Raw genomic sequence first — 57,045 nt, 5'->3', positions numbered from 1 at the left:
TTCGCTGCCGCGAGGAGCGTACCATCGGTCAGGCTGTGGCTGGAAGTGGCGCTACTCCACGCTAGCCCGATCCACCAACTCCGTCAGGACACCGGCGCAGGCGCGTGGGTGGACGAAGGCAATGAGCCAGTCGTGCAGGCCGCGGCGGGCCTGGCGGTCGATGAGCTCGACGCCGGAGTCTGCGAGATGCGCCAGTACCGTCGGCAGGTCGTCGACGAGGTAGGCGATGTGATGCACGCCTGACCCGCGCGAGTCCAGAAACCGGCCGATCGGCGAGTCGTGCTCGATCGGCGCGAGGATCTCGATCCAGCTTTCTCCAGCTCGCAGTGCCGCGATGTCGGCGTTCTGCTCGGCAACTCGCGAGACCGCGCCGCCGGTGAAGCCGAGCGCGAGATACTGGGCGACAGCGGCGGCGATGTCGGGCACGACGATGCCGATGTGGTGGATCGGTCCGGGTCGCAGTGCGTCATGCAGCGCCGTCTCGTCGCTCGTCGTTGCCACTCACTCACTCTCTCTACGCACTGCGGCGGTTCAGCTCTGCGCCGCATCGCGAATCGCCTGGTTTCCGAAGTAGGCGTTCAACATCGCGTTCGCCACCGGGCCGGCATAGACCGAACCTGCGCCACCACCGGCGACCATGACGGCGATGCAGATCTCGGGGTTCTCGTACGGGCCGAACGCGGTGAACCAGGCATGGCCCTGCGTGTACTTGCCATCGACGGCGATGCCGTACTCGGCGGTACCGCTCTTGGCCGCGATGTTCACTCCCGGGACATCGATCTTCCCCAGGCCGGTGCCCTCAGTGACTGTCATCCGCATGCCCTCTCGCACCGTCGCGAGGTGCTCGGCAGCGATCCACGTCTCCTCGTCGCCCTTGTCAACGCTCATGTCGTTGATCAGGTCCGGCTCGAATGAACGGTAGACCGAGCCGTCCTCACGAACGAGGTCGCGGATCAGGCGTGGCCGGTAGAGCTTGCCGCCGGATGCGATCGCCGCCGTGCTGTTGACCAGCTGGAGTGGCGTACAGAGCAGGTGGCCCTGACCGATCGACATGTTGATCGTGTCACCGATCGACCAGTTCTGATCGAGCGTCTGGAAGAGCCACTTGGGGTTCGGCACAATGCCGTCCGCCTCACCGGCCAGCTCGATGCCGCTCGCTCTGCCGTAGCCGAACGCCTTCGTCATGTAGGAGTACATCTTGTCGACGCCCATCCCCATGAAGAAGTGCTGTTCCGGGTCGTTCGGGATGTAGTAATGCACTCGCACGCCGTTGTCGGCGATCGAGTCCGGCGCGCCGACGTTGTAGAAGTAGACGTCGCAGGAGTGGGCGATGCCTGAGAGCACATCGACCTCACCGTGGCCAATCTCGAGCTCCCAGCAGGGATAGTCGTTGCCCTGCGTCTCGTCCCACGTCCACGGCACGCGGATGCGTCCGAGGCAGCGGAACTTCGTCTCGGGCCGTAGACCGTCCGGGCGCTTCGCGCCATCGTGCAGTCCGGCAGCAGCCATCATCGGCTTGAATGTCGAGCCGGGCGGGAACTGACCGGAGATCGTGCGGTCGAGCAGCGGCTCGAACGGATCATCCAGGTACGCCTGATAGTCCTTGTCCGAGATGCCGTCGACGAACTTCTGGTTGTCGAACGTTGGCAGCGAGACCATCGACAGGATCTCACCGGTCTGCGGGTTCATCGCGATTGCGATACCGGCTCCGACCTCATCGAGCTTGTTCTCCCTGGCATCGACGTTCGCCTGCGCGATGCCATCGCGCAACGCGGCTTCGGTGGCGACTTGCAGGTCGCGGATGACGGTGAGTCGGGCGCTGAGTCCGCCGCGCGGCTCCTTGCGCTGATCGAGCAGCTCGTAGCGGATGACGCCGTTGGCGTCGATCTGCACCCAGCGCGCACCCTTTTCACCGCGCAACGTTTCCTCGAGTGCCTGCTCGATGCCGCCGCGTCCCACGCGATCGTCCGGCTCATAGATGCGGCTGCCGCTGGTCGTCAGCTCGCTGTTGTACTCCTCCTCGGTGATCGGCCCAACATACCCGAGGATGTGCGAAAAGATCGGTCCACCCGGATAGGAGCGCACCAGCGTCGTGTCATCGACGACGATGCCGGGGAGCGAGAGTGCGTTCGAGGCCAGCTCCAGCGCGACCTCCTGCTCGACATCCTTCTTGATCGCGAGCGGCAGATCCTCCAGCGGGTGGTTGGCCAGCAGGAAATCAATGGTCTGCACAACGCGGACACCCGGGATATCCATCATGCTCTGTGTGTAGCCGTCAGCGTCCTGGTCAGAGAGATTTTCGCGCAGCATCAGCATCGCATCTTCGGTGCGGGTCAGCTTGGCGATCAGCGCGGCGCTATCGACCTCCAGCCGCTTGGAGACGGCATTGACGACGGCAGCCTCCGAGCCGACTGGCACGAGCGCGCGGTCGATGACCAGCGCCTTCCCGAGCGCTAGCCGCTGCGCGACGGAGTCGAGGATCTGCTGCCGTTGCGCTTTGTCCTCCGGCAGGCGGCTCTGGACGACCTCGACATTCCAGGAGCGGCGGTTCTCGGCCAGCGGCTTCCCAGCCCGGTCGAGAATGCGGCCTCGCGGTGCCTTCAGGCGTTGAAACTCGACGACGTTCTCGCGCGCGATGCGGCGGAACTCGTTGCCCTCGGCAATCTGCATCTGCCAGAGCTTGCCGCCCAGCGCGGCGAAGCCGACTCCGATCGCACCACGGGCCAGCAGCACGCGACGCGAGATCTGGTTATCGGCACTATCGTGTTCTTCGTGACGACGGCGCTCACCCGGACGGGCGAACTCCATGCGCTTTCGCTTCTTAAACATGGCGCGGTATCCAGCGATCTATGACGAGTAGAACGAACCAGCCGACCGATACCAGCACGGCGTTGAGGAAGGCAGTTGCGATAATCGGGCGCATCGTGGCGACCGAGCTCACGGCATCCCCACCGAAGCGTGCCACAAGAGCAGCAATCAGTCCGCTGGCGAATGTGGTCAGCACGACGACGACGATCGGCAGCACGACGCCGGAGCGGAACAGGCGCTGGCCTGCATATCCGCCGATCGCTGCGACGACCAGTAACGACAGGCTGTGCGTCCCGAGCGGGTCCAGCGTCAGGAAATCGAGCCACAGCCCCAGCCCAAGCGCCCAGACTGCGCCCTCAGCGATGCCGCGTGAGGCACTCCACATCAGGAGCAGGATCAGCGCGATGTTGGGCAGGATCGTGAGCATGCCGAGCGCCGGAAAGAACGTTGCCTGAAGCAACGCCGTCAGCGCCAGGAGGAGGGCGAAGGACGCTCTGGCCATGGTAGTTACAAACCGCCTGCTGCGACCGGATGGCCGCTCGGTGTGTGACAGGCGTATGTGCGATCAATAGCCGCCCACGTCATCGGCGCGATCTTATCACGGCAGCGGCATCAACCGGCCGGGGCGACCCCGCCGCGCTCGCGGATCGAAGCAATCGTGCCGTCAGCATTCGGCACGCCGGATTCGGCCAGCGCCGTGAGGTACGCCGCCTGGTCGTACGGGACGCGGACGTGTTCCACCCGCCAGCCAGTACCATCGTCCGCGGCGATCGCGAAGCACGGTCGCCAGTCGCCATCGAACGGCATACCGATGCTCCCAACACAGGCAAGCGTGCGGTCCCCGATGGTGCGGATGTATGCATGGTGGATGTGGCCGTAGAGCAGCATCGGTGATCCAGCCTCGTCGAGCATCCGCTCGGCGACATCCTCGGGTGCGTCGGGTAGCACGCCTGGGTGCGTACTCCACGGCGTCGCGTGGACGAAGACAATCGTCTGCCCGCTCGGTCCGGTCGTCTCCCAGCGCAGCGGCAGACCTTTCAGGAACTCCAGCTGATCGGCGTTGAGATGCGCTGCAGCCCACTCGTCCATCTCACGCAGCACACCAGTGTGCGCCTGCTCGGGAGTGTAGCCAGTCGCTGGCTGCTTGCCACCAGTCGCTGCCTCGACGAGCCATTCGTCAGTATTGCCGCGCACGCACTCCAGGCCGCGCTCGATAACCAGCGCCAGCGTCTCGCTCGGAAATGCCCCGCCCAGCACGTAGTCCCCACCACCGACCAGCGTGTCGAACGGGCCGCGACGGTCGACCTCAGCGAGGACGGCTTGCAGTGCCGCCAGGTTGCCATGTGCATCGGACAGGATCGCCAGTCGCTTCGTGTTCGTCACACTGTTCTCCTTCGCCCGCTCCGGCTCTCATCCAAGTCAGGATAGCCGCAACACCCGCGCACGGCAACGACCGGAGGTGCGCCATGCTTCGCGACGATCCAACAGGATTTGACTCTGCGTCACATAGTTGACAACCATACATCTGCGTTCTACTATCCGAACAGATTAGAACATCTGTTCTAATCTCAGCTCTGGAAAGCGGGAGGTAGAAGTGAACGTGCGCGATGCCGACCGCTGGATCATCCACGCCGATCTCGACGCGTTCTTCGCCGCAGCCGAGGTGCTACGGCGGCCAGAGCTATCCGGGCGTCCTGTCATCGTCGGCGGATCGCCGGATGGTCGTGGCGTCGTTGCCTCGGCCACCTACGAGGCGCGCCAGTACGGCGTGCGATCGGCGATGCCAACGGCGCAGGCGATGAGATTGTGCCCGCAGGCCGTCATCGTGCGGCCAGATGGCACCTTCTACCGCGAGCTGTCGCAGCGCTTCCGGATCGTGCTGGACGACTTCTCACCGATGGTCGAAGTCGTCAGCATCGACGAAGCCTACCTCGACGTCAGCAACTCCGAGCGGCTGTTCGGCAGCATCGAGACACTGGCGCGGTCGCTGAAGCAACGGGTGCGCGACGAGGTTGGCCTGGCCGTCTCGCTCGGTGTGGCGACCAACAAGCTGGTGGCCAAGATCGCGTCCGACCTCGATAAGCCGGACGGGCTGCGGATTGTCCCGCCCGGTGCGGAGGCGGCGACGTTCAGTCCGCTGGCGATCGAACGCTTGCCCGGCATCGGGCCAAAGGCGAGCGCGCGGTTGCGTGCGGGCGGGATCGCCACGCTCGGCGAGCTGGCCAACGCGCCCGACCTGCTGCTGCTGGACGTTGCCGGGGGCGACGGCGCGCGGCTGCGGGCACGAGCGCGTGGCGAGGACAGCCGACCGGTGCGCTCCGAGCCGGACGCACGCAAGTCGCTGGGCCGCGAGCGGACGTTCGACCACGACGTCGTGCGCCGCGAGGAGCTGGATCGTGCGCTGTACGAGCTGTGCGACCACACCGGCGCGTCCGTGCGTCGTCGCGGGCTGGCGGCCACGACGGTTGCGCTCAAGCTGCGCTACGCCGATTTCACAACCGTGTCGCGGCAGCGTTCGTTCGAGCGCCCGACCGATGCCCAGCAGGACATCTTCGCGATCGCCGGGGAGTTGCTCGATCAGGCGCTGGCGGTGCGGCGCGATCCGGTGCGTTTGCTCGGTGTGCGTGTCGCCAGCCTGACTGCCGCCTCCCACCAGCTCGATCTGTGGGATGACCACCGCCAGCGGCTCCGGCAACTGAACGCCGCGATCGACCGGATCGCCGAGCGCACCGGCTCGAACGTGATCGTCCCGGCCCGCTTCGCTCGGGCATCGACGCGGCGCGAGGCGAGGATGAATGGGAATGAAAGGAGGTGAGGAGTATGACCGAACGAACGCCCCACCGTGGGAAAGCAATCAGCTATCGCTGGGAGTGCCAGTTCTGCGAGCCGTCGGTGCTGCTGGCGATGTACGACTCGGAAGGCCAGGTCCAGATTAAGATACGCGACCGCTTCTACCACTTCTACGGTGCGTTGGGTCGTGTCCACGCGACGTGTCCGCGCTGCGGCACCGTCCACGAGCTCGACCTGGAGAAGACTGGCCGCAGCACTGTCTTGTCAAAGCAGCCCGCCAAGGGCTGAGGCAGACGCAGGCAGAATAATCAACAGCACCAGGTGCTGTCCCCTTCTTGACTGAGCGCATAAGCGCCACGACATCCGGACGGCCCGGAGTGGCGGAAGGCTCAGTCTCACCGCCCTCCGGCCGTTTGGCCTATGGAGTGGCACATGAACACATCAACTTCGCAATCCCCTGACTGGTTGGCGTTGCTCGCGCAGCGTTCGCTTGGCGATGTCGAGATCACACCCGATCTTGACTTGCGCCTCTCCCGCGACGCGCTGCGTGCCCTGCACCAGCCCGATGTGCGCGACGATCTGCTGGTGCAGCTCGCCTACAAGATCGCGCGCTACTGCAATCGCTATCACTCCCGAAACCTGGCCCCCTGGACGCACGACGACGTTATTCAGGAGTCGTACCTCGTGTTCGTTGAGGTGCTGCACGACTGGGTGCCGCTGGATAGCGCCGACGGACCCGCCGGATTCGGCTACTACTTCCTGCGCGTATTCCCGCTGCGCCTCGCCTCACGCGTGCGCACGATGCTGCGGCACGCCACGATCGAAGCGGCCGACAACGCATGCGCGCCCGACGAGCCGGACGTGATCGACATCGAAGACAGCGTCATCATCGCCCAGGTCATGGCGGAGATCTGCGGTCACCTGAACTCGGTTGACCAGCAGATTCTTCGCCTCACCGTCGATAACGGTCTCGGCGACGCGCACATCGCCAAAGTGATCGACCTCGACCGCCGGACGATTCAGCGCCACTGGCCGACGATCATTTCAATCGCGCGGCAGCACTTACGCGAGGCCAGTTGACGCGCGCCTGCGGTATCCTGCCCAGCGAGTGAGATGCCCGCAGGTAGGTGAGGATTCGGACGGATGCAGAAGATCGTCGTTGTCGGAGCCGGTGTTGTCGGCTCGTCGCTCGCATTCCGGCTGGCGCAGGCCGGTCAGGATGTCACGCTGGTCGATCGGGGCGAGTCTGGCTGGGGGACCAGCGGGTCGAGCTTCGCCTGGACAAACTCGAACTCGAAGACGCCGGAAGACTATTTCGCGCTGAACCTCGCCGGCATGCAGGCCCACCTCGATACGCGCGAAGAGCTTGGCGAAGCGCCCTGGTTCACCGAAGGGGGCAATCTCCTCTGGTCGGGCATGGACGCCTCCACCAACGATATGGACGTGCTCGAAAGTCGTGTCGCGCGCCTGCGCTCGTGGGACTACCCGGCGGAGTGGCTGAGTCGCGAGCAGGTCCGGGAGCTGGAGCCACACCTCCAGGTGGACGCCGACGTCGAGCAGGCGGCCTTCTTCCCCACCGAATCGTGGGTGGATGGCCCGCAGCTTGCCCGCGCGATGACCGAGCTGGCGCGCAAGCACGGCGCGACAGTGCTCTTCGGCTGCGAGGTCACCGCCGTCGATCGCGATGGTGACCGCATCACTGGCGTCCGCTTCGCCAACGGCCAGCAATTGCCGACCGACCTGCTGGTGAACTGCGGCGGTGCGGCTGCGGACATCATCGCAAAGCTAGCCGGACGTAACCTGCCACTGGCTCCGACCAAAGGCCTGATCGTGCGCGTCAGCCACGCAGCAGGAGCGGTCAATCGGATCGTGCATGCGCCGACGGTGCACATGCGCCCGGATGGCGATCTGCTGATGCTGCATCACGGCGATGCCGACGACGCCATCATGGCCGGCGAATCTCCTGCCGAGTGGGCGAGTGAGCTGCTGCGCCGAGCACAACAGTACCTACCGGTTCTGGCCGATGCGCGGATCTCCCGTTGGTCGGTCGGCACGCGCCCGATCCCGGACGATGGCCGAACGTCTGCCGGCCTGGTCGACAGCCTGCCGGGCTACGCCGAGGTCGTCACGCACTCCGGCGTCACCCTCAGCCAGCTGCTGGCCAAGCTCGTTACCCGCCAGATCGTCGAAGGCGATACCGACCCGCTGCTGGCTCCGTTCACGCCCAACCGCTTCGCGTAGGCACTCGATAGAAGACGAACGGCGGGACCTTTGCGGTCCCGCCGTTTGCGTGCGGTAGGTGATTGGTGCTGCAACGAGCGGGTTCACCTTGGTGATCCGTCGGCGCCAACATGCCGAGCAACCTGGCGCGGCAGTCGCCCCCGCGTCCTGTCATTTCGAGCGCGCACGCGAGAAATCTCCCCTGCGTCGGACTGTATCGGACGGGTGGGAGATCTCTCACTGCGGTTCGAGATGACAGGACAACAGAATGGCTGTCGCGCAAAACCGCCATCATAAAGCCACTCGCCGCTACCCCGCCGGGTTGATTGCGCCGAGAATGTCGATGGCGTGATCGAGGCGCGCCAGTGTCTGATCCTTGCCGAGCACCCGCAGTGTGCCGAAGAGGCCCGGCGAGACGGTCCGGCCGCTGACGGCGACGCGGATCGGCATGAACAGCTGGCCGGCTTTCAGCCCGATCTCGGCCCCGAGCTCGCGCAGCCTCGCCTCCAGCGCCTCCTCGTCGTCGACGCCGGTCTCGGCGATGATCTCACGCACGCGTGCCAGCGCCGGCCCGATCGCGGTCGGCTCCGTCTTCTTCGGGATCAGCATGTCCGGCGCGTACTCGTCGGCGTCGCGGAAGAAGAAGCTGAGCAGCTCGGGAGCCTCGCTGAGCAGCCGCATCTTGTCCTTGATCAGCGCCACCGCGCCACGCACGCGCTCGTACTCAGCTGATCCGGCAGCGGCATCGCCGATCAGTCCCGCATCCTGTAGCCAGGGCAGGCAGCGCTGGGTCAGGTCGTCCAGCTCGACGATGTGGTTGATGTACTGCTGGTTGAACCACAGCACCTTGTCAAAGTTGTACTTCGACGGGCTGGAGCTGACCCGTTCCATCGAGAACTTCTCGATCAGATCCTCAAGCGTCGGGAAGAACTCCTCGCGATCGTCGTACGACCAGCCCTGCAGCACCAGATAGTTGCGCAGCGCCTCCGGCAGATAGCCCTGCTCCTTGTACTGCAGCGCGCCGGCCGCGCCGTGCCGCTTGGAGAGCTTGCCGCCCTCCGGGCTGAGGATGACCGGCAGGTGATAGAAGAGCGGCTGCTCCCAGCCGAACGAGCCGTAGACCAGCACGTGCAGCGGGAACGACGGGATCCACTCCTCGCCACGCATGACGTGGCTGATCTCCATCAGGTGGTCATCGACGACGACAGCCAGATGGTAGGTCGGGAAGCCGTCAGACTTCAGCAGCACAGCGTCCTCGACCAGACGGTTCTCGTAGGTGATCTCGCCGCGCAACTCATCGCGCACGACGGTGACGCCATCGAGCGGTACCTTGTAGCGGATCACCGGCGTGATGCCCTCGGCGCGCCTGGCCGCGCGCTCCTCGTCGGTCAGGTTGCGGCAGTGACGGTCGTAGCCCGGCGGCTGCTTGCGTGCGACCTGCTCGGCGCGCAACGTCTCTAGCCGCTCCGGAGTGCAATAGCACTCGTAGGCGTCGCCGCTGTCGAGCAGCACCTGCGCGTACCGCTGGTAGAGCGGCAGTCGCTCGCTCTGGAAGTAGGGCCCGTGCGGGCCGCCTACTTCCGGCCCCTCGTCCCAGTCCAGCCCGGCCCAGCGCAGTGAACCGGTGATGCTCTCGACGCTCTCTTTTTTATACCGGCGTCGGTCAGTGTCCTCGATGCGCAGAATGAAGTCGCCGGAGCTCTTGCGCGCGAACAGCCAGGTGAAGAGCGCCGAACGCAGGCCACCTACATGCAGGTCGCCGGTCGGGCTTGGCGCGAAGCGGACGCGCACCTTCCTGTCGGCCCCGCTATCTACGGTTGTCATTCTCTGCCAGCCTCATCTCATCGTCGTATGTCAACCGTTGAGTCTACTACAGGGTCTGCCTCCCCCCGGACATGGGGAGAGGCAGACGAAACTGTGCTAGATCTTGCCTTCGTTCGTCAGCCGGGTGATGGCGAGATCGTGGGTCAGCGGGTCGGCGGCGACGGCGGTTTGCAGGCGCTCCGAGGCTTCGGCGATCTGGGCAATGACCTCGTGGCGATCGACGTTGGTGTACTCGCCGTCCTGATAGATCACCTTGCCGGCCACCATCGTCATCACCACGTTCGAGCCAGTCTCGGCATAGACGAGGTTCGGCACGATGTTGCGCGCAGGACGCAGCAGCACTGGAGCCAGCGGCGGGCGGGTCAGGTCGAGCATGATGATGTCGGCCTCCTTGCCGACCTCCAGGCTGCCGACCACGTCATCAATGCCGAGCACCTTCGCGCCGTCGATCGTGGCCATGCGCAACACCTGCCAGGCCGGCATCGGTAGCGGACTGCTCGCCGCGATCTTGGCGTACATCGCCGTCGCGCGCATCTCGGAGAAGACGTTGTGCGAGTTGTTGCCCGGTGCCTGGTCGGAGCCGAGCGCGACCGTGCCGCCGAGTTGCGTCATCTGCCAGGCGGGCGGGACGACGCCGTCGATGATGCCGATCGAATTCGAGCAGCAGGTCATCGGTGCGTTGCGCCTGGCGACCAGCTCGACCTCGTCCGACTCGGCGAAGCAGAGGTGGACGGCGATCAGGTCCGGCGCTAGCAGCCCGATCGAATCGAGGAACGGGATCGCCCGCAAGCCGTAGCGCTGCAGCGTCGCGTTGTTCTCACGCGGATCCTGGGCGACGTGCAGGTGCATCAGCGTGTTGCGCTTGCGCGCCTCCTCCTGAATGCGCAGCAGCATCTCTTTCGACAGGAAGTCGGCGGCGTGCGGGCCGAGGATGACGCGGATGCGTCCCTCATCATGGCCGTGCCAGCGCTCGTAGAGCTCCAGCGCCGTCGCGAGAGTGCGCTCGCCAGTCTCAGGGTCGAGCGGCGTCGGCTCGCCGGGCGTCCAGCCCTGGGCAATCCACTCTTCGCGCTTGTCCCAGTTCAGCTCAGTGATGCTCTCGCAAACAACGGCGCGGTTGCCGAGGCGATCGTGACTGTTGAGCAAATCAGTCATCGGCGCGGCGTAGTCGCCGAAGGTCGTCGTGCCGTTCGCGACGCCCTCCATCAGTGCCAGCATCGTGCCGAGCGGGTTGTCTTTGCTATCGGCGTGGCGCATCAGCGGGCCGTACGACGACGCCATCCAGGGCTGCACTTCCTGCGCCCAGCCGCGCCCCAGCACCGCCGGAGAATGCGTGTGCGCGTCGATCAGGCCCGGCATCAGCAGCTTGCCGGTTGCGTCGATCGTCCTGGCGGCCGCCCCGTGGCGCTCAACCTCGTCGCGCGGGCCAACGGCGACGATCCGCCGCCCTTCGATCGCGATCGCGCCATTCTCGATGAACCCGGCACCGTCCCCCTGCATCGTCAGCAGATGCCCACCAACAATGAGTGTATCGACCATATTTCCTCCCCATCCTGTAATGTGCAACATGACCGATTGTTCATCATGCGTTCTGGTGTCGATTGACGAACAGGCACGAGATGCGTACCATGCGATCAAGTTCGACCAAAGCGAGATTGAACACCGCCCTGCTATCCCGGATTGTATCCGGAGCTCCTCGCGAAGCGCCGATACGTTCTGTGACCGACGCTCATTAGAATGCAGCAGGTGCGGACCATCTCGGCTGGCCGATTCCGAGACTCCGGAATCACGACCGGAAAGGAGTGTCCCGGAAAATGGGGGTGGCGCGGCCAGGGTGGCCGCGAGTGACCGGCTGACTACCGGCAACACACAGATGCTCAACATAATGGGGGTACCATTGTGAGAAGGTTGATTGCGATTCTCACGACGCTTTCTTTACTGGTCGTCGCTGCTGCTCCCGTCAGCGTCGGCGCACAGGAAACGGCTGCTGGTAGCGGCCCGTTTACCCGCAACGGGACCTACATCGTTCGTCTCATCGAACCGCCGGTTGTTGCATACGACGGCGGCATCTCTGGATACGCTGCAACACGACCTGCCGCTGGTTCGCGGATCGATCCAAACAGTTCGCGCGTTCGGGGTTACGCAGGCTTCCTGGCGCAGCGACAGAACGCAGCCCTCTCCTCGGTCGGCGCAAGCAGCAGCAAGAAGATGTATTCGTACGTCTACTCGGTGAACGGATTTGCTGCTGAGCTGACTGCGGCGCAGGCAAACGAGCTGAAGAAATCGTCCGGCATCGCATCGGTTGAGGAGGATCGCCTCTACCATCTCGACACGAACCGGACGCCAACCATGCTTGGGCTGGATGCAGCCAACGGGCTGTGGAATCAGCTCGGTGGCGTGCAGAACGCTGGTGAAGACGTCATCATAGGCGTCATTGACTCGGGCATTTGGCCGGAGAGCGAGAGCTTCGCTGACAAGACGCGCAATGACCGGCGCGGTCGTGGACCGTCCGACTACAAGATGTTGCGCGACTGGTACGGCAAGTGCCGCCCGGGTGAGCAGTTCACGCCGGACATGTGCAACGGCAAGATCATCGGCGCGCAGTGGTACAGCGACGGCTTCGGTGGTGACGCTGCCGTCAACGCGGAATTCAAGTCGGAGTACATCTCAGCGCGTGATGCCAACGGCCACGGCACGCACACTGCCAGCACCGCTGGTGGAAACTATGGCGTGACCGCGCTCGTCGACGGTCAGAATCTCGGCACCATCAGCGGCATGGCACCACGCGCACGTATCGCTGTCTACAAGGTGTGCTGGGGTGGTGATGACGGCGGCTGCTACGGTTCGGATAGCGTCGCTGCAATCGACCAGGCCGTCGCTGACGGCGTCGACGTCATCAACTTCTCGATTAGCGGCACCGCAGATTCCTACCTGGACGCCGTCGAGGTAGCCTTCCTGTTCGCCAACGACGCCGGTATCTTCGTTGCTGCCTCGGCAGGTAACGAGGGTCCGGATGCGTCGACGCTGGACCATCCGAGCCCGTGGCTGATGACCGTCGCCGCCGGCACGAAGGATGACGAATATCCCGGCCATGTCACACTCGGCAACAGCGCCGTCTATACCGGCAAGTCGCGCACGGCCGCTGTCGGCCCCGCGCCGCTCGTCTACGCCGGCGACGTTGCCGCAGCGGACGCAACAGTGGACGACGCCGCTCTCTGCATCCTCGGCACACTCAACCCGACCCTGGTGGCCGGCAAGATTGTGCTCTGTGATCGCGGCGTGAATCCGAGAACCGACAAGAGTCTCGAAGTCAAGCAGGCTGGCGGCGTCGGCATGATCCTGGCCAACACGTCGCCCAATTCGGTGAACGCCGACATGCACTGGGTGCCCAGCATCCATGTCGATGAGGTCGCCCGAACGGCCATCCTCGCCTACATCAACGCAGGCGGATCGCCGACCGCCACGATCACACCGGACCCGTCCGGCCTGATTTCGAACGCTCCGCAGGTCGCGACGTTCTCGTCTCGCGGCCCGTCCCTCGCTGGCGGAGACATCCTCAAGCCGGACATCCTGGCACCAGGCGAAGATGTGTTGGCAGCGATCTCGCCGACCGGCGACCACGGGCGCAACTTCGACTTCCTGAGTGGTACGTCGATGGCCAGTCCGCACATCGCCGGTATCGCGGCACTGCTTACTGACGCGCACCCCAACTGGACTCCGGCGATGATTCAGTCGGCCATCATGACGACGGCGTCGCAGACGATGAAGAACGGCGATCCGATCGATGGTGGTCCGTTCGATTATGGAGCGGGCGCGGTTGTGCCAAACAGCGCGACCGATCCGGGCCTGGTCTACAACGCGACGTTCGACGACTACTTCGCGTTCATCTGCGGCACCGGCCAACTCAACTGCTCGCCGGATGAGGCGATTGACCCGAGTGATCTGAACTATCCGTCGATCTCGATCGGCCAGCTGGCCGGCATACAGACGGTCACGCGAACCGTCACCAACGTCGGAGCAGCTGCAACCTACACCGTCTCAGTTGACGCACCGGATGGCGTCAACGTGCAGGTGAGCCCGACAACCTTGTATGTCGGACGCAACCAGTCGGCGACCTATACCGTCACGTTCTCCACGACGACCGCCGAGGCGGGCGAGTGGACCGACGGTTCGCTGACCTGGAGCGACGGACGACATCATGTCCGCAGCCCGCTGGTCGTCCGCCCGGTGCTGGTCGCAGCCCCGGCTGAGGTCTCCGGCACTGGTGTCAGTGGGAATACATCATTCGATATGATCTTCGGCTTCGCCGGGGACTACGAGCCGGGTGCCCACGGACTGTTCGCCGCAACGCGAACCAACGACACCGTTGTCGATGACCCCGATGATGACATCACAATCGACCTGGGTCCGGATAAGGTGGGCATCAACGTCCACGAGTTCACCGTGCCCGCCGGAACCCTCGCAGCGCGCTTCGCGCTGTACCAGGACTTTGTGACCGGCAACACTGATCTCGACCTGTATATCTTCTCGGATCCGAGCCTGTCACTTTCGTCTCTCGTGGACTACAGCGGCAACGAGGCGACGAACGAAGTGGTGACGCTGCGCAACCCGGACGCCGGTACCTACTACGTGGTCGTCCACGGCTGGGAGACCGACGGTCCGAGCGCAGACTACACGCTCTTCTCGTGGATGATCCCGACCGACCCGACGGCCGATGATGGCAGCCTTGCAGTCGTCTCGGCACCGACCACCGTCACGGTTGGCCAGGTCGGCACCGTGGTCGTCGGCTGGTCCGGACTGAATGCCGACGAGAAGTACCTCGGCGCTGTCTCGCACAGCGACGGATCGGGGATCCACGCGTTTACGCTGGTCTCCGTCGATACCGAGTAGCGACGGCATGATCCGTCGGTGATGCTGATTTCACCGGCGGCATAATCACAACCGAACCATCACGGAGCGTGCCTGGCTGATGCAGCTGGGCACGCTCTGTGATTCAGGCCTCAAAGATCGCGATCGGCTCCGGGCACGTCTTCAGGAAGCCGTTCGGAGGGCGAATTGCACAGATGTGGCATCCCGCGACCGCCGTGGTAGTTCCACAATCGCCCCTGCGCGCGCAATTGCACGAAGCACCCCGGCACCAGTGCCTGTGTGTAACGCATCCCGGGTCGCGGGCAGCCGACGCTGCCGTCTGGCCAGGTCACGCGTTCGGCACGCACAACCTCAATCTCGTCAGCCTGTATCTGCGCACGCTCGGAAAGATCGCGTCGCGCCGCATCGACGCGGCTCTTCATCCACGGGTCAATCGGTTGCACAGCGATCTCTTTCCATCTCGAGCCGGGTCGATGCAATTCGTGGCTATTAAGTGGAACCATGTTGCACATTGCGACGTATATAGAAATGACGAGGTCATGATGCATGCCGTCAGTGACAGCGTCGCACGTGGAGCTCCCTACGCTCCACCCTCCCTTCCCGCGCAGACCGGGCCGTCCCCAGGCCCGGTCTGTGGCTGTCTGGATGCAATCAGCACCATCGCTCTGCTAGACTTTGTGTACGTACACCTTGTGGATGAATCTGTCCACAGGGTACAACCAGAGCGAGACGGCGTACGACGTATCGCGAGAGGGTGCTGATGGAAGACCACGCCACGCCTGATCCTCGATTTCAGCAACTGTGGCAATCGGCGTTGTCCGACATGCAGGGGCGAATCACCCGGGCAAATTACGAAACCTGGCTGCGCTCGACGACGCTGCTCGGCATCGAGAACGGCGTCGCGACCGTTGCTGCGCCGAATGCGTTCGCCGTTGAGCAGTTGCGCATCAAGTTTGACGACGAGATCGTCGCGACGCTCTCGGCCATCGCGAATCGCCGCGTCTCCGTTGACTACGTCGTAAGCCAGGCACCGGCGGCCGGTAGCCGCGCCCCGCGCCCGAAGCCCCGGCCGACGCCGCCCGGCGCGCGCCAGAAGAGCCCCGCGCCGCAACCGGAGACGCACCAGATGACGCTCGCCGCCGATGCGCGTCCGGGCCTGAACCCCGGCTACACCTTCGACACGTTCGTCGTCGGGCAGTCGAACCGGCTGGCGCACGCGGCGGCGATGGCGGTCGGCGACAAACCGGCGCAGGCGTTCAACCCGCTCTTCATCTATGGCGGAGTCGGGTTGGGCAAGACACATCTGATGCACGCGGTCGGGCACCGCGCCATGGACCAGCGCCCGGAAACGAGCGTGCTCTACGTCTCCTCCGAGAAGTTCACCAACGACATGATTAAGTCGATCATGAGCCAGCGCACCGATGAGTTCCGCGATCGCTACCGCTCCGCCGACATCCTGATGATCGACGATATCCAGTTCATTGCCGGTAAGGAAGCGACGCAGGAAGAGTTCTTCCACACCTTCAACGATCTGTTTCAGTCGGGTCGCCAGATCATCGTCTCGTCCGACCGACCGCCGAAAGCGATCCCGACGCTCGCCGAACGCCTGCGCTCGCGCTTCGAGGGTGGCCTGATCGTCGACGTGCAGCCACCGGACATTGAGACGCGCACGGCGATCCTGTCGCGCAAGGGTCAGTCGCTCGGCGTCCATGTCCCCAGCGATGTGCTTGAGTACGTCGCCCGCAAGGTCCAGTCGAACATCCGTGAACTGGAGGGCGCGCTCAACAAGATCATCGCACTGGCCCAACTCTTCAACGCGCCGATTCGCATGGAGATCGCCATTCAGGCGCTCAACGATTCGGCGATGGAGGCGCGCCGCGCCCAGATCACGCCCGAGCGCGTGCTGGAAGAAGTTACGCGGTTCTACAAAGCGACCCTCACCGACCTGCGCGGACGTGGCCGCAGCAAGGACGTCGTCCTTCCGCGGCAAGTCGCGATGTACGTCCTGCGTGAAGAGACCGGCTCGTCGCTGGTGGAGATCGGCTCGCTGCTCGGTGGCCGCGACCACTCAACTGTCATGCACGGCATCGCCAAGATCGAACGCGAGATCGAAACCAACACCACCCTCCGGCAAAACGTCAGCACCATCCGCGAAGCCCTGTACGGTTAGATCCTGTAGGGGCGTATCGCATACGCCCGGCTGGATACGCGACACGGTGGCGGTGATGGTTCGGCGTGGCGGATGCCATTCTGGCGGATAGGCATTTGAACGGGCGTATGCGATACGCCCCTACATTGGTTGCCCCATCATCTCCTCCAGCCGCGCCTTCGCGTCCGGCCATTCGTGGTCGAGAATGCGGAACCAGGCGGTGTCGCGGTTGCGGCCCTTGACGATGAAGTGGGCGTCCTGAATGCCTTCGAACGTAAACCCCATTCGCTCGGCGGCGTGCCGCGAACGCGCGTTGAGCGAGTCGCATTTCCATTCGACACGGCGATAACCCAGCCCGAACGCGTGCGCCAGCATCAGGTAGGTCGCCTCGCGGTTCGCGCCGGTGCCCTGTACGAGCGGGCTGTACCAGATATTGCCCAGCTCGATCTTCAGATGCGCAGGCTCGTTGCTCATCAGCGCCGCCGCCCCGATTTGCTCGCCGGTCGCAATCTTCTCAACGCAGAGCAAGCGCAGATTCGGCGTGTTGTCGAGCCCGCGCAAGTACGCAGCGAGATCTGCGGATGTCGCAAACGGCCCAGCCGGCATGTAGCGCCAGACATCGGCATCGGCGTCGTAGGCGTCGATACTGCGATCTCCGAGCTGAGCGGGTTGGCCGTTCGACCTTGCGTGCAGCGGCTCGATGTCGCGCTCGAAGTCGATCGGGCGCAAACGGATACGCTTCCCTTCGAGGATCACCGCGTCAGGCTTGACTGGCAGGCTCGCCGCACGTTCCAGCACCTCTTTGGGCAATGCCTCACCAAATGGTCGATCGTTCATTGCTTCCCTTTCTGTTCCCCCATTCCGGCTATCGTCGCCGAAACAAGCTCGCTGACAAGAGCCACTTCGGGTTCCACGCGACAAGACCAATTCCGCGATCGAGCGTGCTATGCTCTCACAATCTTTGAGTGAGATTCAACGAACGGAATCGGCGTTGTGAAGCGCACGCGTCTGCTGCCATGCGCATGGCTCGTGATCCTTGCGCTCCCGCCTGGCTGCGGAGAAGCGGACCCGACGGCCACGCCGCTGCCGACCACGACGACTGCTCCCGCCGCCACGGCGACGCCTTCTCCGATTGCCACCGCCTCTCCGACTCAGGTCCGGTCGACGCCGCTAGCCATCGCACCGACGCAACCGGCGCTGCAACCCACGTCGCCGCCGTCACCCACTCCGACCGTATTGTTCGTCCTGCCGCCACCGACCGAAGTTCCTCTCGAACCAACGCCCCCGACGCCGGATGCGTGCCCTGCGCGGTCACATGGGATCAGGCACTGAACTACATCGGGCAGGAAATCACCATCATCGGACCGGTCATGAGCACCGCCTGGGCCAGCGACAGCCGCGGCAAGCCAACGTTTCTCAACATCGGCCGCAGCTACCCCGACCCCGAGCGCTTCACCGTCCTGCTCTGGATCGACGCCCGCTTCCGCTTCGATGAGCCGCCGGAGCAAACCTATGCCGACAAGACGATCTGCGTCACCGGCATCGTTGAGATCTACGAAGGCAGCGGCGAGATCGTGGTCGATTACCCCTGGCAAATCGTCGTGCCATAAGCAGACTCACCGTTGATTTGGCAGGTGCGGTGAGTGCCCGCGGCTGCGTTGGACTGTATCGAGCGGGTGGAGATCTTCGGTTGCGACCTCAAGATGACAGAGGGTTGGGTTGGCTGTCGGGCGGCATACTTGATCGTACGCAGGGACAGCGCTCGCGCTGTCATCGCCGTGAGGCGACACTGTCGTCACCGGTGCGTGGGACGGTCTGCACCCGTGTGTAGGGGCGTATCACGCCCGTTTTGTCTGACCCGCTTTGACCGGCAGCCACGGTGCATGGGTGCCCATGCTGGATGAGCGTGATTCCGGCCGGCGTATGCAATACGCCCCTTACATTTTGAGGGCGACGCGCCAAAATCGAACCTCGCGTACAGCACGCCTCGGTTTACGAGGAATTGTCGTCTCACGACGATGACAGCGCGAGCGCCAACGTTGTCGCATTAAAAAAGAGATGGCTCCGGATAGACTGATGGTGTCGAGCCGATCGGTCTATCAAGCGGAGCCACCATCATGCTATCAAGCCAACCAGTCATCCACCAGCGCCAGTTCCGTCGGTTCCTCGCCCCACTCGTCGAGGCCGCCGGCCAGACGCCTGGTGCCGACCGCTATCGGAAGGTCTTTCCCGCCACCGCCCATCTCTGGACCTTGCTGCTGCATGTCCTGCACGGCGCAGGCAGTCTGCGCCAGACCCACGCCATCCTCTCAGCATGAGCCTGCCATGTGGCGGGACTGGGGCATGTCGCACTGGGTCAGCTTCAGTCAGTTGGCACGCTCCTCCACCAGTCGACCACCAGCATGTGCTGAAGCCCTCCTCAGCGCCGTGACCACCCTGGCGCAGCAGACACCTGGTCGGCGCGCCCGGCGCACACGACGCGCCCTGCCCACCAAGCATGTCGTCGCGCTCGATCACACCATCGTGACCCTCAGCGCCGCGCGCAGTCCCTGGAGTCGTGCGGGAACGCATGCGGGCGTGCGGGTCCAGACCTTTCTGCCGTTGTCCGACACGATCCCCATCCAGCTCACCGTCACCGATCTCCCGACCAATGACCGACCTTCCTGGCGACGGTTGACCTCGAACCCTGGTGTGGCTGGACCATCGTCTGCGATCTGGGCTACTACGGCCATCGCTATCTTGCGCGCCTCCAGCAGGCTGAGGTCGCCTTCATCACGCGCCTGCACCCCCAGGCACGGATCGCTATCACGACGCAGCAGTCCGTGCCGGACACGAACACACCGGCTGGTGACACGATCGTGAGCGATGCCATCATCACGCTGGGTAGTCCGAACAATCGGAATGGTGCGGTGCTGCCTAATATCCGGCTGATTACCAGTCGGAATCCGGCAGGGGTTGAGCAGCGCTTCATTACGGATCGGCACGATCTCAGCGCTGCGGAGGTTGTACAGCTGTATCGGGAGCGCTGGCAGATTGAGTTGACCTTTCGGTGGCTCAAGCAGGAGTTGGGGGTCATCCGACCGCTGGGGACGAGTCCGGAAGCGGTCTGGTTGACGCTGGTGATCGCGGTCACGGTCGCGGCGGTGCTGGCCTATCTGGAGCAGCACCGACCGGCGGCAGTCTCACGGGTCGCCTTTCAGCGTGCCTGTGGCATGGCGCTGCTCATGGATCTCTGTGCACAGGACGGGTCGCCGCCTGTCCCCGGTTAATGCGACAACGTTGGCGCGAGCGCTGTCCCTACGTCACGATCAAGTACTCGCTTTCCCGACAGCCAATCCCGCCCTCTGTCATCTTGAGGTCGCAACCGAAAGATCTCCCACCCGCTCGATACAGTCCAACCCAGCCGCGAACCCTCACGGGCGGCAGGGGCACTTCTCTCGCCTGTCGACCTCACTGCACTCCGCTATTTCCACGCCCGGATACTCAATCACTGGCTACTCACTCGGAAATACCGAAACCTCGCCGTATGTAGTACCGTCGCGTGATCTTTGTTTGCACGTACGGGAGGAGCTATATACGGATGGTGACGACGACCTGGCGACGTGTATCCAGCGTAGACGACCTCAGGGCAGCAATTCCGGCCCCGCCGCCGGATAGCATCGTCATGCGCAAGCAGCTGCCGGCGCTGGATGAGCACTGCCGCACGATCATCGCCGCTTCGCCGTTTGTTCTGCTGGCGACCTCGAACGCCGAGGGCCGCTGCGACGTCACCCCGCGTGGCGATGGTCCGGGCTTCGTGAATGTCATCGATGACAACACGCTCGTCATCGCCGACCGACCGGGCAACAAGCGTATCGACTCGATGCAAAACCTGATGGAGAATCCGCACGCTGGATTGCTGTTCCTCGTGCCGGGCATGGATGAGACGCTGCGGGTCAATGGTGGTGCCTATGTCACCGACGACCCCGAGCTGCTCGGCCCGATGGCGGTGAAGGGCAAGAAGCCGCTGTTCGGTGTCGTCGTCGAGGTCGAAGAGGTCTTCTTCCACTGCGCGCGCGCATTCCGGCGCTCACGCCTCTGGGAGCCGGAGACCTGGCCGGAGCGCGAGACGCTGCCGACACTCGGCCAGATCATCGCCGACCAGACGAAGCCGAAAGACGTGACCGGAGAGGATATCGACCGCTCGCTCGCAGAGTCGAACGTCCGCCTCTACTGACGCGTTCTGTCCTCAGATCCCGCCTTCTCCGGCGATTTGGGGAGGCGGATCTTTGTGTGCGCGTGCCTGTGAAGCACGGAGGCTATTCGACACGCCCGCTATACTCATTCGGTTCTGCTACACGATGCGTCGAAATGATGAAGGAGCGACCTGCACATGCGCGTTCAATACCTCACGGGTCAGGTTGCTGCATTGCGACCGCTGACGCTTGCCGACAAGGACACCGCCGGACGCTGGCACCCCTCGCCCTATCCGCTGGATTCCGCCCGCGCCGAGGAATGGCTGAAAGAGACCCACAAGGCCGGCATGTGGGGCCGGACGATGTACTACGCGATCGTGCGCATCGCCGGTGCCGCAACCCCGGAGGCGAGCGACGACGACATCGTCGGCTCGGTCAAAGTCTGGAACAACGGGCTGCACTCAACCGTTCAAACCCACATTGCGCCGCTGGTCGAAGACGCCGGAGCGATCCGCGCTGACGTCCTGACGTTCGTCATTCCGTGGCTGGCCAGCGAACGCGAGATGCTCACGACGACGGCAGAAATTCCTGGTGACGAGCCGGAAGAGCTCGCTGCAGCCGAGGCACTTGGCATGACTCAGGCAGTCCGGCTCCGTGAGCACCTCGCGCGCCCGGGCGGCTGGGCCGATCTCTACTACTACCAGATGATCAATCGCAACTGGCGATTCGAGGACGAGGAGACCGGCGATGCGTAATCCGCTCGTTGTTGGCCCCAGGATCTATCTGCGCCCATCTGAGAAATCCGACGGCGAGATCGTTTCACACTTTCAATCGGTCGAGCCAGAGACGTTCATGGATCGTGGCCGGGTTCCGTTCAGCCCCCTGGCGTTCGAGTCGCTGATGGATGACATCTACAAGCAGCAGCCGCCGTCGACGATCTGGCTGACCGCCTGCGTCAACGAAGACGATACGGCCATCGGCACGTTCAATCTCTTCGATATCGACTGGATCAACCGTCACGCCGAAACTGGCGCGTGGATTCACGATCCGGCCTATCGCAGCAAGGGCTACGGCACGGAAGCCAAGCATCTTCTGCTGGAGTACGCGTTCGATCATCTCCATATGCACTCGCTGATTTCCTACGTCTGGGAGCCGAACTGGCGCTCGGCGGCGGCGGTGCAGAAGCAGGGCTATCGACCCGCCGGGCGGATCAAGTGGGATGACATCAAGGACGGCGTCCATCGCGACACGTTGCTGTTCGACATCCTGCGTGACGAGTGGATCGACGGGCGCGAAGCGTGGCGGGAGAGGCTGGCCAGCAGAGTCTAGCGCTCCCCGTGCTGCCAGTCGATGACCAGCGTCCAGCTCGGTAGCTCGTAGGTGAGCCGTCCGGAGCCCGGCTGCGGGGCCGTGCCTCGCGGCCAGGCTGCAATGTGCATGTCGCGCAGGTGTGGCTTCCCGGCGCGTAGCCAGCGCTCCTCGTCAGCGCGCAATTCCTCACTGGCGCTGGCGTCACCGTAGGTCAGCAGCCTGCTGCCAAGCGCCGAATCGTTCGCGAGTGCGAGGCCGCGTCCATCGTGGCTCAGCCGACCACCGGCAGCGCCGGTGAAGCCGAAGTCGGCGTTGGTCGACCAGAGCGCGACCACCGGGCTGCCGCTGATGACGGCAAAGGCGAAGAGACCATCACGCGCGCCGGACAGCCACGGCTCGTCAACCGGCGACGTGCGCAGCAGGACGGAGATCCGATCGGCCACCGCGTCGCTGTCGGTCATGAGGTGGACGCCGGGTGCGACCTCGTACTGCCGGAACGCGTCGGCCATCATCCCGCGCATGCGAATGAACCCGGCCGGCTCTATTTTGCGCGACACGAGGCGCTGCCCACGGCGTTCCAGACTGAGGACCGCCTGCAGCGGGCCGAGGCCCAGCGGCAGTACCAGCACGCCGCCGTCGCGCAGCTGCTCGACCCAGGCGGCAGCAATGTCGCTCGCGCCGACCGTGGCAATGATCCGGTCCCACGGCGCGCCAGACGGCCAGCCCAGCGCGCCGTCGATCTCATATACCTCGACATCTGCGTAGCCCGCTGCGTTGAGCCGCTCCCACGCCCACTGCGCCACCTCGGGATCAATCTCGATCGTCGTCACCTGACCACGCGGCCCGACGAGCTCGCGCAGTAACGCGGCGTTGTAGCCGGAGCCAGCCCCGATCTCCAACACACGATCTCCGGGTTGGACAGCGAGCATCTCCAGCATGATCGCCATGATCGCCGGTTGTGACGACGACGACACCCCAACGCCGCTCTGCTCCTTAATCAGGATCGCCGCGTCGCGATACACCTCGTCCAACTCGACGCCAGGCAGGAACGCCTCGCGCGGCACGCGCAGAAACGCCTGCTCGACCGCCGGGTCGCTGAGAAAGCCGTTGCGTCGGAGCCGGGCAACGAGTGCCTGCCGTAGCGTGCCGGCACTCATGTCTCGCCCTCAGCTTCCTGCCGCAACTCGACGATCAGCCGTTCGTGATGCCGCGACAAGCGCTCGGACTCGCTCGGCACCATCAGCGGCACATAGCCCTCGGGAATGCGCAAGCGCACGTACTCGCGTGCCGCCTGCGCCTGCTGGTCGGCCTGCATCTTCCGCACGATCGCGAGGACTTCGTCGAGGCGCTGGTCAGCAGTCGGGTGCAACTGCGGCCGCCCCTGCTCATCAAGGGTCTCCGTCAGCAGCCACGTCACCAACGCCGCCACCGGAATCCCCCGCTCCTCCGCCCGCTCCCGCAACCGCTCATACAACCCGGCCGGAATCTCAATCCGCCGCCGGTTAGAACTACTCGGCACAATACTCTCCCCGCTATTCACTGATACCAGGGTAATACCACCGTAATATCGAGAATGCAACGCGTGGACCGGCACCCACCCCCAAACACAGAACACCCCCTCTCCCAACGTTGGGAGAGGGGGCGGAGTACCCTCTGGGTCGCAGGTGAGGGCCGACAGGCTCCTACCGAATCTCCACCTCAGCCTCGATCTCAACAGCGATGTCAAACGGCAGCGCCGCCATGCCGACGGCCGAGCGCGCGTGCTTGCCGGACTCCTCGCCCCACAGCTCAAGGATCAGGTCGGAGAAGCCGTTGATTACGGACGGCGTCTGGTTGAAGCCAGGCGCGACGTTGACCATGCCGAAGACGCGCAGCCAGGCTGTGATGCGATCGAGATCGCCGACCTCGCGTTGCAGGCTGCCGAGGATCGCCAACGCCGTCAGTCGGGCGGCCTGATAGCCGTCTTCCAGCGTCAGCTCGCCGCCGACCTTGCCGAACGGTCCGGCCAACGAGCCGTCAGGATTCTGCGGCCCGTGCCCGGAGACGAACACCCGGTTGCCATGCGTGCGAACCCATGGGAACGGCAGCTGAACCGGGAGCTGTGGCGGCAGAACCAGGCCCATTTCGTTGAGGCGTTGCTCAATGCGCACCTGCGTCTCCATCCCCCAGCGTGGCAGACGGCGGCTGCCAGACGATGGCAACGATTGAGTTGGGGAAGCCCCAGTCGCTCTCGCCGCGAGCAAGCATGTCATCAATCAGCGACTGCAACTTCCGGTCCTTCTCCGAACCTTCCGACAGCCACAGGCGGCGGCGGGCACTGGCGCGCATGTCGTCCTCATCCATCGCGCGGAACTGCCGCTCGATGATATGCACTTCGGGCGTTGCTCCACGTGCCAGCAGCACCTGCAGCAACTCACGCATGGCCGGCAACAGGTAGCGCTCCTCGCCATGGACAGCTTCCCAGAGATTGACGAAGCCGCCGGACGGCGCACGGTCCATCGTGATGACGCAGCACCACTGGCTCGCCGCCGCCTCGGCTGCATCCAGTACTTCGCCGATGTTCGGCAGATCGTAGCCGACGTGCGCCATCAGCGCGGCATCGACGCTGACGCCATTTGCGACAGCCGGCCAGCGCCCAGCGAGGATCTCGATGTTGGAGACGTTGTGCTCCTCAATGCCCTCCTGCAGGACGTTGCGCATGGATTCGCTGGGCTCGACCGCGACAACCGGGCGGCCGGAAACGGCCAGCGGCAACGCGTATCTGCCCCCACCCGCGCCGATGTCGAGCCAGCGCGTGCCCGGACCGCCGAGGCTGTAGAGGAGTTCCAGTACCGGATCGTCGGTGCGATGTGGATCGACCGCAAAGTGGTGCGCGACTGGCGCGTAGTAATCAGCTTCCTGCCATTCACGCAGGCGTTCGACCTGCTCCTTCTCGGCAGCAACAATCCTGGCCCAGTCCGCATACAGTTCCTGCGGGTCCGGGTGTAATGGCGAGCGACGGATCATGACATCTTCCTTGCGTACGGTGCGTCAGTTCGGCACTGGTCGACGGACCAGCGTATCGAGCAGCATTTCGATCGACCCAGCCGGATCGTCGGTCGCACCGATGTGAACCGGCGACGTCTGGATGATCGTGCTGCGCGGAGCGGTAAGCCAATGAAATCGCTCGGATGGTGGCCACTCGGCCATCGAGCCACCCGCAGTTGTATCGCCACGAGCGATTGCCTGAAACGTCGCCAGGTGGCGCTCGACGAGCTCCAGGTCGACGCCAGGGTCGAGCAGTTGCAGCCGTTCGGCGTCCAGCGCGATGCGCGCGTCGAGAAAGCCCTGCTCACGAGCGAACAGGATGATGCCGACGTTGATGCACTCGCCACGGTCGATGCGTGGCACGATGCGGACGACGGCGTAGCTATACCACCCGGTGGGTGAGACGGGGCTGGTAGGTGTCCGGGCCGCGCTCTCGTGCATCAATCGCCTCCTGAAGCCAGGCACGCGGTCCATTGAGCCGCGCGTCGAGATAGGTGACGTAGCGCTCGCGATGCTCGTCGACGCTGCCGAACTGGCTGTCACCCGCCAGCCATTCGTCCGGTACATCGTCGACGACCGCGCGAATGCTGTCCAGCGTCAGCCGCGATCGCATCCGTTCGTCGGCGGCACGGAGATCGCCGGCGAGCGGCAGCAGGATGTGATCCTTGATCTGCGGAAACGCCGACTGCACGCGACTCTCCCAACCGCCCCAGCTATGGTGGATGTAAAGCGCCGCGCCGTGATCAATCAGCCAGAGCCCACCTTGCCAGACCAGTAGGTTCGGGTTGCGTGGTGTCCGGTCGATGTTCGTCAGCCAGGCATCGAGCCAGACGATCTCAGCGGCCAGGTCAGGCGACACGTTGCTCTCGACCGCTGGGTCGAACGGCAACGCACCGGGGAGCCAGCGCAGGCCAAAGTTCAACCCGACGCTCCAGCGCAGCACATCCTGAATTTCGGGGTCCGGCTCACCTTTGCCGAACCCCTCACCGAGAATCAGGATGGCATCGTCCGGGACCGGTAGCCCGAGCGTCCGCGCCAGCCGCGCGACGATCAGCTCCGCGATCAGCGCGCGCTCGCCCTGCCCCGCGCCGCGGAGCTTCACGACGAACTGCCCGTCCTCTACAGTGTCAACCACCGCAGGGAGTGATCCGCCTTCGCGCAGCGGCACGACATAACGACGACACGTCAAGCGCGGTAGCACCGGCGCTCCTTCCATACATCCGTTCCCGGAAGTTTACTGTCTGGCGTGCACTCCTTCCGATTCGTGGAGTATGACGGCCACCGCTGGCAGATCGTGCCCGGACAGGGCTGTCGTTGATGCCTCGTTCGCTGGGTCGCGGGTCAGCCAGAGGATCGCTCCGGCAACGAGGACGAGGGCCAGCCCGGCCGACACAACCGTCATGCGTGATAGCCCGAATGGCGGTCGCCGCAGACCGATGACGATCAGCGCGACGGCCAGCGCACCGAACAGCGCCGAGAGTGGGGCGAGCGCCCCGCTGAACGTTGGCGGAGTGCCGGGGATGGTCGATGCCGGCGGCACCTTCGGGACATCCAGTTGGCGGGTGAACCGCGTCTCGGCGACGTTTGGTGGCCGCACGATCAGCGTTAGATCCCACTCGCCGACGACACTGAGCTCTGCGCCTTCCGCCTGGTAGCGCGGCCCGTTGACGTGCGTCAGCTCGACCTCGCGAATGCCTTCGATCGACTGCTCATCGTTGCGTTCGAAGCGCATCAGCAGTTGCACATCATCCGAGGCTGGCCGCCCGTCGATTGCCAGATCAACCGTGTAGGTGTTGACGCCAACCGACCCCGGCGCGAGATAGACAACCGCGTGCACCGCTCCGCTATCGAGGTGGAACGTCGTGCGTTCGGCGCGATTGCGGACGACCTCGCGCGCGGTCGGCATCCCGACGAGCAGCCCGACAGCAAACAGCACGCCCAGCGCAACGACCGTTTCAGCGGCGATTGCGCGACCGAACTGCTTGCCGCTGGCGGCAGATTTCCGCAGGCGCGGACCGATCAATCGCTGGTTGGTGAAGCCGAGCAGCAGGAGAACGACGATCAGCGCCAGCTTGATCGCCAACACCTGCCCGTAGCCGGTGTTGCGCAGGGCGTAAAGATTCCCTACCTCGAGCCAGGCGCTGTAGAAGCCGGTGACGACCAGCACGATGACGCTGGCGATGGCCAAGGTCGAGAAGCGCTCAACGGCGACGGCGTAGGTTTCGTGCCGTTGTTGCCGAGGGACACCGCGCAAGCCGTAGATCAGGACGATCAGGAGCGTGGCGACACCGCCGAGCCAGATTGTGGACGCAGCGAGATGGATCCAGTCCATCACGATCGCCGTGTTGCTGCCAGTTGGGAAGGCGGCGGCGTGCGAGACAAGCGCGTAGGGGAGCAATGTCGCGCCACTGAGAGCCAGCAGTCCGGCGCTCAGCCGCGGCGAGATCGTCTCCTGCCACGCTTCATCCAGCATCAGCGCCCAGGCGAGCAGCAGCGCCAGCGAGACGCGCATCAGCCAGAAACGACCGTAGCGCGTATCGAAGATTACGTCATAAAACGCGCTCGGGCCGAAGCCGTTGCCACCTGCCCAGACCTGCAGGACGAGCGCCAGCAGACTGCCGACAACCGAGATCGTGATGCCGTACAGGGCCAACCGCTGCGTGCGCGCTCCAAGTAGTCGTCTGCGTTCTTCCGGCAGGCCGGCAGCGGCGGGCCGCACCACCCACAGCCAGCAGGCGAAGCCGCCGACCCCAGCGCAGATACCGAGCAACGCCAGCCAACGGGCGATGCCGCTGAGCCAGACCGGCGGCTGGCTGAAGTCGTACGGCTCCGGGCTGGCCGGCACGACGATGTCGGACTGATCGCCGATGGTGAACGGCAGATAGCCCTGTTGCGGGTGCCCGTCGGCGGCCGACACGTTGGCAAACTGGACGGTGTAGGTGCCGCGCGGTAGCCCGTCCGGCAGCGGCAGAACGAGCTCGTTGTCGTTCTCAATCCGACTCGCCGGTGTTTCGATCAGTGTGCCGCTGGAGTCATACAGGTTTGCTTTCGTGAAGCTTGGCTCCAACGGTTCGGTGAACCAGAGGCGAACCTCCTCCGGTTGCTCTGGAACGACTGCGTTTGCTGCCGGCGTGCTGCGGTCAAGGAACGCGTGGGCCGAGGCCTGATCAGCTCCGAGCGCCCCGGCGACCGTCACGCCGACGAGGATCAGCAGGACGGCGCACCAGCGCCATCCTGCCCTCCCCAGATTCGCTGGGGACATCGTGCTACATATCCTCGTCTGTGGTGGCAGATGCACTGTTGGCCGAAGCCGGCCGCGAGCGCATCAGCGCGAACCCACCGGCTGCCAGCCCGAGCAGCCCGGCAATCAGCCCGGCAATCGCCAGCGTCTGCGACGAGTCGCTATCGCCATCATCACTGGCGCTGCTCGCCACTGCCGGGAACGAAATGTCGTCGGTTGACTCGATCTCGGAGAACGTATCCGGTCCGGCTGTGATCGATTCGTCCACGTCCGTGCCCTCGATCGTGCCGTAGATGCGGATCGTGTAGGCACCGACTTCGGTCGGGATGATGTCGGACGTGTACGAGCCCGGCGTGTTCCAGACACCGCGCAGCGGTAGTTGCATTGTCTGACCAGCGACGGAGATCTCCGCCTTGAGCGTCTCTTCCAGACCCTCGACTGGCGTCGCCGACTCGCCTTCGCCCTTGGCAACCCGCAGGTCCAGACCGTTCGGCTGGTTCACCAGCGCCGGTTCGCCGGTAAATCCGACGGTCAGCTCGTAGTCGCCGACGTGCACGTGCGCATGAGCGCTCGCGACGCCAGCAAAGACGATCGACAGAATAAGCGAAAGCGTCACAGCGCTGACCGCTGCCCGCATCATGGACTTCGTGAGCCTCATCTGGCCTCCCATTGAGACATCGGCATGCATGACCGATGTACGTATTCGCAGTGAATCAGAGGGAATACGTCAGGCGCAGACGCGGAGGCGGGGTATCCGGAAGCAGGTGGACGCCGATTGCGACGCGCACCACCTGATACTGCAAGGCGGTGCCGGAAATCGTGCTGAACACGAGGGTGAATGGGGTCATGACACTCAGCGGCATACTGATGCCGCCCTCAGCCGCCGGTGCTTGAACGGAGACCTGCTGCGCCCCCGCTGTCGCCCGCCGTGCGGCGACACTCTGGCTCACCTGCTCGCCGTCTGCATGTTCAGCGTGGTCGTGATGCTCGTGGCTATCGCTGCGCTCGGCGGCGCTCGCCTCAGCGTGATGGTCGTGATGCGAAAGCAGGAAGAGTGCGTGGCTGTGGGGTGTCTGGCCGCCGCAGAAGCAGATCGTCGGGAATGTCAGGAGCCCGACAACAAGTGCGGCCGGGATGAATGCAAGCGCTCGTCGAATGAACCAGGCTGGTCGTGTCATAGTCTTGATCGCACGATGCGACGCCCGTCGGCTCGTCTCAACTCCTCACCAAAACCGTATCACACGCCCGACTTGCCCTCGGCATTCCATTCGCCGCTCTGACCTCCGCTTTTATGCATCAAGCGGATCTCCTCGATGCGCATGCCACGGTCGACTGCCTTAACCATGTCGTAGACGGTCAGCGCCGCAACAGTCACCGCCGTCAGCGCTTCCATCTCGACGCCTGTCTTCCCCCGTGTCTCAACGCGCGCTTCGATCTGCACCGCCGAAGCATCTTCATCCGGTGAGAGCGCGACGTCGACAGAAGTGATCGGCAGCGGATGGCACATCGGCACCAGGTCGGCGGTGCGCTTCGTCCCCATGATCGCGGCGACCTGTGCGACTCCCAGCACATCGCCCTTGCCAGCGCGGCCTTCGACGATCATGCGCAACGTCTCCGGCTGCATGCTGACCCGGCCGCGGGCGATTGCCACGCGTCGCGTCTCTGCTTTGTCTCCGACATTGACCATCCGCGCGCGCCCTGCCGTATCGAAGTGCGTGAGGCGCTGTTCCTCGTCCATCGATTCCTCCTCCTGCTCACAGATCATGATCTGCCCGTATGATGCCCCACCAGCAACGCTGATACGTGAAGGGGAGCAGGATGAAGATCTATCTGTCAGTCGATATTGAAGGCTGCGCCGGCATTGTCGCCCGCGAGCAGGGCAACATCGCCGGTGGCGCAGAGTACGAGATGGGCCGTCGCCTGATGACCGCCGAAGCGAACGCCGCCATCGAAGGCGCGCTGGAGGCTGGTGCAACCGAAATCGTCGTCAACGATAGCCACGCGCTGATGCGCAACATCGTGCCGGCCGAACTCCACCCGAAGACACGCCTCATCCAGGGCCGCGTCAAGCACATGTTCATGGTCGAAGGACTGGACGAGACGTTCGATGCCGTCTTCCTCGTCGGCTATCACGCTCCGGCTGGCGTCCGTGATGGTGTGCTCAACCATGCCTTCCATCCCTACGAGCTGCGCTACAACGGCCAGGTCTATAGCGAGACCGGCCTGGCCGCCTCAGTTGCCGGACACTATGGCGTGCCGGTTGCGCTGGTGACTGGTGATGACGCCGCCGTTCGCGACGCCGAGACGCTGCTCGGACCGCACGTTGGTGTCTCGGTCAAGCGCGGCATCTCGCGACTGGCCGGCGATTCCGTCCACCCAGAAGAAGCGCGTCGCCTGATCCGCGCCGCTGCCTGCGAGGCCGTCGAGCGGCTGCAGCGCAACGAGTTCGAGCCGCTGAAGGTCGAGACACCGGTCGATATCGAGATCGACTTCTACTACTCGCCCGAAGCAGACCTCTCGGCGCTCATCCCGACCGTCGAGCGTATCGGCGACCGCACCGTCCGCTTCAGCTCCCCGGACGCCATCACCGCCTATCGCACGTTCCTGGCGAGCTACTACCTGGCCCGCAGCGTGTCGTGAGGCGGGTCAGCGTGGCGGTGTAAAGGCTCGATCATGTGAATATGCACCCAATAAGGTAACAGGCTGAAAGTGCTATGAAAGGAAAACCAGCATGGCAGGCAAGCTGCAGGACAAGGTTGCGATTGTGACGGGTGGGGCTTCGGGAATCGGGCGGGCGATTGCGTTGCGCTATGCGGTGGAGGGTGCCAGCGTCGTGATCGCTGATATCAACGAGGCTGGCGGCAACGAGACGGCTGAGATGATCCGCAGCAACGGGGGAGACGCGCGCTTCATCACCTGCGATGTTTCAGATCCGGAGGCGGCCAGGTCGATGGTCGAGTCGGCGGTCAGCGAAGCGGGGCGGCTGGACGTGCTGGTGAATGACGCTGGCATCGGTGGCCCCGGCAAGCGGCTGGAAGACATCGAGATCGATGAGTTCCGCCGCGTGATCGACATCAATCTGCTCGGCCCGGTCTACTGCTCGAAGTACGCGATCCAACATCTGCGAGCGGCCGGTGGCGGTGCAATCGTGCACGTCGCGTCCGCCTATGGACTCATCGCCGTGCCGAACATCGCGCCGTACGCGGCCTCCAAAGGCGGACTCATCATGCTGACTCGCCAGATGGCAGTCGATTACACCCGCGAGAACATCCGCGTGAACTGCATCTGCCCCGGCTACGTCGATACGGATCTCGGTGGTCGCCGCGCGCGGATGACGCCGGAGGACGCCGCGAAACACCTGGCGGATCGCAACGCCAAGGCCGCGATCCAGCCGATTGGCCGGCAGGCGCAGACCGACGAGATGGCCGGAGCCGCTGTGTTCCTGGCCAGTGACGATGCCTCGTACATCGCTGGTGTTGCGCTGGCGATTGATGGCGGCATGACGTCGCTGCACAACATCGGCGCGTACTATTAGGCACTCCCGCCTGGCTCGGCAGCTCCTGGCTCTTCGTCACGAACGCGGTATTTTTCGAGCGTGGCGTCCCAGGCATCTTGCAGGTCGACGCCGGTGCTGTTGGCGATACAGACCAGCGCGAAGAGCACATCGGCCAGCTCTGCCCCGATCTCGGCAGCGGCTTCATCGGGCTTGATGCGCTTTGGCCCGTGGTGCTGATTCAGCGCCCGTGCCAGTTCCCCGACCTCCTCCGCCAGCCGCGCAAAGTTGTTGATCGGTGGCCAGTATTCACCGGCCCAGTAGCGTTGCGCCCATTCATCGACCTGACGCTGAAGTGCCGCGAGTGAGGTCGCCATCGTCACCCCTTCCAATCATCGAGTTGACAGGTGTTGCGTACGCACCGACAATGCGTCACCGGTTGCATTCTCGCCCAGCAACGGCACGCGGAATCCGCAGCCACTATGTCTGGAGCGCCCATGACTGCTTTTTCTACCGCGTACGACGCGGATCTGCCCATTCCTGAGGACGATGCACCGCAAACGCGTCCTGCTAGTCCGCCTGCCGACCAGCCCGCATCGCTTGGATCGCGCTGGTTGTCGATCGATCAGGCCTGTCGCATGCTTGGTGTCGATCAATCGACGTTGCGTCGCTGGTCGGACAGCGGCAAAGTACCGGTGTTCCGCACGCCCGGTGGCCATCGCCGTTACGCCGAAGACGATCTCAAGGCGATCGTTGCCGGAGACACGCAGCGTAGCGGCATCAATCGGCGGATGCTGACATCGCGCTCGATGTCTGCCTACGAGCACGACTACCTGGCCCAGGTGCGCAACCGCCCGTGGTATCGCGCGTATAACGCGCGCACGCTCGATGAGATGCGCCCACTCGGTCGCCGCATGGTCGACCTGACGATTCGCTACATTAGCGCACGCAGCGACCGCGATGCCCTCCTTGATGAGGGTCGGGAGCTGGGCCGGGAGTATGGCTACTACTCAGCGCGAGTTGGGCTGACGACCGCTGATGCGCTAGAAGCGTTTCTGTTCTTCCGAATGCCGGTGATTCAGTCGGTATCCACGCAGATACTCGATGAGCACCTGCCAAGTCAGCGGGCGAACCGGATTTCCGGCGATCTCACCCACTTCATGGATCAGGTGCTCATTGCCACGATTCGCGCGCACCAAGCCTATGGTGGCGGCGACTGAGGCTGCGCTCCGTCGTTAGCGAATGTGCAGCTGGCGGGGGCGTCCGGTCCAGAAGCTGTGCAGCTCGCGAACATTCCCGTGCCAGCCACGACGCAAGGCGATGAAGCGTAGATCGGACACCGTCGCGTTGCGGCGATCGGTCAGGAAGACAAAGTGCCCGCCGTCGCCGGGGCCGAGGTGCGGGAACAGATCGCCCTCGTTGTAGTAGTCGACCACCGCGCCATCAATATCAATGTAATATCCGCTGAGTGGCACATCCGTTCCACCAGGGTACGTGTCACGAGGATCGATCGGCTCGCCGCGATACGCGTCGTAATCGAACGTGAAGGTGCTGGCGAACGGATCCATCGTGATTGCGTTGCGGAATGCCTCCGGTGCCGTCAACTTTGAAATGTCATCAATGACCGGCTTGGGGTTAGACCGACTTGACTTTGACATTGGGCTTCTCCTCAATACGTAGCCAGTCTCGACAACGAGCGGCGCTCCGTGCTACACCTCTCAACAATTATCGCTGAAACGCGGGGGATAGGGTGCGCAGACAATCACGACAGCGTTCTAACGGATTCTACTATGGGTGGGTGATCCTTTTTGTTTCCTACCTGCTGATGTTCTTCACCGCCGGTCTCTCGCAAGCATTCGGCGTATTTCTTAAGCCGATGACTGAGGACTTTGGCTGGGACCGGTCATCCTTCGCGCTGGCGATGTCGCTCTTCGCCGTCGTTTCGGCGGTGATCCCCCCATTTGCTGGCCGAATGGCTGATCGCTACGGCCCGCGACTGGTGCTGACCCTCGGCGCGCTGCTCAATGGCGTCGGCATGATCCTGATGGCGTTCACATCCAGCCTCTGGTTCGCGTATCTGGTCTATGGCGGCATCATCGGGTTGGGCTTCGGTATCGCGGGACAGTCGACCAACGCAGCGCTGCTGGCGCGCTGGTTCGTCAAGCGCCGCGGTATGGCCCTCAGCGTTGCATCAACTGGCGGCGGCCTCGGGCAGCTAGTGCTGCTCCCGCTGGCGACGATCCTGATCATCAACTTCTCGTGGCGCGTCTCCTTCGCGGTCATTGGTGCGCTCTCGTTGGTGCTGGTGCCGATCTGCTTCTTCCTGCTCGCCCGGCCCGAACCGCCGGAAGGGCATAGTGAGACCGGCGGCCAGGCGGAGCCGACGAAGGAGCCGGTTGATCCCTGCCTCGCCGCCGACCTGATCCGCCAGGACACGCGGATTGCCTTTCGCAGCAAATCATTCTGGCTGCTCATCGGCGGCTTTATGGGCTGTGGCTTCACGATCTACCTGTTGATGACGCATGTCGTGGCGCTGGCAACCGACCGGGGTATCTCGGCGGCGCAGGCCGGCACAGCGCTCGGTGTCGTTGGCGGCACGAGCCTGGTCTCCGGTGTGATCGTCGGGTCGCTCTCCGACCGGATCGGACGCAAGCACCTGCTCGCCGGTCTGTACCTCCTGCGTGCTGCTTCTGTTGCGGTCCTGATGGCTGCTGATACGACGGGCGCGCTGTATCTCTTCGCGGTGATGTTCGGGCTCTCGCGTGCCAATGGCGCGCTCGTCTCGGCGTCGGTCATCGACCTGTATGGCCGTCGTGCTGTCGGGTCGATCCTCGGCTACACGACGATGTTCCATCAGCTCTTCGCTGCACTGGGTGCGTTCGTTGGTGGTCTGGCATATGACATGACCGGCTCATACAACATCGCGCTCGCGCCGTGCATCGGACTGCTGCTGGCCGGCAGCGTCGCCAGCTTGCTGATTGACGAACGGCGACCATCGTTCTCACCGCAGTTGCGCGTCTCACCGGCCTGACGCTCCGGGGGCTTGCTACAATTACGGGTCGCATTACGAGTCGCCGGCGAGCGGCACCTGGCTGGTTGCCGCCCCGCGCCGTTCCGAGCAAGGGAGGACGACCGCGATGGCCGGACATTCCAAGTGGGCGCAGATCAAGCGCCAGAAGGCCGCAAACGACCACAAAAAGGGGCAGGTCTTTTCCAAGATCGCTCGTGAGATTTACGTTGCTGTGCGGGAAGCCGGGCCGAACCCGGATATCAACGTGCGCCTGCGTCTGGCAATGGAGCGCGCCAAGCGCGAAGGCATGGGCAGCGACACAGTCGAGCGTGCCGTCGCCAAGGGCAGCGGCGCGAGTGCCGACGGTGTCGAATATCAGACCGTCTTCTACGAGGGCTACGGGCCGGGCGGTGTCGCCGTTATGGCCGTTGCGCTGACTGACAATCGCAATCGCACCGCAGCCGAAGTGCGCCAGGCGTTTAACCGTCACGGCGGCGCGCTGGGCGAGACCGGCACGGTCGGCTGGCAGTTCGACACGATCGGCCAGATCATCATCGCAGCCGGTGAGGCCGACCCGGACGAGATTGAGCTGCAGGCGATCGACGCCGGTGCAACCGACGTAAGCAGCGAAGATGGCGAAGTCGTGATCACCACTGAGGCTGCTGAGGTGAACGCCGTTGCCGAGTCATTGCGCTCGTCCGGCCTGGATGTCGAAGCTGCGGATGTTACCCGCGTGCCGCAGAACCACGTCGACATCGAGGGCGCGCAGGCGCAAACGGCGATGAAGCTGCTGGAGGCACTTGAGGATCTGGACGATGTCCAGGAAGTCTTCACAAATGCATCGTTCACGGAGGAAGCAGCCGCGGTTTGAGCGGCTGCACTTCCTCAATTCGCCGCCGCTAATCGGCGAATTGCCCCCTGACTTCCGCCTCGCCGGTCGATAGACTCGGTATTCCGGCACTACAGCCGACCGGGCAGGCGGAGTCGTCATGGTGAAAATCGCGGAAAAGCAACGCACTGATGGGGCACGAACATCGTCGCGCCCGCAGTTCATTGCGCCTGCGGAACGCACGTCCGAAGTCCGGCGTATGCTGGCGATTATCCTGTTGCTGAATCTGCTCGTCGCCGTGGCGAAGATCGCGTTTGGCATGTTCAGCGGCTCGCTGGCGATCGCCGCCGATGGCTTCCATTCGATCCTCGACGCGTCCGGAAATGTCGTCGCCCTGATCGGGATCTCGATCGCCTCCCGCCCACCGGACCGTGACCACCCCTACGGCCACCACCGCTACGAAACGCTCGCCTCGCTGGCGATTGCCGCATTGATGCTGCTGGCGCTGTTCACGCTCGTCCAGCAGGCGTGGGGGCGCTTGCAGTCTGGTAACTCACCGGATGTGTCGATCATCAGCTTCGTCATCATGCTGGTGACGTTGGGTATCAACACCGGTGTGACGATCTGGGAGCGTCGGGCCGGCAAGCGGCTGGCCAGTAGCCTGCTGATGGCGGATGCACGCCACACAACCAGCGACATCTATGTGTCACTCTCCGTCATCGGCGCATTGATCGTCGTCGCGCTTGGCTATCACTGGGCGGACGCAGCGATCACACTGGTGATTGCGGTGGCCATCGCCTGGGGTGCCTGGGAGATCGTGCGCGATGCGACGTTTGTGCTGAGTGATGCAGTGGCAGCCGAGCCGGAGGAGATCGAGGCTGTCGCGCTATCCATTCCGGGTGTGCAGGGGACGCACAACATCCGGTCGCGGGGTGGCGAGGGCCGCACCTGGGTTGATCTGCACATTCAGGTCGATCCGGAAATGTCTGTCCACACATCGCACGAGATTGCCAGTGTGGTCGCACATCGGGTTGAGGAGAGTCTCGGCCAGCCGGCCGACGTCACTGTCCACGTCGAGCCGGCTGACGAAGTGCATCTGAGCGACGAGCGTGGTCACGATCCGTACAACGAAGCGGGCCGCTCACCCAAATAGCTGGACGCTCCGAAGCGTCGTGTGGGCGCTAGGCCATCGGGGTCTTGCGTGTGCGGTTGCGCGGTGCCTTGGCCGGGCCAAGCTGGAACACGACTTCGTCGTCTTCGGACGGAGTCAACCAGGTCAGCGACTTTCCGCGCAAGCGCGCGGCGCGGCTGAAGCGAATCTTCTCTCCGCGCTCGTAGCGTGTATCAATCTCAACCGCGACGACTTCACCATCGTTCGCGCTGTCGATGACCTCAAGATATGGCTGATAGTTGAAACCGGTTGACTTCTTGCTTCCGAGGAGCCGTTCGCGCTCTTCGCCGGTTACCATTCGGAATTTCATGGTTTCACCCTTTCATCGATAACTGCACGCGTATAGTACGTCGCTTGAGCAGCGTCATGGTACTCCAGACTGCATCAATAATCATGCACTATCTTGACCACCAGATGCACGCTTGGCTGTGCAACAGTGGTCGAGCAATTCGGGGTTTGCGGTTTCTGTGCGAAATCTGAGATGTTGCGAGCGTGCGTCCCGGCAAGAACGCAGCATGTTCATGCGGTTGATACTGCCCGTGCAGACACAGATACCTGCCGGGACGGAACGTCGTTCCCGACTGGTTTCCCCGTTGTGTCACTCAGTAGCGAATGATCTGTCGCCCGTTGGCCCTGGTTTCGTCGAATGTACCGACCAACCATGGATGGAGATCATTTGGAATCGTCAGGGTGTTTGGGTCGCCATCGCTGACGTACAGCAGGCCCGGATTGTCCTCAAATACGCCAAACCACTTGTTGAGCTCATCGTCGAACGCCTGGATGCGCGCCACCGCGTATTGGTCCCACTCGGTGCTGATCGGCACGACCGTCGGATTCGCACCGACCAGCAATGCCGATTGCCAGACAAAGTGCTGACCCTTGTAATCGAATCCACGGAAGAGCGTGTCGTCGCCGCCATCCGGATAGACGCCGAACGGCAACGTGATGGCGTCGATCGCTGCGCCGGGGACAAGCTGCTGAATCGCCATGTTCGCCTCGGCCAGCTGGTACATGATTTCGTCGTTCGTCAGTCCGGCCAAGCTGACGTGGTCGATTGTGTGATTGCCCAGCTCGTAGCCGTTGTCCACAAGCCATTGCAGTTTCATCTGGCCAAACTGCTGCTGATCCGGCTCGGCGGCCACGGTCGTCCAGTCAAACAACATCGTTGGCAACACAGCGAACTGCCCACCGCGACCGAAGTCCGGATACTTGCCAAAGAACGACTCCATGATGCCGACGGCGCAATCCGGGTCGATCAGATACTGCCCTGTGTCGAGCTGGATCAGCCGGAACTGTCCGGCCGGGCTGTCGTCGAACGTCAATGCCACCGGTTTCTTTCCCGCCGGCACGTTCAGCGTATCGTTCACGATGTCGCTCAGATTAACGACATAGAACCCATGATCGTAGAGCCACTGGAGATCGCCGCGCATTTGATCTGGTGTTCGGACAAATTGCTCCGGCACCGCGCCAATCTGGTGATACTCGAGGACCGGAATCTGTCCCAGCTCGTTCGGCTGGAGCTGCTGAATCTGTTCAGGGGTGAGCGGGCCAGGCGTCGGTGTTGTCAGATCCACCGGTGGCGCGGTTGGCTCAATCGTCTGCGTCGTCGCGGTTGTGTCCGCAGCGCCCACACCGGCTGGAACCGTTGACTGCGTCTGGTCTGTGGTGGGAGTTTGATCGTCCCCGCCGCAGGCTACGGAGGTGACCATGACGATGACCAGCAGTAATCCGAACCAACGGTTCAATGGTACCTCCGATAGGCTGAACGTTACGTTCTGATTCCGAGAAGAGGAAGCAGCTCCTGCAGGCTTGCGACGACGGCGTCCGGCGGCTCGCCGCCGGTCCATGCGCGCTCTCGGCGGGTCATCCAGACCGACCGCATACCGGCAGCGTGCGCCCCCGGGATGTCGTGTTCGATCGAATCACCGACGTAGATCGCGTCTTCCGGCCGATGCCCCGAGCGTTCCAGAGCGATGGCGAAGATGCGCGGGTCCGGCTTCCAGACGCCGACTTCCTCTGAGACGACGATGACCGGGAAGTGCGCCGTCAGATGGAACATGTCGATCTTGGCGCGCTGGATCGTTGTTGGCCCGTTGGTGATGATCCCGACGTTGGCGATCTCGCTGATCGCCGCGACGACCTCCAGCGAATCGTCAAACATCGCCAGGCCACGGTAGCGATCTTCGACAAACCGCGCGCGGGTCACGTCGGTCGCGTCGGGTGCGTCCACACCAAGACTGTCGAGCACGGCGGCGAAATGTTCGTCGCCCTCAGTCGGGTACGACATCGCCAGATCAACGGCAGCAGCGAGGTCGTCGGCAGCGGTGAACCACGGCTCAAGCGCGTGCTGCGTGCGGGTTCTTCGCGCGGTGCGATAATCGCACAACGTGTCATCGAGGTCGAACAGAACCAGCCTTGGCTGTGGTGTGAACGGCGCTGGCATGGGCATTGTCCGCGGCATCTCCATCAAACACGCCGACCACCCGGACCGACCGGCGCGGCATGAAGTCGTGCGCTACTGTGTCGCCGATGATACACGGGCATCTGGCATGCGGCCAAACCTGCACTTGGGGAATACGCCTTGCGTACCTGACCTGGGCCGGAGCTTCCGTCCGGCACACGACGACTGAGGAGGCAGATAGATGACCATTGAGCTCGGAGCAGACATCATCGGCTCAGACGGCGAGAAGCTCGGCATTGTCGACAGCATCGTCATGGACCCGGCCACCCGCCGCGAGCGCGCAATCATCGTCCGCAAGGGCTGGTTCTTCCCGACCGACAAGATCGTACCGATCGAGCAGGTCATTAATGTCGAAGAAGGCAAGGTGCATGTCCGACTGACCGAGGCCGAAGCCGACCAGATGATGGAGTACCTGGATTCGGATTACATCGTGCCGCCGGCCGGCTATTACGGTGCCGGTGGCTACATGTGGCCGTCGACGCCGTTCGTTACCGAGGACCTGATGGTCGACGACGAGGTCCGCGAGCGCATGCCGAACGCGATCATGCTCTCGGAAGGAACGATGGTCGTCGATAAGAACGAGGACGAGGTCGGGCGCATCACCGAGATCGCCAGCGATGGCCAGGGTCGCGTCCAGGGCTTCCGCGTCGAACAGGGCTTCTTCCGCCACCACGAGCGCTACATCTCGATCGCCCTCGTCGAGCACGCCGACGATGTCGTCGTCCACCTGTCGGTCGACAAGGACACCCTCACCGACGTCACCGGCGAGCCGCACGCCACCACGGCAGGACGCGAGGACTGACCTGCGGTACGATGCCGCCGTTCGTAGCAGCGGCATGCAGTAGACAGATGACGGGGAGGGCTTTGCGTGGCTCAATCGGTTGACCTTCAGACTTTGCGTGATGAATTTCCAATGGCTGGCGAATGGGCGTACCTGAACCACGCGGCCTATGGTCCGTTCCCGAGGCGTACCGTCGAAGCAGTCCACCGCTGGGCCGAGGATTTCGCCAGCCCCGGCGACTTCTTCGCTTCCGATCGCGAGTCGGTGCCGGACAAGGCCGCAGCGGCAGTCGCCAGCCTGGCCGGTACCAGCGGCGACATGGTCGCCTGGGTGCCGTCCCTCGCCGACGGCATGAACCTGCTCGCCCACGGCGTCAGCTGGAAGGAAGGCGACAACGTCCTGATCCCGACCGACGAGTTCCCCTCGGTCGTCTACCCCTTCCTCAATCTCCAGCGCCGCGGTGTCGAGATCCGCTTCGTCCCGCGTAACGCCGAGGGCCGCACCGATCCGGCCCTGATCGAAGCGGCGATGGACGATCGCACCCGAGCGCTGGCGATCTCGCACGTCGAGTATATGGACGGCTTCCGCAACGACCTGGTCAAGCTCGGCAAGCTCTGCCGCGAGCGCAACATCGAGCTGTTCGTCGACGCCACTCAATCGCTCGGCGCGCAGCCGGTCGACCTCGTCGGCACGGGAGTCAGCGCCGTTGCCTCGCACGGCTACAAGTGGCTGATGGCCGGGTTCGGCGTCGGCGTCGTCATCTTTGCCGAGGACGCGATCGAGCGCATCGACGTTACCTACGCCGGACGATCGGGGGTCAAGGTCGATTATGGAGATCACAACTACGCGCTGGACTGGCGCGACGGCGCTGGCCGCTACCAGACCGGCGGTCTGAACCAGCTCGGCCTGGCGGCGCTGCTCAGCTCGATGTCGCTCGTGACGCAGGTCGGTCCGGCCTGGTCGTCGGCCCACACGTTCGACCTCACGTCGCGCCTCGCCGAGGGCGTCGATGAGAAAGGCTACGACATCGCGTCTGACATGGACCCCGACCACCGCTCGCAGATCATCACCTTCACCAGTGGTGACCGCGACCGCGACAACCAGATCGTCGCCGACCTGGAAGCGTCGAAGATCTCCGTGACGCTGCGTGGGCGCGGCATCCGCGTCTCACCGTACTTCTACAACACCGCCGACGACATCGAGCGCTTAGTGCGCGCGCTGCCGCTGCGCTGATCAGATTACATTGCCCGATCGCATGGGCGTCAACACGACGCGGCGGCGAGAATCCGCCGCCGCGTCGTGGCAGGGCGGCGCTCGCATCAACCCCCGACTTGTTTTCACGAGCACCCCGCACAGGAGGTATCGAGTGTCCGAACCGATCGACGTGGAAGCGCTGCGGAGCGAGTTCCCGTTTACTGCCGAGTGGGCGTATCTCAACACCGCCTCGTTCGGCCCATTCCCTCAGCGCACCGTGCGCGCAACGCAGGCATGGGTCGCCAACATTGGCGATGCGCCGAACTTCTTCGAGACGGAGCGTCCCGACATCGCGGCAGAGACCGCTCAGATGATGGCGACATTGACCGGTTCGACGCCGGCAGATATCGCCTGGGTGCCGTCGCTGGCCGACGGAATGAACCTGCTGGCCCACAGCATCGACTATCGGCCGGGCGACAACGTCGTACTCCTCGAAGGCGAATATCCGTCGGTCGTCTATCCGTTTCGGAACTTGCAGCGCCAGGAGGTATCCGTCCGTCTGGTGCCGCGCAACGAAGCTGGCCGCGCCGACCTCGATCTGATCGCGGACAGCATCGACGACCGCACGCGGGCGATGGCGATTTCATACGTCGAATTCATCGACGGCTATCGGAACGACATCCAGGCACTCGGCGCACTCTGTCGCGAGCGTGGCGTTGAGCTCTTCGTGGACGCGACACAGGCACTTGGCATTCAGCCGGTCGACATGTCTGACTTCGGCGCGACTGCCGTCGTGTCCCATTGCTTCAAGTGGCTGATGGCCGGGTTCGGCCTCGGTGTCGTCGTCTTCGCTCCCGGCGCGGCTGAGCGACTACAGGTAACCTACGCTGGTCGTCTGTCAGTCCGCAGCCCGTTCGACGATCCTGAATATGCGCTCGACTGGCGCGACGGTGCTGCACGATTTCAGACTGGCGGTCTCAACGAGGCCGGAATGACAGCGCTCCATTCATCGCTTTCGCTCGTCACCGAAGTTGGTCCCGAGCGCAGCGCCGCGCATTCACTGGCGCTGCTGGACACGTTGGCCGAGGGCTTGACCGGCGCGGGCTATCAGATCGTTTCCGATCTCACACCGGCGCGGCGGTCGCAGATTCTGACCTTCACCAGCGGTGGCGCGACCGAAGATGACGAGATCGCCCAGCGTCTGAAGGATGCGCGCGTATCGGTGACGCAACGGGCGTCGGGCTTTCGTGTCGCGCCGTACTTCTTCAACACAGCCAGCGACATCGACCGGCTGCTCGAAGCGCTTCCAGTGCGCTAGCGCACGGCGCTCACGATCACGGCATGCAGATCGAAGCCGACCGGATCGGCAGTAATCGCGAAGAGATCCTGAAGCTCGGGCGCGGCAGTTGCCAGCAGCGTCCGAGCTTCGTCTTGGCGCTCCGGTGTCGTGCGTGCCCGGGCGAACCACTCGTCGACATGGATTCGCTCCCGCCGGTGTTCAACCGCCGTCACCCGCAGTCCGGCTGCTCCGAACCAGCCCTCGTACTCGCTGAGTCGTGGCTCTCGCCGGTGCGACGGATCGCGCAGCCAGTCGAGCCGGTTGATGAATTCGTCGGCAGCGTCATCCTCCGGCGCAACATGGTCGTCCAGCAGGACGATCCCACCCGGTTTCACGACACGCGCCATCTCGGCAATTGCCGCCGCTACATCCATAAAATGATGCGCGCAGTACCGGCAGACGACCGCGTCAAACGTCGCATCTGAGAACGGCAGCAGCTCCGCCGCGCCACGGACCGGCGCGAGCGCCGCGCCGCGCTCCTTTGCCAGAGCGCGTGCCTCCGCCAGCATCGCATGGGTCAGGTCCAGTCCGACGATGCTTGCCCCGGCAGCGGCGAAAGCCAGACCGGTGTGGCCGGTGCCGGTGCCGACATCCAGCACAAGCGCGCCCGGTGCAAGCGCCGCAAGCTCGACGAGCCGGGCGAGGTCCGCGCCCTGCGCGTGAATAGCGCTGGTCGTGTACGCGCTTGCTATCGGCGTGTAATGCTCGTCAGACCGCCGAATCTGCCGCGATGATGTCTCGCCCACCTGTCCTCCTCTGTCGGTCGTCGGCGCAGTGTAACCCAGCCGCCGCACACCTGTGGTTCGCTTGTTGTGGAAGGGATGCTGCATGAGCGAACGCGACATCGGCCTGCTCATCATCGCACTCGGTGTTCTGGCCATCCTCATCGGCTTGCTCGTGATGACTGGCGCGTTTTCCTGGTTCGGCCGGCTGCCCGGCGACATCCGAATCGAGCGTGGCAACAGCCGCGTCTACATCCCGCTGGCCTCGATGCTGCTCATCTCGATTGCCCTCAGCATCGTCAGCGCAGTCATCCGTCGATTGCTTGGCTAGCTGCCGGGCGCCGGCAGCTGGTCGATCCAGCCGTAGCGGAAGGTCTCGGCGAACAGCGGCCGCAGATCGACGGACGAGTAACGCTGCCAGGTTGACAGCAGATCCCACGGCGTGACGATGCCGAAGGCGTGCTCGGCGTAGACGTTCTGCAGCGCCGCCCAGAACGAGTCTGAACCCATCTGGTCCGCCACCGCGTACCAGAACCGCGCGCCCTGCTCATAGATCGAGTAGTACCACTGCCGGTCGGCACCAGACATCTCGGCCGCCGTCGCGTCAATCGGGTAGCGATAGCCACCCTCGACGACGCTCGGCACCTCCCTGAAACCGGTCGGCAGTCCGCGCTCGAAGAACTCCGCGCCGCCTTCGTCGATCCAGCCATCCAGTAGCGTCCGCGTGCCGATGATCCCGTACAGCCACTGGTGGGCCGTCTCGTGATAGATCAGTCGGTCGAGCGGCACGTAGGCCGTGTTGATGTAGATCAGCATCGGGAACTCAACTCCACCCGGCATCGACGGCCCGGCGTCGGCGATCCGGTAGGTCGCATAGGGATACGGACCTAGCAGCGCCGAAAGTTGATCCAGCGCATCCACCGCCGCCGCCAGAATCACCTGCTTCGTTTCGTCCGACGCGTTGACTGTATACAGCTCAACCGTCACGCCACCTGCCGAGACCGTCGTATCGACCGCATAGGCAGGCGAGATGGTCAGCGCGAAGTCGCGCACATCCTTGGCGTGCATCGCGTAGCGCACCCGGCCATCAGCTAGCTCCTCGCGACCGCTGATCTCGCCGGTGTGTGCGAACTGCACGCCCGCATCTATCGCCAGCGAGACATCAAACTCTGCGACGGCCGTATACGACGGGTCGAGCGTCGAGCTGAACGGGTGATCAGTCGAAATGATCGGGAACCAGTAGCCCAGCCGCAGCACCTGCCCGTCGCGCGAAGTGCCGCCCCAGCCGCTCGCCTCGTAGCCAACGTCCAGCCGGAAATCCAGCTCGATCACGAATGGCGCGGCCTGACCGCCCGGTACCGGTACAACCAGTATCACTCCATCGTTGCGCACCTCAGGCTCCATCAGTTGCCCCTGCACTGTCATCGCGTCCAGCGTGAAGAAGCCATCCCAGGCCGGCACAACCTGCAGGTAGAGCGCATCCGGCACTGCCCCGCGGAACTCGCGGATCGTCACCACCTCGTGCGCCTCAACCGCGCCGCTGCCGACATCCACCGACGTGATGTCCAGCTGGTAATGCGCATCGACGTCCGGCAGCCCAAGCGCCTGATCGGCAGGAGTCGGCTCCGGTGTTGGCGTGGCCGTTGGCTCCACCGTTGGGCTTGCTGTTGGCTCGGTGGTCGCCGTTGGAGGCGCAGTTGCGGTCGGTGGTGGGGGAGTTGGGGTCATTGTCGGCGGCGGTGTCGCAGTCGGCGCGCTGGTTGCTAGCGTCTCAGTCGCCGCGATCGCGACCGTCGCGCTAGGTTCCGCCTCACGCCGGTTCGGTCCACTGCAACTCGCCAGCAGCAGTGCCGCACAAAGCACAACGACGCCCGCAAACGCGGGCGCCGTCCACCGGCGCATCATTGAAACCTGGAGGCGTCGGGCGGATTCGAACCGCCGATCAGAGTTTTGCAGACTCCTGCCTTGCCACTTGGCTACGACGCCGACACAGAAGCGCGGTCGGATAGGGAGTTTACCATTACATCCTGACCCGGGTTGGCCCGCCCGCCCGATCTGATCGAGCGGGCGGGCAATATTCCAGTGAGCGTGCTCGTGTCAGATCGCTCACTGGACAGTTCTCGGAGAATTCAGACATGCAGAGTTTTCAGTCAGTCCCAGGTTCCAAGCGGGTGATTCCTGAGACTCGATCAAAATCAGTGTCATACGAGTAAAGCTCGGCTTGTTCCATTCGCTCGACGATGGCGATCGTAATAGCATCCTCAAAATCAAGATCAGTATGCGACGCATAGATGTCGAGCGCGCGAAGATACAGCCGCTTCTGAGTGATTTTCAGACCCGGCAACATCACAATGGCATTCAATCTTGCCACGATTTCGTCCGGTCTCAATCCAAACTGACGGCGCGAGGACAACACATAGACGATCTCCGCCAACACGGCTTCCGAAGTCGTGATCTCTTCCTCGCCGGTGCTTATGCGTTCAATCAACGCGCGGCAGGCTACGGCGCGAACCTGGTCAGCGTCTGTGACCGGTCGTACCAGGTAGCGAAGGAAGATGTTGGTATCAGCGAACCTCATCGGACTGACAGTGAACGGATCGTCCGTTCAGCCCGTTCCACCTTCGCCTGGCGAATTTGATCCTCGAAGTCTTGAGATTCATCCACCGGCTCAATTGAGCTAAATGCCGAAGCGGCGGTAAAGGCAACCGGAACGATCCTGACCTCACCATCCTCAACGGTGAACGCAACCTTGTCGTGTGGCCTGAGTCGAAGCATGCGTCGAATCTCAGCGGGTACGGTGATCTGACCGCGCTGAGTCATTGTCGTGATTAGTTCCTTCATATCGTTGCCCTCTCGACTTCCAATATCATTGTATCATGGACGTAGTCGTGTATTGTGAAACTATCAATGCTACTACATGCTACCCACGCATAGGTGAGGCGTTGCGCCTGGATACGCATGAGAATGTCTATTGAATCGACATGACGCGGTCCCACTACGCAACACCACGAAACTATCACCTGGGCCGAGGCGGCTCGGTTAGTACCGCAAGAGCGAGGATCGCAATCGTCTGGCCGTTCGCCTCACCGTTTCATTCACCATAACCCGCCACCCCGCTCCTGAATTCGTATACTCAGAGCGCCATACCCAGCCATCCTGTTGGGTTGCGGCAAGGAAGACCGGTCCGGAAGGGGATGCCACGGCCATGGGCGACCGACGAATTATTCTGGCGAACGAGATGGGTTACTGCTGGGGCGTGCGGCGCGCGCTGGAGATTATCCAGGATGCGGGCGACGTCAATAATCCAGTGGCGACGATTGGCGACGTGATCCACAACCCGCAGGTTGTCGAACGTCTGCACTCCAAGGGCGTCGATACGGCCACCTCGGTCGAGGAGGCAGCCAACCGCGGCTACAAGCGTGTGGCGATCACCGCCCACGGCGCCGGCCCGGAGCGCAAGGCCGAGGCGGAGAAGTTCGGGCTGGAGCTGATCGACACGACCTGTCCGCTCGTGACCAAGGTCCAGCGCATGGCGAACAAGCTCGCCAAGCAGGGCTACACCGTCGTCGTCTACGGCGATTACTTCCATCCCGAGGTCAAGGGCATCATGGCCTGGTCCGGAACGTCGCGCATCTATCCGGCAAAGAAGATCGCTGATCTGCCGTGGGACGCGCCGCGCGGCTCGCGCAAAGAGGGCGCGAAGACTCCTCCGCGCAAAGTCGCGATCGTCTCGCAGACGACGAAGAACACCGATGAGATGCTGCGCTTTGTCGCCGAGCTGACGGCGCTGGTGTCGCCGGAGGGTGGCGAGATCCGTATCACCAACACGATCTGCGAGCCGACCTTCGAGCGCCAGAATGCGCTGAAGCAGCTTGCGCGTGAGGCCGATGTGATCCTTGCGATCGGCGGCAAGAAGTCGTCGAACACGGCGCGACTGGCTGAGGTCGGCAACCTCATGGGTGTTCCGAGCTACCACATCGAACGGGCTGAGGATATCGACGTTGCCTGGTTAGAGGGCAAGGACGCCGCCGGTATCACCGCCGGTGCGTCGACGCCGGACGACGTGATTCAGTCGGTCATCGATTTTCTCGTCGGCTGCGGCTATCCCGCGCCGATAGGAGGGCTGCGCCAGGTTGACCTCGAAGCGACGCCAGCGTACTAGCAACCGGCGACTGCGCAACGCACGCGAGTCCGTCTCGCAGGCACAGGAGGCCGTCCAGCAGGTCGCGGCAGACCCGACCATGCCGGTCGAAATCGACCCGGCCAGCGAATTGTTCTTCGAGTACGCTGCTCCGCTGCTGCTCAACGCGCGCAACGAAACCGAGTTTCAATCGGCAGCCGTGATCGCCGAGTTTGTCTGGATGGCGACCGAGTTCGACGCCCAGACGCAGGCGCTCATGCTGCAGGACTTCATAGCCGACAGCCAGGTCCCTGAAGAGATGATCCCCTGGCTGATGGACGTGTTCACCGAGCTGGCCGAGCGCAAGATCGCACTGCTGGGCGGCTGAGGGCGAATCCTCCCGTGCAGTGCGTTGGAGAGACAATCGGCGTCCTATCCCCCGTACGGACAGGACCCGGCCTGTCCTCGCCGTGAGGCGACCCTCCCGGTTCGGTTGACGGCGGCCTCTACGTGTCGCCACGCGTCTGCCCCAAAATGTAGGGGCGTATCGCATACGCCCGGCCAGATACATGACCATCCATAATGGGCACCCGGACACTGTGGCTGTCGATTCGATCAGGTCGTGGTGTTATACGGGCGTATGCGATATGCCCCTACATTTCGACGGCCATAACGCATGTTCGTGATGCGCGGATGTATGCAGACCCCCAGTCACGCGGGTTCAGTGGTTGGAAGGTTGCACTTCGACGCGGGAGGGTCGCCTCACGGCGAGGACAGGCCGGGTCCTGTCCGTACGGAAGATTTGCGCGCTTTCTTTGCCAATCAGTGCACGCCTGCGGGAGGGTCGCCTCACGGCGATGACAGCGCCAGCGCTGTTCCTGGGAACGGATTTGCGCGCTCATCCTCGCAACAACGAAGCACCCCTGCGACAACTCGCAAGGGTGCTTCGTTGCTAACGCAGGCTGCGCTCTATGCGCGCGCCTTCGCTTCCAGGTAGTTCACCAAAGCGCGGACGCCGATGCCGGTCGGGCCCTTCGGCGTATCGTCGCGTGCTGAGTCGGTGTAAGCTGCGCCGGCGATGTCGAGGTGTACCCAGGGCTTGCCCTCGGTGAACTCGGCCAGCAGCAGCGCGGCAGTGATCGCGCCGCCGCCACGGCCACCGCTGTTTTTCATATCGGCGATGTCGCTCTTGATCTGCTTCTTGAGCGCGTCCCAGAGCGGCATGTGCCAGAACAGGTCTCCCGCCTCAGTGCCGGCGTCGACGACCCGTGCCGCGAAATCGTCGTCGTTGGAGAAGACGGCGACCGACTCCGCACCCAGCGCGATCATCTTCGCGCCGGTCAGCGTCGCCAGGTCGATCATCTCGTCAGCACCTTCGCGGGCGGCATAGACGAGTGCGTCGGCCAGGACAAGGCGGCCTTCGGCGTCGGTCGAGATGATCTCGATCGTCTTGCCATTCAGTGCGGTCAGGACGTCGCCGGGGCGGAACGCGGTGCCGCTGGGCATGTTCTCGGCGCTGGCGATGATGCCGTAGACGGTGAAGGGAAGGTCCAGTCCGGCGACGGCGCGCATCGCGCCGAGGACGGCTGCCGAACCGGCCATGTCGGTCTTCATCGTCTCGATGCCGCCGGTCGGCTTCAGGTTCATGCCGCCGGTGTCGAACGTGATGCCCTTGCCGACGAAGGCGATGGTGCCCTTCGATTCGCCGGACGGCGTGTAGGTGAGGTGCAGCAGGCGCGGCGGGTGGACGCTGCCCTTGCCGACATCGACGATCGCGTTCGCGCCCATCTCGGCTAGCTGCTTCTCGTCGTACTCACGGTAGTCGAGCTCGTTGTCAGTCGCCATCTGCTTCGCGGCGGCGGCCAGTGTCTCGGGGTAGATCGTCTGGCCTGGCTCGGCGACGAGGTCGCGGGCCAGGTAGATGCCCGAGGCGATGGCGAACCCTTCGGCAACACCCTTGCGGGCCGCATCGGTTTCGGTGGTCAGGAACGTCCAGGAGTCGATGCCGCTGGCTTCGCCGCGGCTGGCCTTGTAGCCGCGGAAGTCGTAGCTGGCCAGCAGGACGCCCTCGATCGCAGCGCGGTAGCGCGCGACTTCGCCTTCGGATCCGCCCGGCGCTGGGGCGGCAATGTTCTTCGCGCCGGCCTTCGCGGCGGCAGAGACGGCTGCGCCGTAGGCACGCCGCGTCTCGGTGACGCCAGCGCCCGAGGCGGGCAGGCCGGTGACAACGATGCGCTTGGCCGGCAGACGGCCCAACGTCGGAATCGTCAGTGTCGAGCCGACCTTGCCGTCGAAGTCGGCGTCGGTTAGCGCCTGACGCAGCGCACCGTCGAGCGCGCCATCGACGTCAGCAAGAGGGCCCTGCCATGCGTCGTCGCCTGGCGGGACTGCGAGGATGAGGGCGTCGGCGGTCGATGCGGTCGGGCTATCGGCGGCGAAGGCGAGCGTGATTGTTGGGGGCTGGCCGGTTGTACGGGCAGGCATGCAGGTCCTTTCGATCATCTGCGGCGGATCGGAGTGCTCCGAGCGGGGTCGGAGGCTGCCGCATTCTACGCCAGAGTCGGCGGGAAAAGATGAAGCCGACGATTTGTGTCGTCGGCTTCCGTGTCTCGATCGCGTCGAATCGCGTCCGTTGTTGTTGTGAAGAGAAGATCAGTCCGTTCCGTCAGCGTCACCAATGACGCGGATCTGCGTCACCTGGACGACCTCAGTTACCGTGATCTTTGGTGGTGTGGTAACCGGGTCTGTTGATGATGGTGCCAACGGCTCTGTGGACTCGCCGTTGTGCGTGATTGCGGCGATTTGTCGACGGGTCTGCTCGGCCATCCGTGGGGATTCGACCGGTGCGACTCGCCAGTTATGCTCCGTCTTCCAGCATTCGCCGGGACCTTCAACTTCAAGGCACTTCGCGACGTCGTCGTCAGTTCGGAGCGCGTACCCCAGTGAGCAGCGCATGGTCGCAAAGGCTTGCGTGTTACGCGGTCGCAGGCGAATCCGCGATAGCATCGAACAACCACATGGGAAAGACTCGCCGTTCTCCTGCGAGTCAAACCACCCGCTCTCACGAGTGTCCCCGAGCTCGGACGCGGACTCCTCGCGCGATCGTCGTTGTTCACGACTCATCTGCGCACCTGTCCGCTTGTGCATACCCCCGTGTTGGGACATCGCGGCCACCGTGGCCGCTCACGCCAGTTTCCCAGCGTGTCGGCGATCCGCAGGTTCTCCCGTTGGATGCCGCCGATGCACCCATTATAGAGCATCGGTACAGATGCCTCGCCGGGCGCTTAGTTCGCTGCCTCTTCGAGCCTCGCGGTAACGCTGCCGCTGAGCGACATGACGCCGTTGTCGCGCTGGCGCAGCGGCGACGCTACCACCCAGATGCTGGCCAGCAGCATGCCCAGACAGCCGACGATCAGCGTCTCACGCAGCCCGATCAGCTCGCCGAGGAATCCGCCGATGATCGATCCGATCGGGATCATGCCGCCGCCCAGAAACCGGTAGGTTGCCGTCGCGCGGCCGAGCAGGCGCTCCGGCACCAGTGTCTGGCGCACGCTCACTTCGTTGACCAGCGCAATGATCAACGCCATCCATTGCAGGAACTCGGCTGCCAGTACCATCGGTACTTCCAGCCGCGACACGCTGACGGCCAGCGGGACGAGCATGCCGAAGATGCCGAACAGCGACCGTCCAACGATGATCGCGCGCCCGACGCCGATCCGCCGAGTCATTGGCCCGGCAATGACTGCGCCGATGACCGCGCCGACGCCGCCGAGGCTCAGTACCAACCCGACCTGCGTCGAGCTGAAGCCGAGGTCGTTCAGCATATAGAGGACATACACCGCCAGGAAGATGTAGCCGAACAGGCTGACCATCGCCGACGACAGCAGGATCGCCCGCAGCCGCGCGTCGGCCCAAACGATGCGGATGCCCTCGCTGATGTCGCGGCGCAGATGCAGGCGCTCCGTCTTTTCGGGTTCAGGTTCGACCGCCGTGATCCGGCTGATGAACAACGCCGAGACGAGGTACGACGCCGTGTTGATCAGCAAGGCAGCTGGAGCCGTCAGCACGCCGACGAGGATGCCGCCGAGCCCCGGCCCTGCCACCTGCGCCGTCGACGCGCTGCCCTCCAGTCGCGCATTCGCCGAGACGAGGTCCTCGCGCAGTACGATGCTCGGCATGTACGAGATGTAGGCGACGTTGAAGAACAGCGTCAGCGCGCCGTTGATGAAGGCGACGAGGTAGAGCAGTTCCATGCGTAGCGCGCCGAATGCCCAGGCCAGCGGCACTGTGGCGAGGACGATCGCGCGAGCGATGTCGGTCCAGACCAGGATCGGGCGGCGGCGAGTGCGGTCGATTGCGACGCCGGCGAGCAGGCCGAAGACGAGCGCCGGGGCGGTACCGGCTGCGCCGAGCAGACCCATCTGGCTGGCTGTCGCATCGAGCGTGACTGCCGCGGCCAGCGGCAGCGCGACGGTTGTGATCTGCGCGCCGAATTGCGAGACGGTCTCAGCCGCCCACAAGTGCAGGAAGTGGCTGTTCTGTCCGAGCGATGAACGGCCGGAGCGGCGCGCCCGCCGCCGTATTGGAAACATGGTGGGATCTCCCAAACGTCGTTGGGAGAGGGATCAGTGCGCCCTCTCCCGCTGTCCACTGCGCAGTTGTCAGGACAGCGGGGTGTCGCTCATTTTGGTGAATGGCTCGGGCTGCCAGTACGGCTGCCGCGATGCAAGTCGGCGCACGGGCTGAAGGCTCCAGGATTCCCCAGCGGGGCAATTCAACCTGCGGATTTTATGTGGGCAACGTGCTATCCGACAACCTGTACTCCTGCGCCCACTGCTAATTCTTCCTCCGCCAGCACACGTTGTAGCACTACGACTGCGACGATCCTATGATCTTAGCCGCAACCTGCTCGACCACACTGTTCCTCATTGCGTCGTCTCCAAGAGCCGGTATTCTACTGGCGGGTCAATGCGTGGCCATTTGCAGTGAATGAGGAGAATCTGTGGACGCACAGCAGATCGTGGATAGGTTTCAAGAGCGGGTCGCCGATGTCGAGGGTCGATTTGGCCTGGCTGCCTGGCCAGTGGGTAAGCCGGAGCAGGCTATCGGGCTGAACATGGACGAGTCATTCCCGACCGCCAGCGTCTTCAAGGTGCCAGAACTCTACGCGCTGTACCAGATGGTCGATCGCGGCGAAGTCGACCTGACGACGCGCATTCGCGTTGAGCGCGAGCACCTCGTGCCCGGCTCGGGCGTGCTGCAGGATCTGGGCCCCGGCCTTGAGCCGACGATTCGCGACCTCGCAGTCCTGATGATCGTCCTGTCGGACAACCAGGCGACCGACATGCTCTATTCGATCGTCGGCGCGGACCGCATCCACACCGCGATGGACGAGCTGGGGCTACATCGCACCCGCGTCCCAATGCCGACCAAGCAGCTGCTCTTCGACTACGTTGGACTGGACGTGAACAACCCCGAGCACACCTATGAGATGTCGATCGAGCGCATGCGCAACGATGAATTCAACTATGACAGCCCGGCCTGGTCGGACGTGGACGGCAGTGGCAACGACCTGACGACGCCGCGCGAGCTGGCTCGACTGTGCGAGGCGATTGAGCAGGGTGTCGGCCTGAGCGCTGCTTCGCGGGACGATATGCTGGACATCATGAAGCGCCAGAAGTTCAACGATCGCATCCCTGCTGGTGTGCCGGAGAAGACCATCGTCGCGCACAAGACCGGCTCGCTCAAGGGCGTACGCAACGACGCCGGCATCGTCTACGCGCCATCCGGCCCGTACACCGTGGCAATCTTCTCCAAGCGCCTCGGCGACGAGAGCGCCGGAATTCAGACGATGGCCGACCTGTCGAAGATCGTCTGGGAGACATTGTCCTAAGCGCGTAACCGCAGTTGGTGGGAGGGAACGTGGAGAACCAGGGGCCGTTGACCGGCATCCGTGTCGTTGATCTGACGCGCGTCATGTCCGGACCGTACTGCTCGATGATGCTAGCCGATATGGGCGCGGACGTCATCAAGATCGAAGCGCCCGGCAAGGGCGACGACACCCGCGCCTGGGGCCCGCCCTGGGTCGATGGTCCGGACGGCGCGCGAGAGTCTGCCTATTACCTGTCGGTCAACCGCAACAAGCGCTCGATCGTCCTCGATCTGAAGAGCGACCTCGGCCGCGAGGCGCTCTGGCGATTGATCGATCAGGGCGATGTGCTGGTCGAGAATTTCTCGCCGGGCACGATCGGCCGTCTCGGCTTCAGCGCTGAGAAGGTGCTCGAACGCCGCCCGGAGATGATCTTCTGCTCGATCTCCGGCTTCGGTCAGACCGGCCCGGCCAGCGGGCGCACCGCCTACGACCTGATCGTCCAGGGCATGAGCGGGATGATGAGCGTCACCGGCCCTCCGGGGCAGCCGACCAAGTTCGGCGTGCCGATCGCCGACATCGCCAGTGGGATGTTCGCGTCGTATGCCATCGCGTCGGCGCTATACCGCCGCGAGCGGACTGGCAAGGGCCAGGTCATCGACACCTCGATGCTCGGCGGCCAGATCGCGCTGCTGTCGTATCAGGCGGCGATCTACTTCGCGACCGGCGGGACACCGCCCAGCACCTGGAATGCGCACCCGATCGTCGCGCCGTACGAGACGTTCCCCACCAGTGATGGGTTCGTCAACATCGCCGTTGGCAACGATGGACTCTGGAAGCGCTTCACCGACGCGATGGGTATGGCCGAAGCTGCCGCCGACCCGCGCTTCCAGGACAACTCCGGCCGCATCACGAACCTGCCGGCGCTCCGCGAGGTCATCACCGCCCGCTTCGCCAGCGTCTCGACCGCCGATGTGGTCGCCACGCTCGACGCCGCCGGTGTGCCCTGCGGACCAATCTACTCCGTCGATGAGACGTTCGCCGACCCGCACGTCCAGGAAGTCGGGCTGGAGCGCAGAATCGAACACCCGACGCTCGGCGAAATCTCCGTCACCGGCTTCCCGTATCGTCTTTCTGAGTCCGACGCCACCTTGCGCACCCCGCCCCCGCTGCACGGCCAACACACGGCTGAGGTGTTGAGTGAGCTTGGGTTTAGCGAGGAGGAGATGCGTGCGGCAACGTGAGCTTGCTGAGGATCTGTAATGCCTGCTGACGGACCGACAAGAGTGGTGTACACCATAGGCCACTCAAACCAGACAGTCGAACATTTCCTCAATCTGTTGCTGGCGCATCACATTGAGGTGCTTGTTGATGTCCGCTCAGCCCCGTATTCACGCTACGCTTCGCAGTTCAACAGGCCGAACCTGGAACAGACGATCAACGGCGCGGGTATGCAGTACGTGTATATGGGGCATGAGTTGGGGGGGCGACCCGCCGATACCGCGCTCTATGACTCGGAGGGTCATGCCGACTATGAGCGGATGTCCGAGACGACGGACTTCCGTACCGGCATAGGTCGGCTGAAGACCGGCCTTTCTCGCGGAATCACGATTGCGCTAATGTGTAGTGAAGAAGACCCGTTGGACTGCCATCGTCGTTTACTCGTCGGAACAGTCTTACGGCGGGATGGTATAGAGGTACGACACATTCGTGGCGACGGACATATTGACGACGAGGATTCACTCCCGCAAACTATGTTTGACCGACCGCAGCAAGCAGGGTTGTTTGAGGATTTGGCGCAACAGAAGCGTGCGACGTGGAGATCTACACTATCGGTTTTACCCAGAAGACGGCCGAGCAATTCTTCGGACTCCTGAAGTCTCATGAGATTGAACGGCTCGTTGACATCAGATTGAATCCTGGCGGCCAGCTTTCCGGTTTCGCAAAGCAGGCTGACCTGGTGTACTTCCTGCGCGAATTGTGTGCGGCGAGCTACGTACACGAGCCATTGCTCACACCGACGAAGGAACTCCTGAAGGGGTATCGAGACCGGCGCTATAGCTGGCCAGACTACGAACGTATATTTGACCAGATCATGGTCGACCGCAAGATTGCGGACCTGCTCGATCGCACGCAGTTTGAACAGCGATCAGTGCTGCTTTGTAGCGAGGCGACAGCTGACCAGTGCCACCGTCGCCTTGTAGCGGAGCATTTGGTGCGTGCCTGGCCTGGCACCTCAGTGACGCATCTGTGAACCGTGGGTACGCAAATCGTTGTTAGCCACTTGACGAAGATGAGGCCAGGCTTCATCTGCGTGGCCGGCACCGATACGGCGACCCATCGACATATCCGACCACTGACAAACCAGAATCTGCAACTGAAACATCTCACCAATGTCGGCGGCCCATTTGCTATTGGCCGCATCGTGGATTTGGGTAAGGTCCGACATATTGGGGAGTTGCCCGAAGTTGAAGATCGGCATTTCGTTGAACACCGACTCCGGGCTGTTGGTTCGATGCGATCTGACCTCTTCTGGTCTGGCCTGATGGAATCTGCTGAGACGTATCTGCAGCGGATCTTCGGCTCAGATCTGCATCCCATGGGAGAAGGGCGGTCGTGCGCGGTGGCGGCGCACAAGGGCGTTGCGTCGCTTGGATACCTGATCCCAACAGAGATTCAGGATTTGCGACTCGTTCGGAGAGACGATGAATTTGGTTCGCACGACACGTTGCGGATGAGCGTGCAGGTAAATCGACGCGAGTTCGATTTGCCAGTCACAGATCTCCGCTTCTGCGGTATGCGCGAAGACGGCCTGGCATGGGTTGTCTATCGCGATCTCGTTGACTCTGTCATCCATCGCATTCGGTCAGGTGTACCCGTTGTCCTTGCAGTCGGTCTGACACGCGCATTCAAGCGCCGCTCGAACGAGCAACCAATGCACTGGCTGCAGGTGAACAATATTCATTTGGAGGATGATCCACTGTGGGGTCTCGAATCGTTAGCTCGCGATGCATCAGCGTCTCTAAGGGACCGTGACGTTCGGCTGAGTTGAAACCAGTCAAAGCAACAATCTGATGCTCCTCGCGATCTACCTTATTGTTGGAGTTGACCCATCAAGTATTGCGCAAACAGGACATTTGAAACGCGAAACAATACCATAGAGCGATAGGGTCAGGTTGGGCGTGCATTGCCCGCCTGACGTAATGAGGTTGGTCATATGGTGGCGGAAGCAGGTTTCACCGGCGACGGCATGAGAATCGATCCAGACCTGCGCAGCGCGGTTGATTCGTATCTGCGTCACGGGTATTTCGTTGCCCAACTCTCCCCGGCTGCGGCGCGAGTCGTGAAGCCGAAGCGGTTCAACGTCATGGCCGCTGTGCTCTGGCTCCTCTTCTTCGGAGGCGGCCTGTTCATCTATCTGATCTACTACGCGACCAGCCGGGATGAGATTGTCGATATCGTTGTAACCCCCGGCGGACAAGTCCAGGTTAATCGACAGGGACCGACGCCGGGGGAGACTGCCCTCGGCGTCGTCGTCATCCTCATCATTGCCATCGTGGTGATTGTGCTGCTCGCCGCTGTGTTCTCGTTCTTGTAAGAAGGTCGACATATTCAATAGCGGCGCATCCCCCCGCCGCTTTG

59 protein-coding genes and 1 tRNA gene are annotated in these 57,045 nt (G+C 63.5%); 28 read left to right on the top strand and 32 right to left on the bottom strand.

Features of this window, described 5'->3' with window-relative positions:
- Positions 1-51: 51 nt before the first annotated feature.
- From M9890_04385 to M9890_04370, 4 genes are all read right to left on the bottom strand, one after another.
- The gene (locus M9890_04385; protein ID MCO5176199.1) at positions 52-501 is read right to left on the bottom strand and encodes a VOC family protein; all 450 of its coding nucleotides are present in this window, start codon (positions 499-501) and stop codon (positions 52-54) included.
- 30 nt (positions 502-531) lie between these two features.
- A complete protein-coding gene (locus M9890_04380; protein MCO5176198.1) occupies positions 532-2,829 on the bottom strand; it encodes a penicillin-binding transpeptidase domain-containing protein in 2,298 nt (765 codons plus the stop codon).
- Positions 2,822-3,310 (bottom strand): rod shape-determining protein MreD, encoded by a 489-nt coding sequence (gene mreD, locus M9890_04375; GenBank protein MCO5176197.1) that lies wholly within the window; start codon positions 3,308-3,310, stop codon positions 2,822-2,824. The genes M9890_04380 and mreD overlap by 8 nt, the downstream gene beginning before the upstream one ends.
- 110 nt (positions 3,311-3,420) lie before the next feature.
- Positions 3,421-4,191 carry a metallophosphatase family protein gene (locus M9890_04370; GenBank protein ID MCO5176196.1) on the bottom strand — a complete coding sequence of 257 codons (771 nt, stop codon included), beginning with the start codon at positions 4,189-4,191 and terminating at the stop codon, positions 3,421-3,423.
- 211 nt (positions 4,192-4,402) lie between these two features.
- On the opposite strand from M9890_04370, the gene dinB reads away from it, so the two are divergent.
- The 4 genes from dinB (at position 4,403) to M9890_04350 (ending at position 7,839) form a co-directional block, all read left to right on the top strand.
- On the top strand, positions 4,403-5,623 hold the full coding sequence (gene dinB, locus M9890_04365) for a DNA polymerase IV (GenBank protein ID MCO5176195.1): 1,221 nt from the start codon (positions 4,403-4,405) through the stop codon (positions 5,621-5,623).
- 5 nt (positions 5,624-5,628) lie between these two features.
- The gene (locus M9890_04360; GenBank protein ID MCO5176194.1) at positions 5,629-5,886 is read left to right on the top strand and encodes a hypothetical protein; all 258 of its coding nucleotides are present in this window, start codon (positions 5,629-5,631) and stop codon (positions 5,884-5,886) included.
- Between the two features lie 144 nt (positions 5,887-6,030).
- Entirely contained in the window at positions 6,031-6,678 is a 648-nt protein-coding gene (locus M9890_04355; GenBank protein MCO5176193.1) for a hypothetical protein, read from the top strand.
- A gap of 63 nt (positions 6,679-6,741) precedes the next feature.
- Complete coding sequence (locus M9890_04350) at positions 6,742-7,839, top strand: FAD-binding oxidoreductase (GenBank protein ID MCO5176192.1); 1,098 nt, start codon at positions 6,742-6,744, stop codon at positions 7,837-7,839.
- 288 nt (positions 7,840-8,127) lie between these two features.
- Here the strand turns inward: M9890_04350 and gltX are convergent, their stop codons facing one another.
- The gene (gene gltX / locus M9890_04345) at positions 8,128-9,642 is read right to left on the bottom strand and encodes a glutamate--tRNA ligase (protein ID MCO5176191.1); all 1,515 of its coding nucleotides are present in this window, start codon (positions 9,640-9,642) and stop codon (positions 8,128-8,130) included.
- Between the two features lie 96 nt (positions 9,643-9,738).
- Complete coding sequence (locus M9890_04340; protein MCO5176190.1) at positions 9,739-11,181, bottom strand: amidohydrolase family protein; 1,443 nt, start codon at positions 11,179-11,181, stop codon at positions 9,739-9,741.
- 360 nt (positions 11,182-11,541) lie between these two features.
- Here M9890_04340 and M9890_04335 point away from each other — a divergent pair, with 360 nt between their 5' ends.
- On the top strand, positions 11,542-14,532 hold the full coding sequence (locus M9890_04335; GenBank protein ID MCO5176189.1) for a S8 family serine peptidase: 2,991 nt from the start codon (positions 11,542-11,544) through the stop codon (positions 14,530-14,532).
- 110 nt (positions 14,533-14,642) lie between these two features.
- Here M9890_04335 and M9890_04330 read toward each other — a convergent pair whose 3' ends face one another.
- Positions 14,643-14,954, bottom strand: a complete 312-nt coding sequence (locus M9890_04330; GenBank protein ID MCO5176188.1) for a hypothetical protein — start codon at positions 14,952-14,954, stop codon at positions 14,643-14,645.
- 317 nt (positions 14,955-15,271) lie between these two features.
- Here M9890_04330 and dnaA point away from each other — a divergent pair, with 317 nt between their 5' ends.
- The gene (gene dnaA / locus M9890_04325; GenBank protein MCO5176187.1) at positions 15,272-16,681 is read left to right on the top strand and encodes a chromosomal replication initiator protein DnaA; all 1,410 of its coding nucleotides are present in this window, start codon (positions 15,272-15,274) and stop codon (positions 16,679-16,681) included.
- Positions 16,682-16,801: 120 nt separating this feature from the next.
- On the opposite strand, the gene M9890_04320 is transcribed toward dnaA, so the two are convergent.
- Positions 16,802-17,497 (bottom strand): GNAT family N-acetyltransferase, encoded by a 696-nt coding sequence (locus tag M9890_04320; GenBank protein MCO5176186.1) that lies wholly within the window; start codon positions 17,495-17,497, stop codon positions 16,802-16,804.
- 185 nt (positions 17,498-17,682) lie between these two features.
- Between M9890_04320 and M9890_04315 the strand changes: the two genes are divergently transcribed.
- From M9890_04315 to M9890_04290, 6 genes are all read left to right on the top strand, one after another.
- The gene (locus M9890_04315) at positions 17,683-18,270 is read left to right on the top strand and encodes a hypothetical protein (protein ID MCO5176185.1); all 588 of its coding nucleotides are present in this window, start codon (positions 17,683-17,685) and stop codon (positions 18,268-18,270) included.
- Positions 18,271-18,777: 507 nt separating this feature from the next.
- A complete protein-coding gene (locus tag M9890_04310; protein MCO5176184.1) occupies positions 18,778-18,978 on the top strand; it encodes a hypothetical protein in 201 nt (66 codons plus the stop codon).
- Between the two features lie 396 nt (positions 18,979-19,374).
- Positions 19,375-19,929: a transposase gene (locus M9890_04305; GenBank protein ID MCO5176183.1), complete on the top strand. Its 555-nt coding sequence runs from the start codon at positions 19,375-19,377 to the stop codon at positions 19,927-19,929.
- A 311-nt stretch (positions 19,930-20,240) separates the two neighbouring features.
- Positions 20,241-20,876: a pyridoxamine 5'-phosphate oxidase family protein gene (locus M9890_04300; protein MCO5176182.1), complete on the top strand. Its 636-nt coding sequence runs from the start codon at positions 20,241-20,243 to the stop codon at positions 20,874-20,876.
- A gap of 156 nt (positions 20,877-21,032) precedes the next feature.
- Positions 21,033-21,590 (top strand): hypothetical protein, encoded by a 558-nt coding sequence (locus M9890_04295; GenBank protein ID MCO5176181.1) that lies wholly within the window; start codon positions 21,033-21,035, stop codon positions 21,588-21,590.
- Positions 21,583-22,164: a GNAT family N-acetyltransferase gene (locus M9890_04290; protein ID MCO5176180.1), complete on the top strand. Its 582-nt coding sequence runs from the start codon at positions 21,583-21,585 to the stop codon at positions 22,162-22,164. The genes M9890_04295 and M9890_04290 overlap by 8 nt, the downstream gene beginning before the upstream one ends.
- On the opposite strand, the gene M9890_04285 is transcribed toward M9890_04290, so the two are convergent.
- The 10 genes from M9890_04285 to moaC all read right to left on the bottom strand — a co-directional run bounded on the left by M9890_04285 (position 22,161) and on the right by moaC (position 30,152).
- Positions 22,161-23,303 carry a hypothetical protein gene (locus tag M9890_04285; protein MCO5176179.1) on the bottom strand — a complete coding sequence of 381 codons (1,143 nt, stop codon included), beginning with the start codon at positions 23,301-23,303 and terminating at the stop codon, positions 22,161-22,163. The two genes, M9890_04290 and M9890_04285, sit on opposite strands and share 4 nt — an antisense overlap.
- Positions 23,300-23,665 carry a hypothetical protein gene (locus tag M9890_04280; GenBank protein ID MCO5176178.1) on the bottom strand — a complete coding sequence of 122 codons (366 nt, stop codon included), beginning with the start codon at positions 23,663-23,665 and terminating at the stop codon, positions 23,300-23,302. The genes M9890_04285 and M9890_04280 overlap by 4 nt, the downstream gene beginning before the upstream one ends.
- Before the next feature lie 163 nt (positions 23,666-23,828).
- Positions 23,829-24,296, bottom strand: coding sequence for a RidA family protein (locus tag M9890_04275; GenBank protein ID MCO5176177.1), 468 nt, complete (start codon positions 24,294-24,296; stop codon positions 23,829-23,831).
- Complete coding sequence (locus M9890_04270; protein ID MCO5176176.1) at positions 24,286-25,152, bottom strand: class I SAM-dependent methyltransferase; 867 nt, start codon at positions 25,150-25,152, stop codon at positions 24,286-24,288. Before M9890_04270 ends, M9890_04275 begins: the two co-directional genes overlap by 11 nt.
- 24 nt (positions 25,153-25,176) lie before the next feature.
- On the bottom strand, positions 25,177-25,614 hold the full coding sequence (locus tag M9890_04265; protein ID MCO5176175.1) for a DUF3037 domain-containing protein: 438 nt from the start codon (positions 25,612-25,614) through the stop codon (positions 25,177-25,179).
- Positions 25,556-26,374 (bottom strand): hypothetical protein, encoded by an 819-nt coding sequence (locus tag M9890_04260; protein ID MCO5176174.1) that lies wholly within the window; start codon positions 26,372-26,374, stop codon positions 25,556-25,558. Before M9890_04260 ends, M9890_04265 begins: the two co-directional genes overlap by 59 nt.
- Positions 26,375-26,407: 33 nt before the next feature.
- Positions 26,408-28,435, bottom strand: coding sequence for a copper resistance protein CopC/CopD (locus M9890_04255; protein MCO5176173.1), 2,028 nt, complete (start codon positions 28,433-28,435; stop codon positions 26,408-26,410).
- Between the two features lie 4 nt (positions 28,436-28,439).
- On the bottom strand, positions 28,440-29,072 hold the full coding sequence (locus M9890_04250) for a hypothetical protein (protein MCO5176172.1): 633 nt from the start codon (positions 29,070-29,072) through the stop codon (positions 28,440-28,442).
- Between the two features lie 55 nt (positions 29,073-29,127).
- On the bottom strand, positions 29,128-29,592 hold the full coding sequence (locus M9890_04245) for a hypothetical protein (GenBank protein ID MCO5176171.1): 465 nt from the start codon (positions 29,590-29,592) through the stop codon (positions 29,128-29,130).
- Between the two features lie 59 nt (positions 29,593-29,651).
- Entirely contained in the window at positions 29,652-30,152 is a 501-nt protein-coding gene (gene moaC, locus M9890_04240) for a cyclic pyranopterin monophosphate synthase MoaC (protein MCO5176170.1), read from the bottom strand.
- Positions 30,153-30,232: 80 nt separating this feature from the next.
- Between moaC and M9890_04235 the strand changes: the two genes are divergently transcribed.
- Positions 30,233-31,054, top strand: coding sequence for a M55 family metallopeptidase (locus M9890_04235; protein ID MCO5176169.1), 822 nt, complete (start codon positions 30,233-30,235; stop codon positions 31,052-31,054).
- Positions 31,055-31,145: 91 nt separating this feature from the next.
- A complete protein-coding gene (locus tag M9890_04230) occupies positions 31,146-31,949 on the top strand; it encodes a glucose 1-dehydrogenase (GenBank protein MCO5176168.1) in 804 nt (267 codons plus the stop codon).
- Here M9890_04230 and M9890_04225 read toward each other — a convergent pair.
- Positions 31,946-32,284, bottom strand: a complete 339-nt coding sequence (locus tag M9890_04225) for a nucleotide pyrophosphohydrolase (protein MCO5176167.1) — start codon at positions 32,282-32,284, stop codon at positions 31,946-31,948. The genes M9890_04230 and M9890_04225 overlap by 4 nt on opposite strands.
- Before the next feature lie 120 nt (positions 32,285-32,404).
- Between M9890_04225 and M9890_04220 the strand changes: the two genes are divergently transcribed.
- Positions 32,405-33,127 carry a helix-turn-helix domain-containing protein gene (locus M9890_04220; GenBank protein MCO5176166.1) on the top strand — a complete coding sequence of 241 codons (723 nt, stop codon included), beginning with the start codon at positions 32,405-32,407 and terminating at the stop codon, positions 33,125-33,127.
- 15 nt (positions 33,128-33,142) lie between these two features.
- Here M9890_04220 and M9890_04215 read toward each other — a convergent pair whose 3' ends face one another.
- Positions 33,143-33,565 (bottom strand): hypothetical protein, encoded by a 423-nt coding sequence (locus M9890_04215; GenBank protein ID MCO5176165.1) that lies wholly within the window; start codon positions 33,563-33,565, stop codon positions 33,143-33,145.
- A gap of 140 nt (positions 33,566-33,705) precedes the next feature.
- Here M9890_04215 and M9890_04210 point away from each other — a divergent pair, with 140 nt between their 5' ends.
- From M9890_04210 to M9890_04200, 3 genes are all read left to right on the top strand, one after another.
- A complete protein-coding gene (locus M9890_04210; GenBank protein ID MCO5176164.1) occupies positions 33,706-34,938 on the top strand; it encodes an MFS transporter in 1,233 nt (410 codons plus the stop codon).
- Between the two features lie 106 nt (positions 34,939-35,044).
- On the top strand, positions 35,045-35,788 hold the full coding sequence (locus tag M9890_04205; GenBank protein ID MCO5176163.1) for a YebC/PmpR family DNA-binding transcriptional regulator: 744 nt from the start codon (positions 35,045-35,047) through the stop codon (positions 35,786-35,788).
- 118 nt (positions 35,789-35,906) lie between these two features.
- Positions 35,907-36,899, top strand: coding sequence for a cation diffusion facilitator family transporter (locus M9890_04200; GenBank protein MCO5176162.1), 993 nt, complete (start codon positions 35,907-35,909; stop codon positions 36,897-36,899).
- A gap of 28 nt (positions 36,900-36,927) precedes the next feature.
- Here the strand turns inward: M9890_04200 and M9890_04195 are convergent, their stop codons facing one another.
- The 3 genes from M9890_04195 to M9890_04185 form a co-directional block, all read right to left on the bottom strand.
- Positions 36,928-37,227, bottom strand: coding sequence for a hypothetical protein (locus tag M9890_04195; protein MCO5176161.1), 300 nt, complete (start codon positions 37,225-37,227; stop codon positions 36,928-36,930).
- 292 nt (positions 37,228-37,519) lie between these two features.
- On the bottom strand, positions 37,520-38,662 hold the full coding sequence (locus tag M9890_04190; protein ID MCO5176160.1) for a polysaccharide deacetylase family protein: 1,143 nt from the start codon (positions 38,660-38,662) through the stop codon (positions 37,520-37,522).
- 23 nt (positions 38,663-38,685) lie between these two features.
- Positions 38,686-39,366 carry an HAD family hydrolase gene (locus tag M9890_04185; protein MCO5176159.1) on the bottom strand — a complete coding sequence of 227 codons (681 nt, stop codon included), beginning with the start codon at positions 39,364-39,366 and terminating at the stop codon, positions 38,686-38,688.
- A 193-nt stretch (positions 39,367-39,559) separates the two neighbouring features.
- Between M9890_04185 and M9890_04180 the strand changes: the two genes are divergently transcribed.
- The 3 genes from M9890_04180 (at position 39,560) to M9890_04170 (ending at position 42,671) form a co-directional block, all read left to right on the top strand.
- The gene (locus M9890_04180; protein MCO5176158.1) at positions 39,560-40,180 is read left to right on the top strand and encodes a PRC-barrel domain-containing protein; all 621 of its coding nucleotides are present in this window, start codon (positions 39,560-39,562) and stop codon (positions 40,178-40,180) included.
- 111 nt (positions 40,181-40,291) lie between these two features.
- Complete coding sequence (locus M9890_04175; protein ID MCO5176157.1) at positions 40,292-41,392, top strand: aminotransferase class V-fold PLP-dependent enzyme; 1,101 nt, start codon at positions 40,292-40,294, stop codon at positions 41,390-41,392.
- Positions 41,393-41,525: 133 nt separating this feature from the next.
- Positions 41,526-42,671 (top strand): aminotransferase class V-fold PLP-dependent enzyme, encoded by a 1,146-nt coding sequence (locus M9890_04170; GenBank protein ID MCO5176156.1) that lies wholly within the window; start codon positions 41,526-41,528, stop codon positions 42,669-42,671.
- Here M9890_04170 and M9890_04165 read toward each other — a convergent pair.
- Positions 42,668-43,438, bottom strand: coding sequence for a methyltransferase domain-containing protein (locus M9890_04165; protein MCO5176155.1), 771 nt, complete (start codon positions 43,436-43,438; stop codon positions 42,668-42,670). The genes M9890_04170 and M9890_04165 overlap by 4 nt on opposite strands.
- 82 nt (positions 43,439-43,520) lie before the next feature.
- Between M9890_04165 and M9890_04160 the strand changes: the two genes are divergently transcribed.
- Positions 43,521-43,745, top strand: a complete 225-nt coding sequence (locus M9890_04160) for a DUF2905 domain-containing protein (protein ID MCO5176154.1) — start codon at positions 43,521-43,523, stop codon at positions 43,743-43,745.
- Here M9890_04160 and M9890_04155 read toward each other — a convergent pair.
- The 4 genes from M9890_04155 to M9890_04140 all read right to left on the bottom strand — a co-directional run bounded on the left by M9890_04155 (position 43,742) and on the right by M9890_04140 (position 46,255).
- Positions 43,742-45,316 carry a hypothetical protein gene (locus M9890_04155; protein ID MCO5176153.1) on the bottom strand — a complete coding sequence of 525 codons (1,575 nt, stop codon included), beginning with the start codon at positions 45,314-45,316 and terminating at the stop codon, positions 43,742-43,744. The genes M9890_04160 and M9890_04155 overlap by 4 nt on opposite strands.
- 10 nt (positions 45,317-45,326) lie before the next feature.
- Positions 45,327-45,400, bottom strand: a tRNA-Cys gene (locus M9890_04150).
- A 160-nt stretch (positions 45,401-45,560) separates the two neighbouring features.
- Complete coding sequence (locus tag M9890_04145; protein ID MCO5176152.1) at positions 45,561-45,992, bottom strand: PIN domain-containing protein; 432 nt, start codon at positions 45,990-45,992, stop codon at positions 45,561-45,563.
- Positions 45,989-46,255, bottom strand: a complete 267-nt coding sequence (locus tag M9890_04140) for a type II toxin-antitoxin system PrlF family antitoxin (protein MCO5176151.1) — start codon at positions 46,253-46,255, stop codon at positions 45,989-45,991. The genes M9890_04145 and M9890_04140 overlap by 4 nt, the downstream gene beginning before the upstream one ends.
- A 364-nt stretch (positions 46,256-46,619) precedes the next feature.
- Here M9890_04140 and ispH point away from each other — a divergent pair, with 364 nt between their 5' ends.
- Positions 46,620-47,576, top strand: coding sequence for a 4-hydroxy-3-methylbut-2-enyl diphosphate reductase (gene ispH / locus M9890_04135; protein MCO5176150.1), 957 nt, complete (start codon positions 46,620-46,622; stop codon positions 47,574-47,576).
- Positions 47,548-47,922: a hypothetical protein gene (locus M9890_04130; GenBank protein MCO5176149.1), complete on the top strand. Its 375-nt coding sequence runs from the start codon at positions 47,548-47,550 to the stop codon at positions 47,920-47,922. Before ispH ends, M9890_04130 begins: the two co-directional genes overlap by 29 nt.
- A 581-nt stretch (positions 47,923-48,503) precedes the next feature.
- On the opposite strand, the gene M9890_04125 is transcribed toward M9890_04130, so the two are convergent.
- The 3 genes from M9890_04125 to M9890_04115 all read right to left on the bottom strand — a co-directional run bounded on the left by M9890_04125 (position 48,504) and on the right by M9890_04115 (position 52,126).
- Positions 48,504-50,018, bottom strand: coding sequence for a leucyl aminopeptidase (locus M9890_04125; protein ID MCO5176148.1), 1,515 nt, complete (start codon positions 50,016-50,018; stop codon positions 48,504-48,506).
- Positions 50,019-50,186: 168 nt separating this feature from the next.
- The gene (locus M9890_04120; GenBank protein ID MCO5176147.1) at positions 50,187-50,540 is read right to left on the bottom strand and encodes a hypothetical protein; all 354 of its coding nucleotides are present in this window, start codon (positions 50,538-50,540) and stop codon (positions 50,187-50,189) included.
- A gap of 278 nt (positions 50,541-50,818) precedes the next feature.
- Positions 50,819-52,126: an MFS transporter gene (locus tag M9890_04115; protein ID MCO5176146.1), complete on the bottom strand. Its 1,308-nt coding sequence runs from the start codon at positions 52,124-52,126 to the stop codon at positions 50,819-50,821.
- Positions 52,127-52,554: 428 nt separating this feature from the next.
- Between M9890_04115 and M9890_04110 the strand changes: the two genes are divergently transcribed.
- The 3 genes from M9890_04110 (at position 52,555) to M9890_04100 (ending at position 55,657) form a co-directional block, all read left to right on the top strand.
- Positions 52,555-53,427 carry a class A beta-lactamase-related serine hydrolase gene (locus M9890_04110; GenBank protein MCO5176145.1) on the top strand — a complete coding sequence of 291 codons (873 nt, stop codon included), beginning with the start codon at positions 52,555-52,557 and terminating at the stop codon, positions 53,425-53,427.
- Positions 53,428-53,456: 29 nt separating this feature from the next.
- Positions 53,457-54,647, top strand: coding sequence for a CoA transferase (locus M9890_04105; protein MCO5176144.1), 1,191 nt, complete (start codon positions 53,457-53,459; stop codon positions 54,645-54,647).
- Between the two features lie 572 nt (positions 54,648-55,219).
- Complete coding sequence (locus M9890_04100) at positions 55,220-55,657, top strand: DUF488 domain-containing protein (protein ID MCO5176143.1); 438 nt, start codon at positions 55,220-55,222, stop codon at positions 55,655-55,657.
- Here M9890_04100 and M9890_04095 read toward each other — a convergent pair.
- Complete coding sequence (locus tag M9890_04095) at positions 55,640-55,897, bottom strand: hypothetical protein (GenBank protein ID MCO5176142.1); 258 nt, start codon at positions 55,895-55,897, stop codon at positions 55,640-55,642. The two genes, M9890_04100 and M9890_04095, sit on opposite strands and share 18 nt — an antisense overlap.
- A 723-nt stretch (positions 55,898-56,620) precedes the next feature.
- On the opposite strand from M9890_04095, the gene M9890_04090 reads away from it, so the two are divergent.
- Positions 56,621-57,001 (top strand): hypothetical protein, encoded by a 381-nt coding sequence (locus M9890_04090; protein MCO5176141.1) that lies wholly within the window; start codon positions 56,621-56,623, stop codon positions 56,999-57,001.
- The last annotated feature ends 44 nt before the right edge of the window (positions 57,002-57,045 follow it).

The organism is Thermomicrobiales bacterium, from assembly GCA_023954495.1.
Taxonomy (GTDB): Bacteria; Chloroflexota; Chloroflexia; order Thermomicrobiales; family CFX8; genus JAMLIA01.
The sequence above is the reverse complement of the archived record's forward strand: the minus strand, read 5'-3'. Positions and strand labels throughout refer to the sequence as shown.

Bases quoted from the DNA above. Each gene is read 5' to 3' on its own strand.
- M9890_04090 (MCO5176141.1), top strand. From the start codon at position 56,621: ATGGTGGCGGAAGCAGGTTTCACCGGCGACGGCATGAGAATCGATCCA.
- M9890_04160 (MCO5176154.1), top strand. From the start codon at position 43,521: ATGAGCGAACGCGACATCGGCCTGCTCATCATCGCACTCGGTGTTCTG.
- M9890_04355 (MCO5176193.1), top strand. From the start codon at position 6,031: ATGAACACATCAACTTCGCAATCCCCTGACTGGTTGGCGTTGCTCGCG.
- gltX (MCO5176191.1), bottom strand. From the start codon at position 9,642: ATGACAACCGTAGATAGCGGGGCCGACAGGAAGGTGCGCGTCCGCTTC.
- M9890_04360 (MCO5176194.1), top strand. From the start codon at position 5,629: ATGACCGAACGAACGCCCCACCGTGGGAAAGCAATCAGCTATCGCTGG.
- M9890_04195 (MCO5176161.1), bottom strand. From the start codon at position 37,227: ATGAAATTCCGAATGGTAACCGGCGAAGAGCGCGAACGGCTCCTCGGA.
- moaC (MCO5176170.1), bottom strand. From the start codon at position 30,152: ATGGACGAGGAACAGCGCCTCACGCACTTCGATACGGCAGGGCGCGCG.
- M9890_04175 (MCO5176157.1), top strand. From the start codon at position 40,292: ATGGCTGGCGAATGGGCGTACCTGAACCACGCGGCCTATGGTCCGTTC.
- mreD (MCO5176197.1), bottom strand. From the start codon at position 3,310: ATGGCCAGAGCGTCCTTCGCCCTCCTCCTGGCGCTGACGGCGTTGCTT.
- M9890_04180 (MCO5176158.1), top strand. From the start codon at position 39,560: ATGACCATTGAGCTCGGAGCAGACATCATCGGCTCAGACGGCGAGAAG.
- M9890_04350 (MCO5176192.1), top strand. From the start codon at position 6,742: ATGCAGAAGATCGTCGTTGTCGGAGCCGGTGTTGTCGGCTCGTCGCTC.
- M9890_04140 (MCO5176151.1), bottom strand. From the start codon at position 46,255: ATGAAGGAACTAATCACGACAATGACTCAGCGCGGTCAGATCACCGTA.
- M9890_04250 (MCO5176172.1), bottom strand. From the start codon at position 29,072: ATGAGGCTCACGAAGTCCATGATGCGGGCAGCGGTCAGCGCTGTGACG.
- M9890_04310 (MCO5176184.1), top strand. From the start codon at position 18,778: ATGCTATCAAGCCAACCAGTCATCCACCAGCGCCAGTTCCGTCGGTTC.
- M9890_04340 (MCO5176190.1), bottom strand. From the start codon at position 11,181: ATGGTCGATACACTCATTGTTGGTGGGCATCTGCTGACGATGCAGGGG.
- M9890_04245 (MCO5176171.1), bottom strand. From the start codon at position 29,592: ATGACACGACCAGCCTGGTTCATTCGACGAGCGCTTGCATTCATCCCG.
- M9890_04145 (MCO5176152.1), bottom strand. From the start codon at position 45,992: ATGAGGTTCGCTGATACCAACATCTTCCTTCGCTACCTGGTACGACCG.
- M9890_04320 (MCO5176186.1), bottom strand. From the start codon at position 17,497: ATGAACGATCGACCATTTGGTGAGGCATTGCCCAAAGAGGTGCTGGAA.
- M9890_04200 (MCO5176162.1), top strand. From the start codon at position 35,907: ATGGTGAAAATCGCGGAAAAGCAACGCACTGATGGGGCACGAACATCG.
- M9890_04255 (MCO5176173.1), bottom strand. From the start codon at position 28,435: ATGTCCCCAGCGAATCTGGGGAGGGCAGGATGGCGCTGGTGCGCCGTC.
- M9890_04220 (MCO5176166.1), top strand. From the start codon at position 32,405: ATGACTGCTTTTTCTACCGCGTACGACGCGGATCTGCCCATTCCTGAG.
- M9890_04185 (MCO5176159.1), bottom strand. From the start codon at position 39,366: ATGCCCATGCCAGCGCCGTTCACACCACAGCCAAGGCTGGTTCTGTTC.
- M9890_04265 (MCO5176175.1), bottom strand. From the start codon at position 25,614: ATGCACGAGAGCGCGGCCCGGACACCTACCAGCCCCGTCTCACCCACC.
- M9890_04300 (MCO5176182.1), top strand. From the start codon at position 20,241: ATGGTGACGACGACCTGGCGACGTGTATCCAGCGTAGACGACCTCAGG.
- M9890_04225 (MCO5176167.1), bottom strand. From the start codon at position 32,284: ATGGCGACCTCACTCGCGGCACTTCAGCGTCAGGTCGATGAATGGGCG.
- M9890_04285 (MCO5176179.1), bottom strand. From the start codon at position 23,303: ATGAGTGCCGGCACGCTACGGCAGGCACTCGTTGCCCGGCTCCGACGC.
- ispH (MCO5176150.1), top strand. From the start codon at position 46,620: ATGGGCGACCGACGAATTATTCTGGCGAACGAGATGGGTTACTGCTGG.
- M9890_04215 (MCO5176165.1), bottom strand. From the start codon at position 33,565: ATGTCAAAGTCAAGTCGGTCTAACCCCAAGCCGGTCATTGATGACATT.
- M9890_04290 (MCO5176180.1), top strand. From the start codon at position 21,583: ATGCGTAATCCGCTCGTTGTTGGCCCCAGGATCTATCTGCGCCCATCT.
- M9890_04315 (MCO5176185.1), top strand. From the start codon at position 17,683: ATGGCTCGTGATCCTTGCGCTCCCGCCTGGCTGCGGAGAAGCGGACCC.
- M9890_04205 (MCO5176163.1), top strand. From the start codon at position 35,045: ATGGCCGGACATTCCAAGTGGGCGCAGATCAAGCGCCAGAAGGCCGCA.
- M9890_04270 (MCO5176176.1), bottom strand. From the start codon at position 25,152: ATGATCCGTCGCTCGCCATTACACCCGGACCCGCAGGAACTGTATGCG.
- M9890_04295 (MCO5176181.1), top strand. From the start codon at position 21,033: ATGCGCGTTCAATACCTCACGGGTCAGGTTGCTGCATTGCGACCGCTG.
- M9890_04120 (MCO5176147.1), bottom strand. From the start codon at position 50,540: ATGCTATCGCGGATTCGCCTGCGACCGCGTAACACGCAAGCCTTTGCG.
- M9890_04235 (MCO5176169.1), top strand. From the start codon at position 30,233: ATGAAGATCTATCTGTCAGTCGATATTGAAGGCTGCGCCGGCATTGTC.
- M9890_04380 (MCO5176198.1), bottom strand. From the start codon at position 2,829: ATGTTTAAGAAGCGAAAGCGCATGGAGTTCGCCCGTCCGGGTGAGCGC.
- M9890_04155 (MCO5176153.1), bottom strand. From the start codon at position 45,316: ATGCGCCGGTGGACGGCGCCCGCGTTTGCGGGCGTCGTTGTGCTTTGT.
- M9890_04125 (MCO5176148.1), bottom strand. From the start codon at position 50,018: ATGCCTGCCCGTACAACCGGCCAGCCCCCAACAATCACGCTCGCCTTC.
- M9890_04115 (MCO5176146.1), bottom strand. From the start codon at position 52,126: ATGTTTCCAATACGGCGGCGGGCGCGCCGCTCCGGCCGTTCATCGCTC.
- dnaA (MCO5176187.1), top strand. From the start codon at position 15,272: ATGGAAGACCACGCCACGCCTGATCCTCGATTTCAGCAACTGTGGCAA.
- M9890_04230 (MCO5176168.1), top strand. From the start codon at position 31,146: ATGGCAGGCAAGCTGCAGGACAAGGTTGCGATTGTGACGGGTGGGGCT.